A 57,671-nucleotide genomic window follows, 5' to 3' on the forward strand; every position below is an offset into this window, starting at 1 on the left:
CGGCTTTATAACCCGTTGAACCTTCCTGATACCGTTTAACAACGGCTAGTTTGAATTGCTTTGAATACTTACTCATGAAAACACCCCAAAAGTTTGGACGGATGTCCAACTTTTGGGGTGCAGTTCAATTAGGGCGTTTTTCATTCCAGCTAGCTTTTGGTACTAAGCCATTTCTGCAATTTTCTTATCTACCTCATTCACCGCCACATGCTCACCTGCAATAAACATGTACATCGCAGGAACGACGAATAACGTAAATAAAGTACCGATGGACAGCCCGGTGAAAATAATCAACCCCATCGCATGACGGCCTGCAGCACCAGCGCCAGATGCAATTACCAGTGGTAATACACCAAACACCATCGCAGCAGTTGTCATCAGAATCGGACGCAACCGTTCACTGGCAGCTTCTTCAATTGCTTCACGTTTGCTCATGCCTTTATTACGTAGCTGGTTGGCAAATTCCACAATCAAAATACCGTGCTTACTAATCAGCCCCATTAGGGTAACCAGCCCAACCTGAGTATAAATATTAATGGATGTAAAGCCCCAGAAAATAAATATTGTTGCACCAAACAGAGCCAGTGGAACTGAAACCAGAATCACTAACGGATCGCGGAAGCTTTCAAACTGTGCTGCCAGCGCCAAAAACACAATAATCAATGCAAAGACCGCTGTCGCTGCAAAACCACCGGATTCATTCATAAATAGTCGAGATTGACCTGAATAATCCATTGTGTAACCGGTTGGAGCAACTTCTTTTAAAGCATTACGCAAAATATCCAATGCTTCACCTTGCGAAACACCCGCTACACCAGAAATTGTTGCCGAATTAAGCTGCTGAAAGTGATTAATGGCTTCAGGAACTACAGTAGTCGTAATATGCGCAATAGTACTGGCAGGGATCATATCGCCAGCCGGAGTTCTGATATGGAAATCCAATAAATCATCTGGATTTAAACGATTCACCTGCAGAACTTGCGGAATAACCTTATATGAACGACCAGCGATCGAAAAGTAATTCACGTAGCCGCCACCTAATGCAGCACCCAAAGCCTGACCAACGTCTTGCTGAGTCATGCCTAAAGTCGCGATTTTGTCACGATCAACGACCAACGTTGCCTGTGGCTTATCTAGTTTCAAATCGTTATCAAGGAAATAGAATTTACCGGAAGCTTGTGCCTTCGCAATCACTTGCTGGGCAACTTCATTCAGATTTTCAAATGGTTCTGTAGTAGTGATCAACACTTGTACAGGAAGTCCAGACGAACCTGGCAGAGCAGGAAATTGGAATGCAACTACCCGAACACCTGCAATTTTATTCCATTTTTCTTGCAACTCTAGTTGAACTTCTTTAGCACCACGGGTCCGTTGATCCCAATCTTTCAACAAAACACCGCCAATTCCCTGATTACTGGTAGGCACGCCAGTCAATTGGAACATTTGCTTATATTCTGGGAAATCTTTAGCGGCTTTAAAAATTTGATCTGCATAGGTTTGCATTTGATCAGCAGTCGCAGTTGGTGGTCCTGTCACCAAAGATAATACAATCCCTTGATCTTCCTCAGGCGCCAATTCTGATTTCGACATCTTAAACATCATGACCCAGCAAACGATCAAAATCACAGCCATGACAATCAAAACTTGCCAAGTATTAAGTAAGCTGTGCAATATTCGCATATACCCGTGTCGCACTTTTTCAAAAATGCGATCAATGAACATCACAAAACGGCCAGTATCTTGTTCAGGTTTAAAGAAGCGTGAACACATCATCGGCGACAAAGTTAAAGCAACCACGCCTGACACAGCAACCGCACCTGCCAAGGTAAAGGCAAACTCAGTAAACAAAGCACCGGTTAATCCACCCTGGAAACCAATAGGAACGTACACGGCAATCAACACTACCGTCATTGCCAAAATCGGCCCACCAAGTTCACGTGCCGCCAGCAATGAAGATTCAAGCGGTGATTTACCTTCCTTCATATGTCGATCGACGTTTTCAACCACGATAATGGCGTCATCGACAACCAGACCAATTGCTAAAACGAGCGCCAATAAAGTCAGTAAATTGATGGAGTAACCTAACATCAGCATGATGAAAAAGGTACCAATCAAAGAAAGTGGCATTGCAATAACTGGTATCACCACAGCGCGGAAGCTACCGAGGAATAAGTAAATAACGATAGTAACAATCAGCAAAGCTTCCAACAATGTTTTAATAACTTCACTGATGGAGGTAGTAATAAATTCAGTCGAGTCATAAACAATTTTGCCGGTTAAACCATGTGGCAATTCTGATTGAAGCGCAGGAAATGCTTTGCGGACTCGCTCAGCAACATCAAGAATATTTGCTTCCGGTGCCACTTTAATACCGATAAAGACTGAGCGAACGCCGCTAAATGCCACGTTAAAGTCATAATTTTCAGAGCCTAGAGTGACAGTAGCAACATCTTCCAAACGTACAATTGCCCCATTACTTTGCTTGACGGCCAATTGCTTAAACTCATCAACTGAATGTAAATCCGTACCCGCAGTTAATGGCACCGTGACCATTTGGCCCTTGGTTGCACCTAAAGCAGTCAGGTAATTATTGCTGGCTAATGCAGCACTGACGTCAGCGGCAGTTACGCCAAAGGCCGCCATTTTTCCAGAGTCCAACCATGCCCGTAACGCAAAAGTACGTGCGCCCAATATTTCGGCCGTTTGCACGCCGTCAACCGAATCTAATTTTGGTTTAACAGCCCGCAACAAGAAGTCAGTCACATCATTCGTCGGCAATGTATCACTATAAAAACCCATGTACATCGCATCAGTAGTTTGACCAGTTTGCACCGTCATTACTGGCACTTGTGCTTGCGCTGGCAACTGATTTTTAACCGAATTAACCTGAGTACTAATTTCCGTCAAGGCTCGATTGGCATCGTAATTTAATCGCAGCGTCGCAGTAATAGTAGAGACACCATTAGTGCTGGAGGAAGAAAGGTAATCAATCCCTTGTGCCTGAGAAATTGCAGACTCAAGTGGTTGAGTAATAAATCCAGCAACTGTCTGCGCATCAGCGCCATAGTAAGCAGTAGATACGGTAACTATCGCATTTTGCGTTTTTGGATACTGGTTAACTGGCAAGCTAAATAGTGACTTCACACCGAGCACCACAATCAACAAGCTAACAACAATAGCTAAGACTGGGCGTCGTATAAAAAGATCGGTAAATTTCATCGTTTGCCTCTTAATGCTCTTGAGGAGTCGGGTTTGGATCGTTAGCTGGAAGCACCGAATTATCCACAACTATCCAAGTGTCGTTTTTCAATTTAAGTTGACCACTCGTCACTACTTCTTGCCCTACTTCCAGGCCTTTAGTAATTGCAACCTGATCTCCGCGCGTTGCACCTGTCGTAACAAAGACTTGGTTGACTTTCAACATCGCAGCGCCTTTATCGTCTTTGCCCTGCTTCACAACAAAAACTGTTGATCCGTATGGGTTATAAGTAATCGCGGTTTGTGGCAAGGTAATATATTTATTTTTATCGCCCACATCTAGACTGACATTGGCAAACATACCTGGCAATAATTGTTGCTTTTCATTGCTCAATTTTGCTTGCACTTGTACATTCCGACTACTGGCATCAACCACTGGATTAATAGCATTTACCTTGCCTGCAAATGGAGCTTCAGGATAAGCATCGCTAATAATTTTAAGATTTTGATCCACTTTCAACATGGAACTTTGTTTTTGTGGAATAGAAAAATTCACATAAATTGGATCTATCGTTTGCAGAGTTACCAGTTTATCGCCAGGGTTCACGTATTGCCCTGGATTGATTGCGGTAATTCCTAAGCGGCCAGCAAACGGGGCGCGAATAGTTTTCTTTTCCACTAACGCGGTTTGTTGTGCTACCAATGCTCGTTTATTTTTTAAATCGGCTTTATCAGCGTCAACTTGCGCTTGACTCACGCCTTCTACAGCCAACTGAGCCTCATCTCGTTTCAATACGGTCGCAGCCAATTCTGCAGAGGCTTCTAATGCTTGTAATTGCGCAATATCAGAGTCCGCATTAAGAGCGATTAAAAGATCACCCTTCTTAACGTGCTGACCGGATTTAAATTTGATTTCACGAACCAAACCAGCAATTTCAGAAGTCACATCGACGCCGCGATAAGCGGTAACGGTTCCAACCGAAGATAATTGCGGCTGCCATTCGGCCGCAGCCACTTTGGTTGTCGTCACCGTTTGAGCACTAGGTTTTGGTGAACTCGCAATTAATTTTTGAATATGTAAATAAAAACCGAAAGCGATTCCGGCAATTAATACAACGATACATCCCAACATGATGAGCAAACGCTTAGTCATGAATACTTCCCCTTACGATTCAATGTTCAAAATAATATGTAAATAAGATGCTTCTCAATGTTACGTTTTACTGATTAAAGCCATTGCTTATTCATTTTTCACCGAAATATCTTTTAAATCCGGCCGGTTCCACCAACCACCACCCAGCGATTGAAACAACGCTGCGGTATCGGCATAGCGTGCCGCTTGCGCTTGCACCAAACCAATACGTGCAGTTTGGTAAGTACGTTTTGCATCGAGTAACGCTAAAGAATTCACTGCACCCAAATTAAATTGCTGTGTAGTTAAATCCAAAGTTTGCTTAGCGATAGCTTCAACTTCCACTTGCTGCTTTAATGTTTTCGCATCAAAGTCCAAGGCTTGTAAACTGTCTGCAACGCTTTGGAAAGCCGACAAGACATTCGAACGATATTGCGCATCAATCTGATCATAAGCTGCAAGCGCCGCACGACGCTTGGCTGACAGTGCCCCACCATTAAAAATGGGTTGAGTTATACCAGCGCCCAAACTCCATAAACTCCATTCTTTTTTAAATAGATTTCCTGGTGTAAGCGCTGCGGAACCATAACTGGCCGACAAGGTAAATTGGGGATATTGATTTGCTGTAGCCACCCCAACTTGCGCACTCGCCTGATGCAACAGTGCTTCGTTGGCACGAATATCTGGTCGTTGACGCACCAGCGCCGAAGGAATGGAAACTGGTAATTCTTGTGGCAACTGTAAAGAGTCTAAGTGGAACTCAGGCAAACCCGTATCGCTAGGCAGTCGTCCGGCATACACAGCCAACTGATTGCGAGTTTGCTGTAACGATTTTTCTAATCCTGGCAAACTTGCGCGTGTCTGGGCAAGCAAATTACGTTGTTCTAAAACGCTGACTTTGGGAATTCCGCCTAAAGTTAATTGACGCTCCATAACCTCTAGCTGTTTGGCCTGAAATTGCAGAATTTCTTCTGTGGCTTGAATCTGAGCTCTTAAGGAAGCTTCTTTAATCGCAGTTGTGACCAAGTTAGCGGTGAGTGATAAATAAGCAGCTTCAACTTGGAAACGTTGATAATCTACCGCCGCCTGCATACTTTCCAGCTCACGCTTATTCGCCCCAAATATATCTAAGGTATACGACACATTCACCGATGCGTTATACAGGTTATACAACTCGCCGCCAGGAACATTGGTCGATACAGCTGAAGCCAAGTCGCGCCCTGCTCCCAAATTAGCACTGACATTTGGGTAAAGCGTATTACCCGATTGCGCATTGTAATTTTCTTTTGCCTGACGTAATGCAGCTTGCGCCGAAGCCAAATCCGGACTTTGCGTTAATGCTTGGCGAATTAATGTGTCTAATTCTTCAGAGTGAAATACTTCCCACCATTGCGCAGGGATATCTTGCGCTACTACTAACTTTTGGGAAATGCCCGATTTTCCTTCTGACGCTTCAGTTTGTGTCGCTACAGGTGTTGACGTATATGAGTATGCATCGGAAGAACTGGATACTGTCTGCGCTGGAGCCTCTGGCGCTTTAAAGTCTGGGCCAACGGCACAGCCACTTAAAGCTAAACCAAGAGAAAGGCCTAAAACTGCTCGCCCGCTTGTGCTTAGGGCCAATGTTTTTAAGGGAAATTCCATCATTTTTTTCACTAGTACACTCCTGATTTGTGTTAATGACTGAAAAGTCAGATAAATATTATACCGTTTTTAAAAATTGATTATTTATTAGAATTAAAAACTTTCAATTTGGATGCGGCCTAAAAACAGCTTAATTCATTAATGACTCAAAAGTCAGAAGCGGATTATAACGGTTTTTATTATTTTTACTTATTAAAATATTACAAATTAAATAAAAATGATGAAATAGTTAAGTTCTCTATAAAAACATCATCATTATTGCCATTGCCCACGCAAAGCTTGCACTTTTTCTTGCAAAAATTCAGGGGTTGCCAATTCAGATGGAATTGGTTCACCGACAATTAACTCCAGTTTTGAGAATAACCCACGTCGGAATGTACGTTTGAATGGGTTGTCACTACCACGACTATATATACTGCCCCACAATCCGCGTAATGCCATCGGAATTACTGGCACAGGAGTCCGCTCAATGATTTTTTGAATGCCATTTTTAAATGTATTCAATTCGCCGTTTTGGGTTAATCGGCCTTCTGGAAAAATACATACTAAATCTCCATCGTGCAATGCCTTGGCAATATCCACAAAAGCATGTTCCATGATCCACGGATCTTCTTTGGCAGAAGCAATAGGTATCGCTTTACCAGTTTTAAATATCCAGGAGAATACCGGAATATTAAAGATCCGATGATCCATCACAAATCGAATCGGACGTGGCGCGCAAGCTGCAATAACCAACGCATCTAAATAACTGACGTGATTACAAACCAGCACCGCCGCACCTGTTTCCGGGATACGGCTAATGTCGATCCCACGCACGCGATGAATCGTATGTATGAGTAACCACACCAAAAACCGCATTAAAAACTCAGGTACCAAACTAAATATATAAATAGCGACTAAACCATTTAAGCAGGCTGTAACCAGAAAAATCTGTGGGATGCTTAAACCAGACTTAAGCATCACCATTGCTGACAGCGCAGCTACCACCATAAACAGCGAATTTAAAATATTCATGCCGGCAATAGTGCGCGACATGTGCTCTGGATCGCAACGAGTTTGAATGAGCGCAAATAAAGGGACTATATATAGGCCGCCAAAGATACCGATGCAAACAATGTCAAACAAGATCCGCCAACTGCCCGTTTGCTGCACAAATTGAAACAAATCAACGCTGCTAGTATTAACGTATTGCACGCTAGATAAATATAAATCAATGCCAAACAGTGACAGGCCGATGGCACCAAAGGGCACTAAACCGATTTCGACTTTATGTCCAGATAAACGTTCGCATAATAATGAGCCTGCGCCAATTCCAACCGAGAAAACTGCCAGCAACAACACGAACACGCTATGATCACCATGCAAATATTCTTTAGCGTATTGCGGAAATTGTGCCAATACAATCGCGCCATAAAACCAAAACCATGAATTACCTAGCAACGATAAAAAGACCGTGCGGTTTCGGCTGGAAAAACGGATATTGCGCACTGTTTCAGTAAACGGGTTCCAATTCATTACCAGATTAGGCGCGGGTGCTGGCGACCTTGGTATTTTCCAGCTCACAGCACAACCCAATATCGCTATTCCGATCGTGCCAAGTGCGACTAAATGAATCCCCCAAGGCTTATGGACCACCAACACGGCGCCAATTATTTCACCCAACAAAATACCGACAAACGTGCCCATTTCAATAATGCCGTTACCTCCAACCAACTCATCGTTTTTTAAATGCTGTGGCAGGTAGGCGTATTTGACCGGTCCAAACAAAGTTGAATGCAGCCCCATTCCCGCAACGGCCACAATCAATAACCACAATTGATGCGAAAACCAGCCAAGCGCAGCAACACTCATGATGAAAATTTCCAGCAATTTAACTGCTCTGGCTAGCTTGCCTTTTTCTACCTTGTCAGCAATTTGTCCTGCGCTCGCGGAAAATAACAAGAACGGCAAAATAAATAATCCGGGGATCAAATTATTCAGCACGCCGACATCCATCGTAGTCCAATTTAAAGCGTCGAACGTGAGGATCGTGAGCAGCGCAGTTTTAAACACGTTATCGTTGAGCGCGCCCAAGAATTGAGTCCAAAAAAATGGGGCAAAACGGCGTTGTAGCAGCAGGACAAATTGATTTTTTGGTTTCATTTGGGAAAGGAATTCTGGACAATTTAGCGAATATACATCAACATCTGAAAAAGATGTTGAATTTAAAACTTGCCAATAAAATTAAATCGCCCTTAGCAAAAAGTCGCTATGTAAATCAGTATAAATATATAATTACAACACCTGTTTTATCCCGACTCTGCCCACCCTTTCCATTTACTAAGTTAGACATGAAAATTTCTTATCAACTATTGCATCACACATCATTAATTTTGTTGCTATCTGCGGTATCCGGACTCTGTAGCGCACAAAGCAACACTCAAGCGGCTAGTACGCCAGTTGCCAGCACAGAAACAGTGCCAATGACTGTTGCCACAGCGCCTGCAAAAATAAATTCCTTGATTAAAATCGATGAAAAAATCGGCACAGGCGCTGAAGCAACGAGAGGTTTATACGTTGACGTGCACTATACCGGCTGGATTTACAACCCGAATGCGGCAGACCGGCATGGCCTCAAATTTGATAGTTCTCGTGACAGCGGACAACCGCTGACATTCCAAGTGGATGCCAGAAACGTCATACGCGGATGGGATATGGGTGTAAGTGGAATGAAAGTGGGCGGTAAGCGCACCTTAATTATTCCAGGTTATCTGGCTTATGGCACTAAAGGCAGTAACTCAATACCGCCGAATGCAACCTTGATTTTTGATGTGGAATTGATGGACGTGAAGTAAACACACTAACTGGTCACCTTCATCAAAAAGTGACCAGCTTAGTTACCAGATTGATGACTATGCCGTAGCTTATTTATTAACTGGCTTTAATTCTGGCATCCGATAACACTTTACGGATTGTCGCCGCTAACTCTTCCGCTACAAATTTGGCTACATAGGCATCCGCACCAACGTTTTTTACATGCTCTTCATTGGTTGAGCCGGTCAATGACGAATGGATGACGACAGGTAGCGACTGGAAACGAGTATCGTGTTTGATTTTTCTGGTTAATGTAAAACCATCCATTTCTGGCATTTCTAAGTCAGTTAGTACCAATGCGACTTTGTCATGAATTGTTTTGCCCTGCGCTTCCAACTCATTCGACAATGCCTGTAATTTCTCCCAACACTCTTTACCGGTTTTAGTCATAATAAACGGCGCTCCCATTGCCGTTAAGCCGCGCTCAATCAAGGTACGTGCCATATGAGAATCATCGGCCGCAAGAATTAAGGTTCCCGGAGGCAACAGCAACGTTGGGCCTACCGTTTTTGCGTCAATTTCTGGCTCTTCAGGTTGTATTGAACGTAATATTTGCTCCACATCAAGCACTTGGGCTAAACGGGTGTTGGCAATATCGCCATCTAAACGCGCAATACTTGTGACCATCCCAGCTACCGAGCTTGATTCGGCTGAAAGCACTTGGCCCCAGTCTAAACGAACTATTTCTTCAACCGACTCAACCGCAAAACCTTGGGTCGAGCGGGCATATTCGGTGACTAATAAAATATTAAGCCCAGAACTTGGAACGCATCCAACTACCGTTGGCAAATCAATCACGGGAATAATTTGCCCACGCAAATTAACCACGCCCAGCATATTTTCTACTGCGCCAGCCACTTCTGTGATGCTAGGCATAGCGACAATTTCACGCACTTTAAAGACGTTAATCCCAAATAATTCAGCGTGCGAGGTATGTTTTGCGACTCCCAAACGGAACAAAAGCAGTTCAAACTTGTTCGATGCCGTTAAATTGGTACGTTCATCAATTTCTTGTTGAATTGAACTCATGTTACCTCCAAGGAGTCGGTCGAAGTTACCCAGCTATGAATAGATTATAGTGACGATTTCTAAACAGGCTAGGCATTTCCGACAGAAAACTTATTTTATGATGCGATAGCAAGGTACGTAGAGTTTACCGGGCAACTTCATACGCTGTTGCTGCACAAAAGAAGTTAATAGCGCATCAATTGATTCCATTAAATCGGAATCGCCCGTCAACTCAAAATGTCCAAATTCTTCAATCGCGCGAATTCCGGCTTCTTTGACATTGCCCGCAACAATTCCTGAAAAGGCACGCCGCAAATTTGCCGCTAATAAATGCGTATCCTGATTTTTATGTAACTGTAATTGCCGCATATTCAAGTGATTCGGGATAAATGGGTGTTGGAATTCGTTAGGAATTTTCAGCGCCCAATTAAAATAATAGGCATCTGAAGTCGCTTTGCGATACGCCCTCACCTCACCAATACCGGCTAGCACTTGTTGCGCTACCAATACGGGATTATCAATAATGATCTGGTAACGGTTTTGTGCCTGAGCGCCTAACGTTGCACCAATAAATTGATCAATTAATTTAAAGTAACCAGCCGCACTGGCAGGCCCGGTAAATATTAATGGGAAAGGCGTATCAACATTATCTGGATGCAACAAGATGCCTAAAATATATAAAATCTCTTCGGTCGTGCCAGCCCCGCCAGGAAAGATCACGATGGCATGACCTAAGCGCACAAAGGCTTCCAGTCGCTTCTCTATATCAGGCAAAATCACCAGTTCATTAACGATGGCATTCGGTGCTTCTGCTGCAATAATTCCCGGCTCTGTTACCCCTAAATAGCGACCATTAGCAATGCGCTGTTTGGCATGCCCAATAGTTGCGCCCTTCATCGGCCCTTTCATAGCACCAGGCCCACAGCCGGTACAAATATTTAAACCACGCAAACCAAGCTGATAGCCAACGTGTTTGGTGTAATCATATTCGTTGCCGGAAATAGCATGCCCGCCCCAACAAACCACTAGGTTAGGATTAACTAGCGGATGCAATTGATTGGCATTACGCAATATATGAAAGACAGCATCGGTAATTCCTTGCGAGGTCGTGATGTCAAATTGCGCGTTACCTTCAATTTCACTATTCAGAAAAATGATATCGCGCAACACAGCAAACACATGCTCCTGAATACCTTTAATCATCACGCCATCGACAAATGCACTAGCTGGTGCATTTTTTATGTCTAGCTTAATGCCGCGCTCGCGATGAATAATACTGATGGAAAAAGAAGGATACCTAGCGAGCAATTCTTTACCATCATCTAACGCGTTGCCGCTATTTAATACTGCTAAAGTACAGTGTCTGAAGATGGTATACAAGCCCCCATGGCTGGTATCAAGTAACTTATTGACTTCGGCTTTTAATAAAACGTCTAGCCTGCCTTCAGGGGAAATTTGAGTATCTAGAACCGGATATTCCATATTGCCCTCATTGATGTAAATTGAAATGAAAGCTAAGTAATTAATTTAGCTTGCTGAAATCAGTGTAATTCAATTTAACAAAATCGACACCATGCACTTAGTAATACGAGATTTTCAATTCCCCATACCAGGGTATTTATTTAATAAACAGCTTAATTATTTAGATAATAGAACGCGGTAAAAATATACTGCCACAAAATAAAAAATCTACCTTTCTATGATCCACTCAATGCGTTAAAAAATATCAAAGATCAGCCGGAGTATATATTTACGCCGCGTTTACACTATTTTTACACCCTCAATAGCGACTTATACAACAACTTTACCCAACTTTACGTATCGTACCCTCACCACATCAATGGAGTATGTATGGATATTACCTATCTGATCGGCATCTTCTTATTTGCCGCTATCACGCTATTAATTATCAAAGGTTGCAGCCGACTAGGAGGCGATAAATGAATAGCTTATTAATCATCGCTGGAATTATTGCCGCCTTATTGTTCGTGTATCTCGTTTATGCCTTATTAAAAGCGGAGACATTTTAATGAATTCGTCTATTCACTTCCAACTCGCGCTGTTCTTGATTGTATTGATGCTGTGCGCCGTACCACTGGGGGGCTATATTGCCCGCATCATGTCCGGCGAAGGCAATGCCGTTACACGCCTGATCGGCCCAATTGAACGGTTTATTTACCGGATTTGCGGCGTTGACCACAACACCGAAATGGGCTGGAAAAGTTACGCTTTTGCCGTCATCCTGTTTAATTTATTAGGCGTACTTGCTGTATACGCTTTGCAGCGCCTGCAAGGTTTTTTACCGCTGAATCCGCAAGCCATGGCAGCTATTTCACCAGACTCTTCTTTTAATACCGCGATTAGTTTTGTTACCAACACCAACTGGCAAGGTTATACCGGCGAAGCGGCGATGAGTTATTTAACGCAAATGCTGGGCCTTGCAGTGCAAAACTTTTTTTCTGCAGCAACCGGCTTGGCGGTTGTCATCGCCATGATTCGCGGCTTTGCTCGGCACAGCATGCAAACTATCGGCAATTTTTGGGTCGATATCACACGCAGCGTGTTGTATATCTTGCTGCCGTTAGCGTTAATTATTGCCGTATTCTTTATGGGCCAAGGCGTTATTCAGAATTTCGACGAGTATAAAACCGTTAACCTGACTGAAGCACTGACCTATACACAACCTAAAGTAGATGCTGCCGGTGCTCCAGTATTAGACGCTAAAGGCGTAGCCGTACAAGAAACACTTACTACGACCACGCAAACTTTGCCGATGGGGCCAGTCGCATCACAAGAAGCGATCAAAATGGTTGGGACCAACGGTGGCGGTTTCTTCAATGCGAATTCGGCACATCCTTATGAAAATCCAACCCCACTGTCTAACTTCATCCAGATATTAGCGATCTTTTTAATTCCTGCTGCGTTGTGCATTGCATTCGGAAAAATGGTTGGCGATCCTCGTCAGGGATGGGCAGTATTAGCCGCCATGACGGTTATTTTCGTGGTCATGGCGTATTTTGCCAATGCCGCTGAAATGCAAGGCAATCCGGCATTGAATGGCATGGGAATTGACCAAACAGCGCAAGTCAGCAGCGGCAACTTTGCTCAGGCTGGCGGCAATATGGAAGGCAAAGAAACCCGTTTCGGGATTGTCGCTTCCAGCATTTTCGCCACCGTCACTACGGCAGCGTCCTGCGGTGCGGTCAACGGCATGCACGATTCATTCACTGCTCTAGGTGGCATGGTGCCACTCTGGTTAATTCAACTCGGTGAAGTGGTATTTGGCGGTGTTGGCTCAGGTTTGTACGGCATGTTGATTTTCGCGATATTAGCGGTATTTATTGCAGGTTTGATGATCGGTCGCACACCAGAATATCTCGGCAAAAAAATCGAAGCCTTCGACATGAAAATGGTATCGATTGCGATTTTGGTAGGTCCATTTTTAGTCTTGGTTGGAACCGCCATCGCGGTACTCGTGACCGATGGCAAAGCCGGCATTTTAAATCCGGGGGCACATGGTTTCACCGAAGTGCTGTATGCGTTTTCTTCGGCGGTCAATAACAACGGTAGCGCGTTTGCCGGGATTTCTGCCAACACGCCGTTCTATAACATCATGTTAGCTATCGCCATGTGGTTTGGACGCTTCCTGGTCATTGTTCCGGTATTGGCTATTGCTGGCTCCTTAGTACGTAAAAAACGCCTGGCCACCACTGTTGGCTCATTACCTACCCACGGCCCCTTGTTTGTGGTTCTGTTAATCGGCAGCGTGATTATTGTTGGCGCACTGACTTACATCCCTGCATTGGCACTTGGCCCTGTGATTGAACATTTGACACTTAGCGCTGGTCACTAAGATCAACAGCTAAGAGATATCAGCGAAAGCACATATGACTCATAAAATAAATCAATCCCTATTAAACCCAGACATTCTTAAAGTCGCGTTGGTCGACGCATTCCGTAAATTATCGCCACGCACCCAGATTAAAAACCCGGTGATGTTTGTGGTGTTTATCGGTAGTTTGCTAACGACTGGCCTAGCCTTTCAAGCAGTATTCGGCAAGGGTGAAGCACCAGCCAACTTCATTATTGCCATCGCCTTATGGTTATGGTTTACCTTATTGTTTGCTAACTTTGCCGAGGCGCTAGCCGAAGGCCGCAGCAAAGCACAAGCGGAATCATTGCGCGGCGCTAAACAAGACGTAAAAGCCAAAAAACTACAGCAACCTAAGTACGGTTCAACCCAGTTGCTAGTGAACGGCTCAACCCTGATCAAGGGCGATGTCGTGCTGGTAGAAGCGCACGATGTGATTCCTGCCGATGGTGAAGTCATTGAAGGCGCGGCATCAGTCGACGAATCTGCTATTACCGGCGAATCGGCTCCGGTGATTCGTGAATCCGGTGGCGATTTTAGCTCTGTCACCGGTGGCACTCGCGTGCTGTCTGACTGGATCGTGGTACGTGTTTCGGTTAATCCCGGTGAGGCATTTTTAGATCGTATGATCGCCATGGTGGAAGGCGCTAAACGTCAAAAGACTCCGAATGAAATCGCTTTAACGATTTTATTGGTGGCACTGACGATTATCTTCTTGTTGGCAACGGTAACGCTGCTGCCGTTCTCGCTGTTTAGCGTAACAGCCGCTGGTGCTGGCTCGCCGATCACGATCACCGTATTGGTCGCGTTATTAGTCTGCTTAATTCCAACGACGATCGGCGGTTTATTATCGTCCGTCGGTATTGCCGGTATGAGCCGCATGATGCAGGCCAATGTGATTGCCACATCTGGTCGCGCAGTCGAAGCTGCTGGTGACGTCGATGTGCTGTTGCTGGATAAAACCGGCACGATTACTCTTGGCAACCGTCAAGCATCTACCTTCCATCCGGCTACGGGTGTCACTGCGGAACAATTAGCCGATGCCGCACAGTTATCTTCCTTAGCAGATGAAACTCCGGAAGGTCGCAGCATCGTTATTTTGGCTAAGCAAAAATACCAATTACGCGAACGTAATATTCAGGCATTAGGCGCTACTTTTATTCCATTTACGGCACAAACTCGGATGAGTGGCGTCGATTTGGATGAATCTCATAGCGGCAATGCATCGGAAAAACGTCATATTCGCAAAGGCTCGGTTGAGGCAATTCGCCAATACGTGACTAACTTAGGACACGCTTTCCCTAAAAACGTCAGTGACTTGGTCGAGCAAGTTGCAAAAAAAGGCAGTACGCCATTGGTCGTAGTGGATGGCAGCAAAGTGATGGGCGTGATTGAACTGAAAGACATCGTTAAAGGTGGCATTAAAGAACGCTTTGCAGAGTTACGCAAAATGGGCATTAAAACCATCATGATTACCGGTGACAACCACTTAACCGCCGCCGCCATTGCCGCTGAAGCTGGGGTTGATGATTTTCTGGCAGAAGCTACACCGGAAGATAAATTAAAACTGATCCGTAGCCATCAGGCAGAAGGCAAGCTGGTTGCCATGACCGGTGACGGTACCAACGATGCGCCAGCATTAGCGCAAGCCGATGTGGCCGTAGCGATGAATACTGGTACTCAGGCAGCAAAAGAAGCTGGCAATATGGTGGATTTGGATTCCAATCCAACCAAGTTGATTGAAATCGTAGAAATCGGCAAACAAATGCTGATGACGCGCGGTTCACTCACCACCTTCTCAATTGCGAATGACGTGGCCAAGTATTTTGCGATTATTCCAGCGGCCTTTGCCAGCACCTATCCGCAATTGAATACGCTGAACGTGATGCATTTAACGACACCAGCCAGCGCCATTTTATCTGCGGTTATTTTTAATGCCTTAATTATTGTGTGCCTGATTCCGTTGGCGCTCAAAGGCTTGAAATACCGTGCTTTAGGCGCTGCCATATTATTGCGTCGCAATTTATTAATCTACGGCTTGGGTGGTTTGATTGTGCCTTTTATCGGCATTAAATTCATCGACGTTGTGTTGACCATTCTTGGTTTAGCTTAAGGAACTCCTATGAAAACCCTCATTCGCCCCGCAGTCAGTTTATTTGTCGTGCTTAGTATTCTGGTCGGATTGATTTACCCCATGCTCACTACCGGCATCGGCAAAGTCGTTTTTTCCGATCAGGCCAACGGCAGTTTGATTGAAAAAGACCACAAAATCGTCGGTTCTAGCCTGATCGGTCAAAACTTCAGCGGCCCTGGTTATTTTTGGGGTCGTCCGTCAGCCACTAGCCCAATGCCTTATAACGGCTTGAACTCTGGCGGATCCAACTTTGGCCCATCTAACCCAGCGCAAAAAGCTGCTGTGGCAGATCGGATTAAAGCATTGCATGACGCTGACCCAAGCAATACGCAAGCGATTCCAGTTGATTTAGTCACCGCTTCCGGCAGTGGTTTAGATCCGCAAATTAGCCCGGCAGCAATCAATTATCAGTTGCAACGGGTTGCCAAAGCGCGCAACATTAATCCCGAAGTGCTAAAACAGCTCGTGGCTAAATACACCGAAGCGCCACAACTCGGTATTTTTGGCGAAGCGCGAGTCAATGTGCTGCAGTTGAATTTAGCATTAGATATACAAAAATAAGATGCAAAAATAAGCTGCAAACACAAACTCAGCATTACAGCACCAAGCTATGCAAGGACAGGTTCCAGACCTGCCCTTGCATTGTTAGTTTAGAATATGTGAATTCATTTTAAGAAAAAATTATGATTGATAGCCGACCAGATCCCGACGAACTGCTCGATAAAATTCAGCGCGAAGACGCCAAACAACAGCGCGGCCATTTCAAGCTGTTTTTTGGATCTTGTGCCGGAGTGGGGAAAACTTTTTCCATGCTATCTGCTGCTAAAGCGCAGCAACTGCTCGGCGTGGATGTCATCGTTGGCGTAGTTGAAACCCATGGTCGCCGCGAAACCATTGCAATGACGGAGGGATTGGATATTCTCCCGCTGCAAAAAATTAATTACAACGACAAGCTGCGTGATGAATTTGATCTTGATGGCGCATTAAAACGCAAACCAACGCTGATATTAATGGATGAATTAGCGCATTCAAATATCCCTGGTACGCGTCATCAAAAACGCTGGCAAGATGTAGAAGAATTATTAGCCGCAGGGATTAATGTGTATTCCACGGTCAACGTTCAACATCTGGAAAGTTTAAATGACATCGTTGGGCAAATTACCGGCATTCGAGTCTGGGAAACCATCCCTGACCGCGTTTTTGATATGGCCGATGAAATCACCTTGGTTGATCTGCCGCCCGACGAATTATTACGCCGCTTAAAAGACGGCAAAGTATATATCCCACACCAAGCAGAACGTGCTTCCAAAAATTTTTTCCGCAAAGGTAACCTGATCGCATTACGCGAACTGGCTTTGCGCCGCACCGCCGATCAGGTTGACACGCAAATGCGCGACTATCGCGCAGATCAATCGATACATCACGTCTGGCAAGCCAAAGAACGCCTGCTGGTTTGTATCGGCCCGCATGACAGCAGCAATAAACTGGTACGTAGCGCAGCACGCCTGGCGGCTAGTTTGCGCGCTGATTTAATTGCGGTCTATATCGAAACAACGGCTTTACAAAAACTATCAGATAAACGCCGCGACGCGATACACAAAACCCTCAAACTGGCGCAGGAATTAGGTGCAGAAACCAGTACCTTATCCGGTGAAAAATTAGCCCCCGTATTACTCAGCTACGCACGCAGCCGTAACGTGACCAAACTGGTTATCGGCAAATCGATGCGCCCTACCTGGTCACGTGTGTTACGCACCAGCCTGGCAGACGAATTAGCCAGCCGCACCACCGATGTGGATGTCTATGTAGTTGGGCATGACATTGAACCGGAACCAATCAGCGGTGGTAGCCATACCCATTACGATACGTTAACTGGGGCGGCGGGCAGCAACGACGTGCAACCCTGGGGTTATTTGTGGGCGGCAGCCATTTGTATAGCCGTCACAGGCATTACCGAAGGCTTACTCAATGTATTTGATTTGGCCAATGTCATCATGCTGTATTTGCTGGCCGCCGTATTAATTGCCATCCGCTTTGGACGCGGGCCGAGTATTTTTGCCTCTTTTCTCAGCGTCGCCACATTTGACTTTTTCTTCGTGCCGCCGCGTTATTCATTCTCTGTCTCGGACACCCAATACCTATTTACTTTTGTGATTATGTTGGCAGTCTCTCTGATCATCAGTAACTTGACCGCAAATTTGCGTTACCAAGCGCGTATTGCCAGTTATCGGGAGCGGCGCACCAATGCCTTGAATACCATGAGTAAAGCGCTTTCATCGGCATTAATGGTGGAACAGATTATTGAAATAAGTAATGAGCATTTGGTTGGGATTTTTCAAGCAAAAATAGCGATCTTGCTGCCAGATAGCCATGAAAAAATTCGTCAGCCGTTAGCCAACACCAGCAGCGTTCCTGAGCACCTTGATCTCGGAGTTGCGCAATGGGTGTATGACCATCAACAGCGTGCGGGCCTCGGAACCAACACCCTGCCCGCTAATGCTCTGCTGTATGTACCTTTACAAGCTCCGATGCGCACGCGTGGCGTAATAGCGATTGCACCACTACAGCCAAGACAGATTTTTCAGCCTGAACAGCAGCAGTTGTTAGACACTTTTGCCGCGCAAATTGCGCTGGCACTCGAACGCGTACACTACGTGGAAGTCGCCCAGGATGCATTAATTAATATTGAAGCAGAACGCTTACGCAACTCACTACTCTCAGCGATTTCGCATGACTTACGTACACCGCTTACCGCAATTATTGGCTTATCCAGTACATTGGTTGAACAATCGCAGTTAAGTGAAAAAATCCGCTCCGAATTAATTCATGGAATTAATGAAGAGGCACAGCACATGAACAGCTTGATTATTAACTTGCTGGATATGGCTAAACTGCAATCGGGGAAAGTAGTGCTTAACAAGCAATGGCAACCGATAGATGAAGTGATCGGCAGTGCGTTGCGCATCTCAAGCCAGCTAACGGCAAAACATCAGATTAAACTTGAAATAGATAAAAATTGTCCGATATTGTCATTTGATGCGGTGCTGATTGAACGCGTCTTGTGTAATTTAATTGAAAATGCCGTTAAATATGGGCACGATCAAATCTTAATAAAAGCAAAAGTAAAGGATGACGAGTTTATTTTAAGCGTTATTGATAATGGCCGAGGCCTACCAGCTGGAATGGAAGAGAAAATATTTGAAAAATTTACCCGCGGTGAAAAAGAATCCGCCACGCATGGAGTGGGTTTAGGTTTGGCTATTTGCAAAGCAATTATCGAAACCCATAACGGTAAAATATGGGCCACTAACGCACCAATGCAAGGTGCCAATATCAGTTTTTCGCTACCACTTGGCGATGCACCTAAAATTGAAAACGAATAACTCAAAACTTACTAATGACTAACGAAACCACCATCAATCTAGTTTTAATCGAAGACGAAAAACAAATCAGGCGCTTTTTAAGTGCCGCGTTAATCAATGAAGGTATCAACGTCCATGAGGCTGAAACGGGCAAGCAAGGCTTGATCGAATGCGCCACCAGAAAACCCGACATTATCATTGTCGACTTAGGCTTGCCGGACATCAGCGGTATTGAACTCATCCGTGAAGTACGAAGCTGGAGCGAAGTACCTATCATCGTGCTATCCGCACGTACCCAGGAACATGAAAAGGTGGATGCACTGGATGCTGGTGCTGACGATTATTTAAGCAAACCGTTTGGCACCGCTGAACTCATTGCACGGATCCGCGCTCATTTGCGACGCCGCCAACCAAGCGCAACCTCAAACGACCATCTATTTCAATTTGGCGACGTTACCGTCGATTTTTCTTTACGCACCGTGACTAAAAATGAAGAAGCAATTCATTTAAGCCCCATCGAATATCGCCTGTTATCGGTATTGGCACGCAATGCCGGCAAAGTGCTGACACACCGCCAGCTACTGAATGATGTCTGGGGACCGAACCACTCAGAGAGCAATCATTATTTGCGCATTTACATGGCTAATTTACGTCAAAAATTAGAGCAGGCACCTGCCCAACCAAAACACTTTTTAACTGAAACTGGTGTTGGCTATCGACTTGTTATTCAAGACAGCCGTAAATCTTAAAGCTCTTCAACAAGATGCAAAAAAGGGTAGCCGAAGCTACCCTTTTTTATTTAACTCATTACTAATTTAAGAAGCTGCTTTAGCGCCAGCGAGTTCTGCTGGTGTTGCAACAAAAGGCTTAACAATTTTTACATTCCCTTTTTGTTTTAACATTTCAACGTAGGCAAAAAACTCATCTGAGGCAGTAACATTATCAACCTGCTTGGCGATTTCCGCAGTACGTCCTTCATCAGGGGCTGCTTGCTGGATTTTGTTGATGCGGTACACAGCATATGCTTGTCCAGGCAATTCAACGCCAACAAAGGCTGGTAATTTACGTGTGTCTGCCTTCATGATTAAATCAAACGCAGCACCCGGAATACCACCTTGCTGAATCCGTGAAACCAGTTTTGTATCACCAAAACCAGCCGCATCAGGTGTCGCTATCAAACTGGCCAATTTTGCTTGACCCGCTTTTTGTGCTAATGATTCAGACTCAGCTAAAGTAACACGTGCAGTAATCACATCTTTAACTTCATCAAAAGGACGCTTGCTGGCTGGCTTGTGTTCCACAATGCGCGCCGATACCAGCGTGTTTGCGCCTAGTTCCAATGCTTCCGTATTACGTTTATTTTTGATAGCGTCATCCGAGAACAATGCCTTCAAAAATTTAGGGTTAGCCAAAATTGGATTGGAATGATTAACCGAATTTGGAACACGGGTAAGATTATCAGCAGTTGCTATAGTCAGCTTCAATTTATCCGCTACTGGTTGCAAACTAGTTGATTGCTCGTACACAGTATTGGTAAACGTCTCTGCCATTTCGCTAAATTTCTTGCCAGCTTTTTGCTTTTTAATGTCAGCACTAATTTGATCTTTTACTTGATCCAACGGTTTAACCGATGTTGGCTTAATCGCTGTTAAATGAATGATGTGAAAGCCAAAATCTGACTCAACCAAATCACTAATTTCATTTTCTTTTAATTTATATGTTGCATCTTCAAACGGTTTTAACATCATTCCTTTAGCGAAGAAATCAAGATCGCCGCCTTGTGCTTTAGAGCCTTCATCTTCTGAATATTGCTTAGCTAACTGAGCAAAGTTTTCCGGCTGCTTGCGCACTAAAGCCAACACTTCCTCAGCCTTCGCTTTGGCAGCGGCTTTTTCAGCGGCACTAGCGCCCTTATTCACTTTAATTAAAATATGACTGGCGCGACGTTGCTCGTCTACGCTGTAATTTTTAATATTTTGATCGTAGTAAGCTTTAATTTCTTCGTCAGACGCGGTCATTTGCGCTGCAATAGTTTCGCCGCTCAATACCACATACTCAATTTTAGCCATTTCTGGAATCTGAAATTGAGCGCCATTTTTATCGTAATAGGCTTTGAGCATTGCATCAGTAATTTTGACCTGACTCACAAAATCAGCTGCTTTAAAGTCAATTGATTGTATTTCACGCTCTTGACTGGTGATTGCATTGACTTGGGCGAGAACTGCTTTAGGAACAAAAGCACTGCCTTCTATGGCGGTAGTTAATTGTTGTTGAGCCAAGCGCTCTCTTTCGCCACTTTCATACATTGTAGGAGTCAGACGTTGCGCCGCTAAAGCGTTCTTATATCCTTCATTATCAAACGAGCCATTCGGCAATGTCAGACCAGGGATAGCCAAAATATTTTGTTGCAAAACTTGATCAGGGATGCTGAGGTTTTGATTCTTCACTTCTGCTCTTAATACGCGTTGAGCAATCAAATTATCCAGGATAGATTTTTTTGCTTCTACCGTATTAAACATCGCTTCATCAAACTTATCGCCAAACCGCTGACGCATTTTATCCATCTGCTGACGTAACGCATCATCAAACTCTTGTTGCGAGATATTTTCGCCGGCTACTTTAGCTACAGTTTCTTCGTTGTTACCACGAACGTAACTAGATATGCCAACTAGGGCGAAAGATGGAACGATAAATAACAGCAAAATGAACTGCATTAAACGCTGGTGGGTACGTACATATTCAAACATGGTGGATCACTCATTCACATGCTGGTGGGCGCTCAGGCGGCTTCGATATTTTATAAAGGCCATTGCATATAAAAAAAAGGAACTTACGTTCACTTTTAAAATTTCTGGTGGAATCTGGTAGAAACGAAGTGCGATTCTAGCAGTGTTTTAAGGATTATTACAACACTGCAAAGGAAAAATCATTAGAAGCTACGCAGGTGGCTTTTTCTCGCCACAAATAAAACGCCTGCTTGTCAGGGAATTTATATTTGGCTACGTTATGAGGGCTCGTATACATACCGCTGACTGGAGAATCGCTTCGAATCTCTTTGGCACCCGCACTGGCGACTCACTCCATTCCACAAATAAAAATACCCGCTTGCGCGGGCATTTGTATTTGGCGGAGTGGACGGGACTCGAACCCGCGACCCCCGGCGTGACAGGCCGGTATTCTAACCAACTGAACTACCACTCCTGTGTTTGGCCATGCAACTTGTTTAATTGGTGGGTGCTGAGAGGCTCGAACTCCCGACCTACGCCTTGTAAGGGCGCCGCTCTACCAACTGAGCTAAGCACCCAACTAAACAGCTAAGCTGCATTGAGGGCGTTAGTTTACCGCATCTTTCAAACCTTTGCCAGGTTTAAATTTTGGTACTTTCGCCGCTTTAATTTTAATGGCTTCGCCAGTTCTTGGATTACGACCCACACGTGCGGCACGTTTTCCAACTGAAAAAGTACCGAAACCGACCAAGGTTACAGTGCCATTTTTTTTCAGGGTTACTTTAACTGCGCCTATCATCGCGTCTAACGAACGTGTTGCCGCAGCTTTGGAAATATCTGCTGTTTTGGCGATATGTTCAATCAATTCGGTTTTATTCACTTACGTCCCCTAGCAAAAGTTAATTTCTGTGTCGATGCTTATCGACATTCAATGTTCGCGCATCATCACGCGTCAATTCATTTGGTTTTTGTTCATTCTCACTTCTTCCCACCTTTTACGGCAGAAAATCAGCCCTCGTATTAAACAAGTCCTACAGCACGGTGTCAAGCGGTTTAACTAAATTTTACTAAGGAATAAAAAAATAATGCGTGAAAATCGTACGCGGCTTACTAATCAGTATAATTTAGGGTCTTTCAATGCTGCAGTGCTTCCTTCAAAATATGAATAAATCCTCTAATTCCGCCAACAATATCTCCGTGCAAATTGGCACTCCCTTATCACATAGCGCAACCAAAGTTATGCTGCTAGGCTCCGGCGAACTCGGCAAAGAAGTGATTATTTCATTACAACGTTTAGGCGTTGAAGTGATTGCTGTTGATCGTTATGCAGATGCTCCAGGCCACCAAGTTGCGCATCGCTCGCACGTTATTGATATGACGGACGGTGTAGCACTCGCCAACTTAATAGCTGTAGAACAACCTGACTTAATCGTGCCTGAAATTGAGGCCATTGCGACGCTTACGTTAGTTGAATTAGAAGCCGCCGGCAAAGTACGGGTTATCCCCACTGCCAGAGCCACCTGGCTAACTATGAACCGCGAAGGAATTCGACGTTTAGTGGCCGAAGAATTAAGCCTGCCAACATCACCTTACCGCTTTGCAGATACGTTGGAAGAAATGCGTGCCGCTTGCGATTTTATCGGCTATCCATGCATTATTAAACCGGTCATGTCTTCATCAGGAAAAGGCCAGTCAAAGATTGATAATGCCAGCGAAGTTGACGCTGCCTGGGAATACGCCGCAAGCGGTGGCCGGGTACAAAATGGCCGCGTAATTGTGGAAGGCTTCATCGATTTTGACTATGAAATTACGCTGTTGACAGTGCGTGCATTAGACGCTAACGGCCAGCCAGCGACCCATTACTGCGAACCAATCGGCCATGTACAAGTACAAGGTGATTATGTTGAGTCTTGGCAGCCTCAGGCGATGCATCCGCAAGCCCTTGAAAATGCCCGCAACATCGCTAAAAAAGTCACTGATAATTTAGGCGGACTGGGACTGTTCGGCGTTGAGTTATTTGTTAAAAACGAGATGGTCTGGTTTTCAGAAGTCAGCCCGCGCCCGCATGATACCGGTATGGTAACGATGGCGTCACAGGTGCAAAATGAATTCGAGTTGCATGCCAAAGCGATTCTTGGTTTGCCGGTGGATACCAGCTTACGCTGCCCTGCCGCATCGGCGGTTATTTATGGCGAACACAACGCTCGTGCGATTGCATTCCAAGGCGTCGCGGATGCGCTCTCGGTACCCGGCACGGATATTCGCTTATTCGGCAAGCCGGAATCATTTACCCGTCGTCGCATGGGTGTGACTTTAGCTACGGCTCCAGACACGGATACGGCTCGCACTAAAGCCAAACAAGCAGCAGCTAAAGTGAAGCCGGTCGTCGTTTAACGCGCTTATTTGGCATGGCTAATAGTCTTTAAACAATGACGCAGCTCGTATTTGTTGAAAATGTTTTACCGTTTTCAACAAAGCGTCTATAGTTTAGCCCACTCACATCTTCTAGACGAATCATGAATTACGACGTTGCAATCATTGGAAGCGGGTTAGCGGGCTTTTCAGTCGCGCTACACTTGGCAGAAAATCACAAAGTAGCCATTTTTTCTAAACGCAGTTTATTAGATGGCTCAAGTAGCTGGGCGCAAGGCGGCATTGCTGCAGTATTAGACTCTGGCGACAGCGTTGAGCAGCATTTATCGGACACTATCATCGCCGGAGGCGGTTTATGCGATGAAGCGGCCACACGCTATATTTTAGAAAACGGTCGCAGCGCAATTGATTGGCTTATCGCTCAAGGTGTGCCCTTTACCCCAGATGCAGATGCCGAGCTTGGCTACCATTTGACCCGTGAAGGAGGCCACAGTCAGCGCCGGATTATTCATGCAGCGGATGCCACCGGACACGCGGTGCAAGTCACGCTAGAACAGCAAATTCGCAACCATCCCAACATCACGTTATTTGAGCATCATTACGCGATTGATCTGATTACGTCAGATAAATTAGCCGATCCTGCCAGCGCCAACGTCAACCCAACACCAGCGCGCTGTTTAGGCTTATATGTGCAAGACGTTCAAACCGGAAAAGTGCATACCGTCACCGCGCAACATACAGTATTAGCGACCGGCGGCGCAGGCAAAGTGTATTTGTACACAACCAATCCAGACACGGCCACCGGCGACGGCATTGCCATGGCATGGCGCGCCGGTTGCCGGATTGCGAATATGGAATTTATTCAATTTCATCCGACCTGTTTGTATCACCCGTATGCCAAATCTTTTTTGATTTCCGAAGCGGTACGCGGTGAAGGCGGTTTATTGAAACTGCCCGCCGAAGCAGGTACATCTGCAGGAAAACGGTTTATGCCAGCGCACGACGAGCGTGCTGAATTAGCGCCGCGTGATGTTGTGGCGCGCGCGATTGACTTTGAAATGAAAAAACGCGGTTTAGACCATGTTGATTTAGACATCACCCATCAACCGCCTGAGTTTTTACAAGAACACTTCCCCACTATTTATGCACGCTGCCTGGAATTAGGCATCGACATCACCAAACAACCGATTCCCGTCGTGCCAGCAGCGCATTACACCTGCGGCGGCATCGTCACCGACATGACTGGACGCACCGATTTAGCAGGTTTATATGCAGTTGGTGAAACTTCGTATACCGGTTTGCATGGCGCAAATCGGCTTGCCAGTAACTCATTATTAGAATGTTTGGTGATCGGCAAAGCGGTGGCCGAACAAATTGCCGATCAAGAAATTTTGCGCTCGCCTGACTTACCAAGTTGGGATGAAAGCCGTGTAACCGACGCCGACGAAGAAGTTGTCATCGCTCATAACTGGGATGAATTGCGCCGCTTTATGTGGAATTATGTCGGCATTGTGCGCACCACTAAACGTCTGGAACGCGCCCAGCATCGGATTCGTTTATTGAAAGAAGAAATCGACGAATATTACGCCAACTTCCGCATCACCAATCACTTGCTGGAATTGCGTAATTTGGTCGATGTGGCGTCACTGATCGTCAACAGCGCGCTATCACGTCGCGAAAGCCGCGGCCTGCATTTTAGTCGCGATTTCCCGGATACCTTACCTAAAGCAATTCCAACGGTATTGGCTCCGCAACTGCGTGAAAAAACACGGAATGGAAAAATTCGGCACGGGCGTTAACGCTGATAAATTACTCAATATTGTAGGGTGGGCACGGTTTTGTGCCCACGGGTTACTTTTGATTAATTCCTTTGTTTATTGACGGTTACGCGTGGGCACAAAACCGTGCCCACCCTACGCTATACTCTCCCTTATGTAATCCGTGCACTCCGACCTTTTTAATGCCCGCCATGAAAACATCTAACATCACCCTCCTCGTTCTGTTCTACTCGCGGCACGGTGCCACTAAAAAAATGGCCGATTTTATCGCTCAAGGCATTGAAAGCGTACCCGGTTGCAGCGCCAGATTACGCACCGTTCCGGCCATATCCACCGTCTGCGAAGCTACTCAATCCGACGTTCCAACCGACGGCGCGCCGTATGTAGAACTCAGTGACTTAAGCGAATGCGCTGGCATTGCACTTGGCTCACCTACCCGCTTTGGTAATATGGCTTCCGCGATGAAATATTTTTGGGATGGCACCGCCGCTGACTGGCTATCCGGCACCTTAAACGGCAAACCGGCCTGCGTATTTACGTCCACCGGCAGCTTGCACGGCGGTCAAGAATCCACCTTGCTTTCAATGATGTTGCCGCTGCTTCATCACGGCATGTTGATCCTCGGCCTGTCTTACTCGCACCCCGCTTTAATGTCCACCTCCAGCGGCGGCACACCTTACGGGGCAAGTCATTGGGCTGGTGCCGACGGCAGCAAAGCCATTTCTGAAGACAGCAAGCAATTGGCCATTGCGCTTGGTGTACGACTCGCGAAAACTGCGCAACAACTGAACGTGTAAAAGTCGTTATAAAATTCAGCATAAAAGCAAAATGAGAGAAATATGAATAAATCCGCACTTTACGCCCACGGCGCAACCGCCTCGCTCATCGCCATTATTGCGCTCGGTATTATTGGTGAAATGTGGCTGGCACCGTTGCGCCCGGGCGGTTCCTGGTTAGTATTAAAAGTAGTGCCTTTATTGTTTTCTTTACGCGGTGTAATGAAGCGCGACAATTACACAATGCAATGGTCATCGATGTTGATTTTGCTGTATTTCACAGAAGGAATCGTGCGCGCAACGTCCGACAAAACGACACTGTCCGCACAGCTAGGCTGGCTGCAAGTTGCCCTTTGTTTGGCTTTCTTTTTTTGCGTATTAAGTTATTTACGTCCATTAAAAAAAGCGGCTAAAGCAGCTGCAAAAAAAGCTCAAGAACAAGCATCGCAATGAAACATTTTATCGATCAATGTCGCCAACTAATAGGAAGCACCCATGTGCTCACCGACAGTAGCGACATGACGAGCTATTTAACCGATTACCGACAACGCTACATCGGCACCGCTGCAGCCATATTAAAACCAGCAAATACCGAACAAGTCGCAGAAATCGTCAAATTATGCGCGCAGCACCGGATAGCGATTACCCCGCAAGGCGGCAACACAGGTCTGGTACTGGGCAGCGTCCCAGACCAAACTGGCCGCTCGATAGTTTTATCGCTGCTGCGCTTAAATCAGATCCGTCACATCGACGACATCAACAACACCATCACCGTCGAAGCTGGCTGTATTTTGCAACAAGTGCAAAACGCCGCGAACTCGGTTGATCGCTTATTCCCCTTATCGCTCGCATCCGAAGGCAGCTGCACAATAGGCGGCAATCTTTCCAGCAACGCGGGCGGCACAGCGGTTCTGCATTATGGTAATTGCCGCGCCTTATGTTTGGGCCTGGAAGTGGTCACGCCACAAGGCGATATCTGGAACGGCTTGCGCGCTTTAAGAAAAGATAATAGCGGTTACGATTTACGTGATGTGTATATCGGTGCAGAAGGCACTTTGGGCGTTATCACCGCAGCCGTTTTGCAGTTATTTCCCAAGCCAGCCAGCCAATTAACGGCATTTGTAGCGATCAATTCTGTTGAGGCCGCATTAGCCTTATTAAATCTGGCGCGTTCCAACAGCAAAGATACGGTACTCAGCGCGTTTGAAATCATGTCCAGTTACAGCCTGGCTTTAGTTAAACAGCACTTCCCTGAACTAAAACAGCCGGCACTAAAAGAACATCCCTATTATGTGTTGATTGAATTTTCCAGCCAAGATAGCGAAGCGGCCAATTGTGCGGCATTAGAAAATTTAATGACTATCGCCCTCGATACTGGCACAGCGCAAGATGCAGTACTAGCCACTTCACTGGCGCAATCCAACACGCTATGGCAGTTGCGCGAATCCATTTCTTCAGCACAGGCGGCGGAAGGAAAAAATATCAAGCACGATATTTCCCTGCCCATTTCGCAGATAGGTACCTTCATCCAGCAAACCGACGCGCTTTTGCAGCAGAAATTCAACGGGTGCCGCATGGTGACTTTCGGGCATTTGGGTGACGGTAATTTGCATTACAACGTATCCGCACCAAAAAATAGTTCGATTGATGACTTTCTCGCGCAACAAAATGCAATAAACCGGGTCGTATATGACAGCGTAGCCCAGTTTTCCGGCTCTATCTCTGCCGAACACGGTTTGGGTGCGCAGAAACGCGACGAGATTTTGCGCTACAAAAGTCCGGTCGAAATGCAATTAATGCGCAGCATTAAACAAGCACTTGATCCGCTCAACATCATGAACCCGGGAAAGGTGGTACAGCCTTTGCCATAGAAAGCCCGCACTATGCGCAAAGAAAATGTAACCCGCCAATTCTCCTTCCACATCGTATTCACTTCTGCGGCACTGACTTTATTGCTCAGTTCAAACGCTGCATATGCCATACATAAATGCATTCTAAACGGCAGCATCACCTATTCGGACATGCCTTGTCCTGCCAATGCAAATGTCTTACCTTTTACTCCATCAATCAGTCCACCTAACGACCCCGCAGCAGCAAAACAGCGCTACCTTTCCGATCTCCAGCAACTCAAGAAAATTGAACAACAAAAGGAAAAAGAAGAGACACAACAAAAACGTGAAGCGCTAATCTTGATAAATGAAAATAAACAAGCCAGAGATAAAAAATTTAAGTGTAAAGATTTGGATTTGAAACGAAAAATAGCTAAACAACAGCGCGACAAGCCGCAATCAAAACGAAAAAACAAGAATAATGAACAGACCGAAATACGTGTTCAGCAAGCTGAAAACAATTACCAATATTTTTGTAAAACAGAATAGTAGATTGGTATAAATAGCATTTTTTAAAACCTCAACAGCCTCTTATGCTTTGAAAGCTTCACTCTTCTTTCATTCACTACAGGTTGAATATTCCAAGTAAGATCCTGCCTCACCACGATACTCATCATCACAAATAAAAATGAGGGCTCAAGCCCTCATTTTTATTGCGCTAGAAAATCTCAAACGTTATTACTGCTTCAAATGCTGATCCAGCCAATCTAAAACAGTGTGATGCCACAGCACAGAATTAGCAGGTTTCAATACCCAATGGTTTTCATCCGGGAAAACCAGGAACTTGCTCTCTATACCCTGACGTTGCAGTGCCGTGAACGCGCCCATAGCTTGAGTGAACGGAATACGGAAATCTTGCTCGCCCTGCACTACCAACATCGGCGTTTTCCAATTAGTGACGAAATTCACAGGGTTGAATTTTTCGTGGCCTTGCGGATTTTTGTAATAAGTGCCACCGTTTTCCCATTCGTTGAACCAGAGTTCGTCGGTTGAGTAATACATTGCACGGTTATCAAACACGCCGTCATGATTAACAATGCAACGGAAACCGTCCGGCCAGTTGCCTTCGATCCAGTTCATCATGTAGCCGCCGTACGAAGCACCGAGTGCGCAGGAATGGCCACGATCCAGCCATGGGAATTGCTTAACCGCTGCTTCCAGTCCCTTTTGTAAATCTTCCAGTGGTGCGCCGCCCCAGTCCTGGCTGATTGCATCGGTGAATTTTTGGCCGTAACCGGTGGAACCGTGGAAATCAATGAAGACTGACGCATAACCGGCACCAGCGTAAATCTGCGGATTCCAACGATAACTCCATTCGTTGCCAAAGCTACCTTGCGGGCCGCCATGCACGATGAATGCGATCGGATATTTACCACCCTCTTTTGCATTCCAAGGCTTCATCACATAACCGTATACCTTGTCGCCGTTGTGGCCTGCAAATGAAAACTGTTCATACTCGCCAAACTTAACATCGGCCAGCGCCTGCGCATTGTTATGCGTCAGTTGCGTCATCTCAGGGGAACCGAGCTTCAGCTTAAACAGCTGTGCAGCAGAAGCTAAATTTTGATATGTAACCAACAGCATGTCATGCTTAACATCAAAACCGGAAACCCAACCCGGACCAGTCAAGGACTTGACGCTACCGCTGGCAACATCAATTGCAAATACGCGATGTTGGCCAACATCGTCAGCGCCAGCGTACAAAGTTTTACTGTCCGACGACCAAGCGTAATCGGCAACCGAATGATCCCAGTTGTTCGCCAACGTGCGTTTTTTACCGCTCGCAATATCCATCAACACAACATGAAAACGATCGGCTTCAAAGCCGGCACGGTCCATCGCCAGATAAGCCAACGTATGACCATCCGGTGAAAACGTCGGTTTGCCATCCCATGCAGGATTGTCCGCAGTCAGGTTGCGCGGAGCCTTACCACCGGCTGCCGGCACTTCATAAATGTCAAAGTTGGTTGACCAGGCTTCGGTCTTACCAGCCAGACGCAGCGAGAATGCGATGGTGGTGCCATCAGGGCTGAATTGATAGTCGTCATGGTCACCTGAAGGTTTGGACGGCACATCGCCATCCAGTGAGCCGGACAAATTGGCTAACTCACCACGCGCATGACCGGTAGCATCCAGCGCAGTTGAGTACAGCACGGTGTTGCGGCCATCGGCCCAAGTGTCCCAATGACGCACGAACAGTTTGTCAAATACGTGGCCGGATGCTTGCGTCTTGGTTTGCTCATCAAGACGTTTTTTGGTGCACGCCAGATCCGCACAATCACGGAATACTTCAACGCTCAGCGCAATGCGATCTGCACGCGGTGACAAACGGAAGCTGGTAACGTCCAGCGGCAAGTCCGTTGCCATCTCAGCTTCGCCGCCGTTCATAGGTAAGCGCCATACTTGTGATGTACCCGAACGCGCCGACAGGAAATATACTGCGTCACCGTTCGGTGACCATTCCGGATCAGAGCTGCTAGCGGCTGCATGGGTTAAGCGATGAGGCATTGCATGTGCATCACGAAGGTCGAGCATCCAGATTTCGGTATGACCAGCGTTTTTTGCACTATCGGTACTGCGCACGGTGTAAATTACCTTGCTCGCATCCGGAGACATGAGCGGGCTGCCAACACGTTCCATCTTGACCATGTCTTCAACGGTGAATCCACGCGGTGCAGCGAGCGCGTGAGTGGTGGTGAACTGCGCAGCGCACAGCGCCGTGATCAGCAATAAACGTAATTTCATTGATGTATCTCCTCTTTCTATTTTGATACGCCCCCAACACGGGGAGCGGTATTTCATTAACTATTACTGTTATTTCAACTACCTGATCTGATTATCACGCGAAGCAGTGCCAGCATGACAGTTCGACCAGTTTGTTACCCCAATTTGCCGCGCTTTGCCGCCCACCGATACAGGCCGGTAACAACGGTCGCACCCACAACCAGCGCAATGGTCATGGATTGACCTCCGCTCAAGCTATTCGCAATCGCCAGTGGCTCACCCTTGCCGGACAAAACGATCAGGCCAGCGAGAGCGACATTGAATAGACTTTCACCCACGATGAATCCCGACATGATCAGTACGCCAAGACGCTTGGCAGATTCACCCCAACTATGTTTTGAAACGGCCCGCTCAAAAAACCAGCCGCTAAAAGCACCAATGATTACCGGAAGGGTAACAGCGCCGGGCAGGTAAATAGCAAGTCCGACACCGAGTGGCGGCAGGCTGTATTTATCATTACTCGATTTCTTGAGAATAAAATTGATCAAGACCAGCCCCAGTCCAATCACTGCGCCAAACAGTATCAAATCCCAGCGCAGATCGCCTCCGATCACGCCCTTAGCCAGAGTCGTGATCAGCGTTGCCTGCGGCGCACTAAGCGGTTGATTGGAAATGGCATCCAGATTCGGTGCACCGACAAAGCCGTTGGCATGGTTCAGCAATTCCAACACCGGCGGCACTACGACTGAGCCAGCCAGAACACCGATCAGCAAACCTACCTGCTGACGCCACGGCGTTGCATCGACCAGTTGGCCGGTCTTCAAATCTTGCAGATTGTCGTTACCGATTACCGCCACCGCCAGCACAACCGTAGTAATGAACAAGGCATAAGCAACCAGAGCCTGAGCGACATCCGGCCCGATCAAATGACGCGCGACTGCGCCAACGCTCAACGCAGCGCCAAGTATGGTCAGGATAGCGATACCGGAGACGGGCGAGTTGGACGAGCCGATCAAACCAGCCATATAACCACAGACTGCCGCAGCAAACATACCGGCAATCAGAATGTAGGCAATGCCAACAGCAACCAGTGGCACACTCACGCTTTGCAATACGCCGCCTTGCAGGAAGCTTGTCAGCAACCAGCCAGCAGGCAACATTGAGAACAAGGTCACCAGACCGACAATAAAAATCGGCAAATCCTGTTCAGTACGTGGGATGTCGGTGCTACCCTCTTTGACACGACGTGCGGTATCGAGTGCTGATTTAAGCCCGCCAATAACGGGTTTCGCCATACCGGCCAGCGTGATGATCGCTGCGGTACCGATCGCACCTGCGCCGATCATGCGAACATTGGTTGACCAGATTTTAAGTGCATGGTCGACCAACGATAATCCTGGAAGCGGATACATATTAGTCAGAATAGGAACCAGTATTCCCCAAGCGATGATCTGGCCAGCCAGCATCGCTACACCGACCGTAATGCCCATCAGGTGACCGGCACCGATCAAGGCTAATGAACTTGATGCACCGATTCCGGTTGAACCATTCCCGACACGGAAATAAATCGACATTTCGTCAGCCATCAGTTTGAGAGCGGAACCGGCCGCATAAAGTGCGGATGCCAGACTACCCCAGATAACAGCCCACAATCCGGCCTGACCTTCCGCAGCGCCAGCGCGTGAAGACATACCGACCTTCAAAACTTCAGCCGCAGCCACGCCTTCCGGATACGGCAAATCAGATTGCGACACCAATGCGCGGCGCAGCGGCATTGTGTACATCACACCAAGTACACCGCCGATGGCGCAGGCACCAAATGTAGGCCAGAACGGCACATGTACCCACCAACCTATCATTAACAGTCCGGGCAACACAAAGATCACTGAAGCCAGCGTACCTGCGGCCGAAGCGATGGTTTGAACAATATTGTTTTCCTGGATCGATGCATCTTTGAATGCGCTCAACAGGGCCATTGAAATAACAGCCGCCGGAATCGATGTAGCGAAAGTGAGACCGACCTTCAGGCCCAGGTAGACCTGCGCCGCGGTGAAAATCAGGGTGATTAAGATGCCTAAGATCACCCCACGCAATGTGATCTCTTTTGGCATTGACGCTGTAACACTGTTCATTCCTGGGCTCCGCTCGTTAGTTATGGTTTGTTTTTAGAAAAGCGCGACTATCATATCCGACTTTTGGCATCAAGCAACATAGTTGTGGCTGCGCATGTCACAGCACCGTACGGTGACGCGGTGGCACTGTGCGCGGACAATATAACAATATTCACAGAATTAATTCAGATTGCCCGACTGGTTGATTGCGGTCAGGATTGTGCCAGTTTTATGGCCGTTTGAGAATAATGCCACCAAGGAATTGGTGGCACATTTTGATGATTATCGGCTGATTATTGTGAGTTTCAGCTTTTGAAGATGGAATACATTTGCTTTTTAATATGGTAGACAGCTTGCCAGCACTCTACCAAGTTGAAAATGGATGGCGCAGTAAATTCGCATTCAAATAACGCTTATCATCCGTCACTTCTTCGCCAACCCAAGCGGGCTTGCTAAAAGTTTGCCCTTCACTTTCAAGCTCGATTTCAGCGACCACCAAACCTGCATTGTCACCAATAAAAACATCCAATTCCCACAGCATTCCGTCGTGAGGTATCCGGTAGCGGTATTTTTCTATCAGCGGCTGCTCGCATAATTTCAGCAATTCATCCGCATCAGCTAAAGGAATCGGATATTCCCATTCGCTCCGCACGATGCCCTGCATGGCGCCTTTAATAGTAAGCATAGCGTCGGCTCCTTCAATCCGAACCCGCACTACACGTTCCGGGCTAGCCAGAAGATAGCCTTGGCGCATTACTGCGCTCCGTGGCAAATCTTGCCACGGGCTGCCTAACACCAAAAATTTACGTTCTATTTCAAGCGCCATGATGAGATGAGTTCCTACTTAGTTTTTACTTGATTTCTGTTCAAATGCTGCAAAATAGGTTGCAACATTGCTTCACCTAATTTTGCACTACGATCGCCATCCCAGCCCACTACGTCATCCGGCATATCGGCATTGTCTTTAAATGGCAATTCCAAGGTCAGTGAAGTGCATTTGAAATGATGTCCAACATATTTAGAAGCGAGTTTTAATACGTCTTCATAATATTTATCAGTTGGATACCCAAATTTCGTTTGGAAGTCCGGGCTAGCAGCAACAAAGCTCTGCACAAACGCGTTTTGCTCTGCCATTTGCTGTTCGGTAAAACCTTGCAACATTTCGCTACCGGCTACGAAGTTATATGGCAAGCCTTCGTCACCATGAATATCTAAAAATAAATCACAGCCTGTTTCATGGATTTTATTTTTAACATAGAAAACTTCCGGGCTAGTTTCCAGACTTGGCGTCATCCACTCACGATTCAAATTGGCACCTGCCGCATTGGTACGTAAATTGCCGCGCACTGAACCGTCTGGATTCATATTCGGCACCACATACAACACGGCTTTTTGTAAGATCTTGCGGGCAATCGGGTTTGCCACATCCAGCAAGGCATCCAACATTCCCTCTACCAGCCATTCGGCCATGCTTTCGCCCGGATGTTGACGTGCAATCACCCACACTTTTTGCTCAGCGGCTTCATCACCGATGACCAGCATATTTAAATCGCGACCATCTACCGTGTTACCTAAATCTTCAATTCGAACCTGCGGAGAGTAAGCCGCGCGGCCCAATAAAGACAAATGACGTTCCCATGAATACGGCTCAAAATAGGCGTAATAAACGCTGTCTTCAGTCGGCGTATGCTTAATAGTCAGTACCTTGCCATCGTATTCGGTGTCGACCCGAAACCATTCTTCGCGATCATAACTAGCAACTGCCCGATACCCTTCCCAACCCGACGGATACGTTGCCGCGCCCGCATTCAGAATACGTAACGTACACGCTTCATCGCGCGCACCTTGCAGTCGGAAATAAAACCATTGCATAAAATCGGCATTGGAATCTTTACGTAGATTTAAATTGATTTGGCTAGGCTGTGCAGTGCTAACGACTTCAATCGCACCTGCATCAAAATGAGAACTGATTTTGATCGACATAATAAAAAGATCTGCAAGGATCGGAAAAGGAAAACCGCTATTGTCCTCCTATTGCCAAGTTTTCGCCAAGCAACCTGCAAATTTTCTTCGTAACAGAGGCGTAAGTCTGGTAATTGAATAAAAAATTTACTATAATCGGCGCTTCGTCGGGGCGTAGCGCAGCCTGGTAGCGTACATGCATGGGGTGCATGGGGTCGTGTGTTCGAATCACACCGTCCCGACCAAATTACTATTTAAAGTCAATAAGTTGCAGCGCATTCGGATGCCTATCCGTAATGTTCTAGAAGATAAAACTCTATCATTGACAACCTAAACCACTCATCTCATCGCGCTGGAAGCGGAGAATTAAATCTTCTGGCGACTAAGTGATTCGCCCCAATCCGGACCAAGCCTTCGCCCAATAGCTGCCACTCAAGATATTTCCTCTAGTAAAGAAAAATCACGGCAGCATTACACTCTACCCTGGCTATTTGGTAAATCTATACGTCCTAAATAGTTGGATCTATATGATGTTCAGTACTGAATTCAAAGGCGTATAATTTTAATTGAACCAACGAGCAAGAATGGTTGAGTTCCATTTAATGGGGTGTTCCATGAAAATTCCAAACGAATTGAAAATACCACTAATAGTATTTACGCTGGAATCAGCGGTTGTAGCTGGGTTTATCGTGATTTTTACGTTTATTTTGAAGCTATCTTAACTAGGGTCGGCGTTGATTTTTTTGCCTCGAAGCACTAGTTAAATACGCGATAAATTCAATGTGAAAATGGATCGCACTTATTCAAGTGCGACGGATTGGTTTTGATTAAAACAAATACTTTTCCTTGAAATTAACGGCTCTTCCAAATCATCATAATTCCGAGATTTGAATATATACGGCCATGCATCATCTTCTGTCAGATATCCAGCCAAATACTCCTTGTCTGAACAAATTAATCATAGATAGCTAATTCACTCATCGGTATTAATAAACTCAATAAATTAGCGTTTATTTCAGAAAGTCTCCAACCATTTCAAAGCCTGCACATCATCAGCAAAAGGAAAGTGTTTTATTTCGGCCGATATAAAATGCTTGCCAAGTGATTCTGCTATGTCGGCGAAATGAGTATCTGTCACGATCGCCACGCGTTCGACCTTCTTATGATGTTCGCTAACAAAATGCATATGAGCAACAAATCCTCCGAAGTTCTCCCAACCGGGAAATCCCTTTGTGTGAATTAACACGCCCTTGAGTTTGAGGTGCTCGGAAAGATAAGCATCGACAACCACGCTGAGACCGTCGAAATCCTCTTTGCTTAGCGGTGTTTGGGGCTTGAGCACTAAAATGCCTGCGTGCGTCATTATCGAATAGTTGAGCATTTGATCCTCCATGAATATATACGTCATGCTACGCAATAATGATTAACCACTCTGTTCGCCAGAGTACATAAGAGAATCTTTGCCAGCGCAACGTTATACGAAGAGGCATTCGCGTTCCTATAAAGCCTCACCGTAAAGTTAACTGATTTCACTATTCTGAAATTGCGGCTAATCAACGTATTCACCAGCTAATTTTTAATTGGATGTGAGTGCGGAAATTAAGATATTGAGCATAAATATCAATAAGCGCTTAAAAGTCTAGGATTGAATCGTAATTTGTATAGTTGAAAAAAATAGATTTAACCGTTCCCAGAGTCATCGTTTCGTCATAATTAATTTCGCAAAACCGTGACTAAATCTTATTCGCATATCGACCACCTAAAGCGCCCGATAACCCACTTTTTTTGCACTAGAACGTAGGATATTTTGATTGTGCCTAAAAATTACCCACAACACCGAATTCACCCACATCTAAAGGTGCTTTTAATTGCTTTTAGAAAATTCAAAATGCCCTAAATAGGGCATTTACTTCGATTGAATAGCTATATATGCTACCTACAAATGCAAAACAACAACAATTACAAAATAAAACTATTTAGGTGTTGCAATGAGGCAACAACAAAATGGCCGTTAGATAACAGTGTCTATTGCCACAAGGGGAACGACGCCCAGAGTAAAAATGAACACCAGGCACTACACATTGCTTAATACAACAGTTTAAAAAGGGAACCATATGATCTTAGATGAAGAAAAAATTGAAGAGCAAGTAGGAGAAAAATTAGACGCATGGTTGGATCGCGCCGATAAGGATATTGAAGCCGCAGTAAATCGCGGCTTGGCAGTTGCTTTATTGGAGGGTGTTTCAGCTGGCGCAAAGGTAATGTATGAAGAAGGTGTTCCGGTAGAAATCAGTACCCGAGTGCTAACCAATCATAAACGACGTTCTTCCGATTGGCAGTAATTTGCTGGCTCAGCAACATACAACAAAACTGACATTAAGTTTTGGATTGTAAGACTGGATTTTGCACCATTGAATCGAAACTTAAAATCTCTCCATTTAAATTTTTGATTGCTATCTGATAAATTTAAACTTAATTGACTGGCAGATCACCGCCAGTTAATAGGCAATAAATTTTATGCGGGGACTATCCCTAATTTGGCGACATCACGCAGCCTATGCTAAAAACGGTCAAAAAAGATCAAAAATATTCGACTTATTTGAATACACATTTTCATCTTCTTTGGATCTGCATTCCCATAGTGTGGATGTGAATTTATTTTCAAATTACAAGAGACTGCAACAGGCAGTTATGGGCAGCCCGCCGCCTTATGTTTCATGTCAACTGCCCTAAGCATGATTCTCAAGAATAGACTCATAATGCTCAACAGTTGGGAACGGATCATAAAAATGGTGAAGGAATCGTTTCCATTCTTGATATTCCTGTGATCCTCGAAAGCCAACCGTGTGGTCTTCCAAACTCTGCCAATTCACAAGCAAAATATACCTACTTTTATTTTCCAAACATCGTTGAAGCTGATGTGAGACATAGCCATTCATATTTGAAATAATTTCTGAAGCTTTACAGAATGCCGTTTCAAATTGCTGTTCCTGACCTGCTCGAACATCGAGTGTAGCAACTTCTAAAATCATTAAATTCCCCAGTGATCAAAAGTAATGATATTCAACGCGATGGCTAGATTTTAGAGCGTTCTCCGATGATGGCAAAGTGCCTTCTGCCTTACAAAGTCACGTCTAGTACAAACTAGTATACGGATCGGCAGTTCCCCACCTACTGGAACCGCCGATGTAGTTACTTCAAAGAAAGCCCACTACACCGTTATTTCAACGGCTGCAAAATCGTAGTCAAACGATCCGGCGTTCCTTCGATGCGGACTAAATGCGGATATTTCAACCCGTCATGATAATCAATGCTCACGGTATGGTAACGATCATCCTTTTTAAGCAGCAATTCGATCGGCTGTTTGCTGGTTTTTGCTGCCGTTATAACCTCTTTTAACAGCTCCGCTTTATAGCTACGTCCATTTACCGCTAGCAGCGTCGCGCCAATTGTCATGCCATGCTTGAAGGCGACGCCATCCCACGCGACATAATCTAAACGCCCTTCTTTACCAACTGTGAAGCCGAGTGAATAAGCATAATCCGTCACATGACGTTCTTCCTCTTCGCTCTTGGTAGCTTCGCTGCGTTCTTCGGTGTAAGCCAACTTCCAACCCGCACGAGTTAAGCCGTCTTTAGGGCCTTCTTTTGCATGTCCATCTAAACGCGTGCGCAGGAAAGTTGCCCAGTCATAGGGTTGTATTGCATTGAGCGTGCTCACTACGTCGTCAAAGGTGTAAGTCAATGCGCTATGGCGACCATTTTCGACGCCGAAGAAAGTGTGCGCAAAATCATTTAATGATTTTTGCTCACCCGACATTTCGCGAATTTTGGTATCCACATCCAACCAGACTAATTGGCCTTCGCGGTAGTAATCTTCTGGACGCTGCCAAGATACCCATGCCAACGGACTGCGGCGCGAAATGATCGGCATGTTGGTGGTGTCTTGCAATGCGCGCCATGTGCGGCCTACGCGTTGATCATAAGAAGCTGCGATATTGGCCAAAGTATCGCGAGTTTGCTCGACGCTGACTAAACCGGAGCGCGCGGCTAATACATCGCCCCAGTATTCGGTTTGTCCTTCATATACCCATAGCAAGGAATTTTGCATCGGGACGTTGAAATTAGGCGTCCATAAATCGGCGGGGCGACGAAATTTGCCATCCCATGAATGAGTAAATTCATGCGGTAGCAAACCACGCGTTCCCCACGTTTTACTCCATTCGGTAAAATAATTCGGCTTAACCCCATTTTCGCTCGATTGATGATGCTCCAAACCGATACCGGTAAATTCATCGCTCAACGACAACAGGAAATCATAGTGCACATAATGTTGCGAACCATACAGCTTATAAGCCTGCTGCACCAAAGCACGATGCGCATCAATTTGTTCTGGCTTGGTGACTAAATTTTCCGGTCTGTCTGCAACCACATTCAAAAATACCGGTACTTTTGCGCCCGGATCCAGATCAAAACGTTTGAAGTATTTACCGGCAAAAAGCGGTGAATCAATCAAATCATCTAAATTGGTTTGTTTAAACTGGGCTTGTGTACCTACTTGCTGGGCAAGCTCTAACGCAGTGCCAAACTTCCAATCGGCAGGCAGCGTTACGCTCGGCTTAAAGCTGATGCCGCGGGCATAGTATCCGGCCGGATAAAGCACTACAGCATTCCATTGCACGCCAACGATTTCCTGTGTGGCGGTAATGCGGCCTTGGTTACCTTCAACGGGTGACAGGAACTGATAATCGGCATCAATAAATTTGACGTTGGCAGGGACAGTCAGATGAAAGGCGAACATGTTGAGCGTGTCACGCTTCCATTCAACCGGTTGACCATTCGCTGTCAGCATTAAGCCCGCAAGCTGCGAGATTGGCCCAGTCGGAGCATGGTTACCTGGCAACCATTGCGGATAAAATAGCGTTAATTTACCGGCCGTGACAGGGATTCTTTCATGCACTTTAAAAATCTTTTGGTCGAGGTTCGTCACATCGACGTCCAGTTGAATAGTACCTGGATAAACTTTATCGACGGGCGGCGGAATTTCCTGCGCGACAGCAACATGAAACGCTGTTGCCGCTAATAAAGTAGCGATTAATTTGGCGTTAGGTAACTTGCCAGAAATAGCCTTATGTTCGCTTGAAAATGGCATATATATCCGATCATTTAAAAACTTGCTAGAAGATTGAAACTTCATGATGTTATTTTTTATATTTCACCACCCAGTTGAGTAAAACCCAGGCAGTCCAAAGAGAGTCTGCTTTACTTTACATTTAAAGTTTCGATAGTTTATACCGCTGTCATTATTTTTGCTTAACAGCAACAATAATGATGTTCCGTTTATACAACTTGTTAAATTACTTGCAATAGCTATTCGTTTAGGAAATACTTTCAGTGGCATCTGAATTGCGTATTTTTCTATTCAAGAATTCCTGCATCTCTCTCAACCAATTACATAGTGCTAAAGGATTAAAATGACATTCGCCGAATCCATCCGTATTTGCTTTAATAAATATGCCGACTTCAATGGTCGCGCTTCCCGTTCTGAATTTTGGTGGTTTGCATTATTCACTTTCTTAGTCTCCGCTGCATTAAATATCATCAACAGATCAGGCACCCTGAGCGGATTATTTTCTCTGGCAACGCTGATCCCATCATTAGCAGTTGGCGCACGCAGATTGCACGACACAAACCGTAGCGGCTGGCTGCAATTGCTTTGGTTCATTCCAATCATCGGCTGGATTTTTCTTCTTATTTGGGATGTGCAAGACAGCGACAAAGAAGCTAACCGTTTCGACACGGCTGCATAATTCAGATTCAAATTAACATGGGCTGACAATGCGTCAGCCCTGCAATACCTCCTCCCATCAACTCGCTGAAATATATGTGGCATTTTAAATGCAACATATATATAATTCAAACATCCCATCAGCAATCGCAACCTTGAGTTGCGTTTTTTCCATGCAGCTTACCCATTTTACTGATTTCGGCTTGCGTATTTTGATTTACCTCACCGGCGTACCGGACGGCGAAGTAGTCACGATTAAAGAGATTTCAGCGCAATTCAATGTGCCGCAAAATCATCTGAATAAAATCGCTAACCGACTTGGCAAATTGGGCTGGGTAGAGGCCACGCCAGGGCGTAACGGTGGCTTACGTCTGAATATCGAACCAGCTAGTTTGCTGTTGGGCGATATTTTGCAAACGCTGGAAGGCCATCCAGCTTTGGTTGATTGCGAAAAACCCGCTTGCGCACTGAAAGGCAACTGCAATTTAAAACGCATTCTTGATCTTGGCTTACGTGACTTTTTTGCTGCGATGAATCAATACAGTCTGGCAGACTTAACCCAATCACCTACTTCGGATGTGATCGCCCGTATGCATTTTCAACCGCGTAGTTTGTCGGCACGACCGCACTAAATATCCCACTACTATTTTGTTAGTTTGACCCGGCATCATCACGCCGTTTAGAAACACGTTTTATTTGTCGCATATTATTTACCACAATAAGGAATTACTGATGTTATCAATAGAAACCAGAGCTGTATTAGACGCTTCAGTCCCCGTACTACGTGAGCACGGCGTAGCAATTACCACCAGTTTTTATGCAAGCATGTTTGCTGCCCATCCTGAATTAAAAAACATCTTCAACATGGGAAATCAAAAATCAGGCGCGCAACAACAATCACTAGCTAGCGCCCTATTCGCTTACGCCGCCAATTATGATAATCAGGCTGCGCTCTTGCCGGTAGTGAGCCGGATTGTACAAAAACACGTTAGCGTAGGGATTCGTGCCGACCACTACCCTATCGTTGGGAAGTATTTACTGGGCGGAATTGCTCATGTATTGGGTGCCGCCGCCACACCGGCCTTGTTGGCGGCATGGGGCGATGCCTATGGTGATCTGGCTGGACTATTTATCTCCGAAGAGCAAGCCCAATATCGCAGCAAAAGTATAGAACCGGGACAATGCAGACAAGTTACGGTAAATAAAAAAGTAATCGAGAGTGAGCAAGTTACGTCGTTTTATCTGGTTGCCACCGATGGCAATCCTTTGCCGGCTTTTTTACCTGGTCAATATATCAGCGTGGCGATGCAAGTAGCTGATGGCGGAAAACAGCTGCGTCAGCTACGTCAATACAGCCTGTCAGACGCAGCGGATAAGCCGTACTGGCGGATTAGCGTTAAGCGCGAAGTTGCGCAGGCTGAACTAGATGCCGGCATGGTGTCCGGGTTAATCCATGATCAAATTCAGGTTGGCGACACGCTTTGGGTCGGCATGCCTTGCGGTGACTTTGTGTTACATCACGAGTCCGAACTTGCAAGCAACCGTGCGCCATTAATATTAATCAGTGCTGGGGTCGGCATTACGCCGGTGATGAGTATGCTGCACAGCAGTTTGGCTAAGCAGCAGCGCCAGGTACGATTTTTCCACGCAACACGAAGCGGAAAATATCATGCCTTACGCTCTGAATTGCATGCATTGGCGCAGCATAATAAGCAGTTGGATATACATATTTGCTATGAACATCCTGAGACCAGCGATGTCATTGGACGTGATTACATATCGGCTGGCAAGCTTGATTTAAACGCCGTCAACGCCGACCTGCTACCCACAAATGGGCACTATTATTTATGCGGCCCTAGCCCATTCATGCAACAACAACGTCGCGCCTTAATAGCGCGTGGTATTCCAGAGGCGCAAATTCGTCATGAAGTATTTGGCCCGGAATTGATTGGTCATTTGGCTTAAATAAGCTCCTGCTTAAAAACGTTTTTTGCCAGAAATTATCACCATTTCTGGCAAAAAACCACGCAATCTGCGCGCCCCCGTCTCGTTTGTTGCCCTATAATGCGCGCTCGTGCTTTACTCTCCAATCGCGCATTCAATCACAGACTTATGGCCGTTAATCATTACGAAAACTTCCCGGTTGCCTCCTTTTTGCTGCCCGCCCGCTTGCGCCCTGCGGTGCGTGCCTTGTACACATTTGCGCGTAGTGCGGACGATATTGCCGACGAGGGAGATGCGAATGACGAACAACGCATAGCCGGTTTAAATTCGTATGCGGCGCAATTAGCGCAAATTAAACGGGGCGATACGCCGGATGATGCACAGTTTCAAGTTCTACAACAAACCATTGCGCAATATCAGCTACCGATTCAACCGCTCTATCAATTACTTTCCGCCTTTAAGCAAGATGTCGTTAAAAAACGTTATGCCAATTATGCTGAGTTGTTAGATTATTGCGACCGCTCGGCCAATCCGGTCGGTAATTTAATTTTGCATCTATATGGCGCAGCCACTCCGCAAAACTTGCACGATTCCGACGCGATTTGCTCGGCATTACAACTAATTAATTTTTGGCAGGATGTAGCCATCGACTGGCAAAAGCAGCGCATTTATATTCCACTTGACGATATGCAGCGCTTTGGCGTTTCAGAGCAAACCATTGGCGAACAAATTTGCGACCCGGCCTGGCGCGCACTAATGCAATTTGAAGTGCAACGAACCCGCGAACTAATGCTCTCCGGCAGTCAATTAGCTTGCCGCTTACCAGGCAGAATTGGGCTGGAGTTACGCGCAGTCGTTCAGGGGGGATTAAGAATTTTAGAAAAGATTGAACTAAAGCAAGAAAACGTTTTCCAAGACAGGCCAAAATTAAACAAGTGGGATAGTCTGGTGATTGCCTGGCGGGTAATTTGGATGTAATAAGATAACAAATTATATTTCAGCCTACCTTAGGTGAAGCAGGAGTTTCGCGGAATATGTCCATGCCTGCATTTCAGACAAGTAAACAGGTGTAAATGATTGTGTTACGAGAATAAAATACTAAACTGAACTTGACTAAGTACTTAACAAGATCTACATTCTTCACCTTTGCGGCACCAAATACAAATCGACGGAAAAATATTCCAACAATGTTCCAGCAACAGCGAAAATCATCTGCCACGTCCCGCTTCACCTTGAAACTAAAGGCGAAATCGTGGTGCGCGCTAGTAGCGTTGATAACGGCGCTGGCCTTTATCTCGCTGATTTCGATTGCGGCAACACATCACCATAGCACCGTCCAAGAATCCCAAGACTGCTCGTTTTGCAGTGCTGTTTCCGATAAAATCGGCGGTAACTTAGCTGCACCGTCCTTATTCGTCGCCAGTTTCTTTGTCCTGTTTAGGGTCGCAGTTCAAACTCTACGCAGTACTTTCTACGTCACTTCCAAACTTTTTCCACCTAGCTGCGGCCCGCCTAGCATCGCTTAATCACACCTGAAGAGTATTGCTCGTCTACCGCGTTCACACGCGACGTGGAATCGCGCAGCTTATCTCTCATTCTGTCTTACATGTCATCTTGATTGGCGGCTAAGCATATTCCCTGAATGGATATCGCGTTAGCCACGCTAGCCATATTTTTTTAATATTCGTTTTGCACCTATATCATCCGAGGTTTTTCATGCAACGTACTTCATCAACATTAACGCGACGCAAGCTATCGCTGGCTATTGCGGGTATTTTAGCGGCCAGTTCCGGCTATTCCACGTTACTGTATGCAGCAGATCCCGCGGCTACCCCGCCACTACCAGCCGAAACGCCAACCAATTCCGCCAACACGGTAGTCATCACTGCTCCTGAGCGCCTAAAAAGTGCCCGGACAGAGTTACTGCCCAACATCGGCACCACCGTTTATTCCGTTGATAAGCACATGATCGACAGCTTAGGCCAAGGCGACAGCACGCCATTTGATGATGTATTACTGCGCATGCCCGGCGTGGTGCAAGATTCAAAAGCGTCCGGCTCGTTACATATTCGAGATGACCATGGCAATGTGCAATACCGAATTAATGGCGTTGAATTACCGGAAGGGATTTCAGGATTTGGTCAAGCAGTGGACACACGCTTTATTGATAATATCGACTTCGTAACCGGCGCACTGCCAGCCCAGTACGGCTTGCGCACGGCGGGCATTATTGACATTCAAACCAAAGAAGGCAGTGTTGAGCCGGGCGGACGAATTGGGATGCTGATTGGCAGCAATCATTACGTAGAACCAAGTGCAGAAGTGTTCGGTAGCCGCGGCGCGTTTAACTATTATTTGTCCGGCAGTTATTTGCAAAACTCCATCGGCATTGAAAATCCAACTGCCTCCAAAAATCCGATTCATGATGACACCCATCAAACCAAATCTTTTGGTAATTTGTCGTATTACTTAAATGACGATTCACGCATTAGCCTGTTGTTTGGCACGTATGACGGCAAATTTCAAATCCCGAATAACCCGAATCAAACAGCGCAATATTCGCTAACTGGCTACAGCGATCTCACTACCGGCTTTAACAGCGTGCCCTCTTCTTCATTGAATGAACGGCAAAATGAAGAAAACCGTTTCATGGTGCTGTCGTATCAAAAAACCCTGGGTAATTTGAATTTCCAAATTTCGGGCTACCACCAATATTCAGAAACCTTGTATACCCCTGATGTTGCCGGCGATTTGATTTACAACGGTATTGCCGCGCAAGCGATGCGCAACAGCTCATCGAACGGCCTGCAATTTGATACTAGCTACAAACTCAACGCGCAGCACACAGTGCGCGGCGGCTTTGCTTACAATCGACAAGATACCGAGAGCAATAACAGCTCGCAGGTATTCCCGATCGCGAATGGCGTCACCAGCGCTGATCCAGTAACGATCATCGACAATTCCAGCAAAACAGGCACTACCGGCAGTTTTTATATGCAAGATCAGTGGACAATTACCAAAGCACTGACATTTAACTATGGCGCGCGCTACGACCAAGTTTCAGCTTTCATCCAGGAGCATCAATGGAGCCCGCGCTTAAATTTGGCATTTAAGGCTACTGAAGATACCGCCCTGCATGCTGGCTATTCACGGTACTTTACGCCGCCATCGCAAGAATTATTGTCGCAAAATAGTATTGATAAATACGCAGGCACCACCGGCGCAGCTAATGTCCCAACGTCAGATCCGGTCAAAGCAGAACGCACCAATTATTTTGATATGGGCATTAGCCACAAAGTCAATGCACAGTTATCGGTGACCGCGGATGTGTACTACAAACAAATCACCAATTTGTTAGATGAGGGCCAGTTCGGTCAAGCCTTGATTTTGTCGCCTTTTAATTATGCCAAAGGCTATGCAAAAGGCTTGGAATTGTCCGCCATTTACAATGAAAAAAACTGGGGCGGCTTTCTGAATTTATCCGCTCAAAAAGCACAAGGTACCGATATTATTTCTGGACAAGCCACGTTTGGACCGGATGAATTAGCCTATATCGCCAACCATTATGTGTATTTGGATCACGACCAAACCTTCTCAATTTCCGGTGGTGCTAACACAAAGTTAGGCGACTACAAACTGAGTGGTGATTTCATCTACGGCAGCGGCTTACGCAACACACCAACTGGCGGCGCACCGAATTCCGCCTCACTGCCGGACTACATCACTTTCAATAGCAATATAACCCGCACTTGGAAAGACACCGCAATTGGCAGCATTGAAGGTCGTATCGCTTTATTGAATATTTTTGACCGCTCCTACGAGTTGCGCGACGGCACGGGGATTGGTGTTGGAGCACCGCAATATGGCGCGCGACGGACTTTGTTTGTAGGAATGTCGACGAGTTTTTAATGGTAAAAAAGGCCGCTCAGTTGTTTAAATTGAGCGGCCTTTTTTTAATGCTATAAGCGCTTACAAGGTCGGATAATCCGTATAACCCTTTGCATCACCACCATAAAACGTCGCACGATCCGGCATATTCAATTCCGCGCCTTGCGAGAACCGGGTTACCAAATCAGGATTAGCAATAAATGGCCGGCCAAACGCAACTGCGTCGCCAAAACCTTGCTCAATTAATGTTTCCGCTTCAGCCGCACTGTAATTGCCACAATAAATTAATGTGCCCTTAAATACCGAGCGCAATTGATTACGGAACGCATCCGACAATAACGGTCCACCAGCCCAATCAGGTTCTGCTACGTGCAGATATGCAATGCCACGTGCAGAAAATTCTTTTGCCAAATACAAGGCCATCGCATCTGCTTCGGTATCAAGAATACCGTGCGCGACAAAGTGTGGTGAAATCCGAACACCAACGCGATCTGCACCCATTTCTGCAATCGCAGCATCAACCGCCTCCAGACTCAAGCGCGCACGATTTTCCAAACTACCACCGTAAATATCGGTGCGATGATTACTGTTAGTTGACATGAACTGCTGCAATAAATACCCATTTGCCGCATGCACTTCAACCAGATCAAAACCAGCGCGTTTGGCGCGTTGCGCTGCCTGACGATATTGCGCAACAATGCCCGGCATTTCTGTCAATTCTAAAGCACGTGGCATTTCGGTTGGCACATTAGCCGGCGTACCGTCTGGTAACACGACAAATGATTGGCTATTTTCAGCAAGCAACGCCGATGGCGCAACCGGCGCACCGCCATTTTCTTGCAACAAAGAATGTGAAATACGGCCCACATGCCACAACTGCAAAGCAATCCGTCCGCCTTTAGCATGCACAGCAGCAACAACTTGCTTCCATCCCGCTTCTTGCTCATCAGTATAAATACCCGGAGTCCAAGCATAACCTTGGCCTTGGCGTGAAATTTGACTGGCCTCAGTAACGATTAATCCAGCACTCGCGCGCTGTTGATAGTATTCAACATTTAAAGCGCGCGGCACATCGCCCTGACCAGCTCGTGAACGAGTTAATGGAGCCATCACAACGCGATTTGTCAGCGCTATTGAACCAGTTGTTACTGGGGAGAGTAATTTTTTATACATAAAATCCCTTAATATTAGACCAGTCGTCTAAAAGACATATTAAAAAAATGAGCGACAAATGAATAATTCATGCGCCCAATCTTATTGGCTCAAATACAGCCTAAAACCTTAACTTACCAATAATTCCGTTTGTTGCAGCGCTAAATCCAGTGGCAGCAAGTCGTGCTTTACCTTCGCCACCAGCGATGCACCGACCCACATTGAATACAAAATTTCAGCCAATTGCGCCGCATCCATTTGCATCGAAACGCTGCCTTCCGCTTGCGCCAAACTCAGCGCTGCGGCCAACTGTCCAGTAATACGGCTCATGCCGAGCGCTAAAGCACAACGCATCGGTTCCGACAAATCAGAAACTTCCGCCGCTAATTTCACTACCAAGCAGGTGCTATTACATGCATGCTCCGCCGACGTGGCGTGCCAACCTTTAAAGTACGACATGACGCGTTCACGCATAGTCATCGTTTGGTCGGCAAATAAAATCGTCAGGCGCTCATCGTATTCAGAAAAATAGCGCTCTAGTAACGCGACGCCAAAACCTTCTTTTGATTGAAAGTAATGGTAAAAAGAACCTTTAGGGACTTTTGCCGTAGTTAAAATCTCACTCAAGCCCAACGCAGAAAAGCCGCGCCCAACGATCAAACTCTCGCCTACGGCAAGAATGCGTTGTTTGGTATCTTGAAAATGCACTGTTTTTTCCATTTGCGAATATTATTAGACCAGTCGTCTAGTGTCAAGCGATTTTAGATAATTCAATTTACTTCGACCAAACTAAAACTTGTTTTATAAACCAAATAAGGGCAAGATCTTCCGTCGACACAAATTGTGCTCGTTCATCCTTAATGATACTAAGTTTGAAATAAGTTCGAAAAAATCACCACTATTCAGAACCTTCTTGCCCATAAATTATGAATTCAACCCAAACCAGCATGCCGCACGCAGCTTCAAGCTCAAAAAATTCTGCAATGCATTCCCGTTCGTTAAATAAAAGCGACGTTAAGGTGCTTTCCTTAGCGTCCTTAGGTGGTGCGCTGGAATATTACGACTTCATTATTTTTATCTTCTTTGCCAGCGTTTTTAGCGGTCAATTTTTCCCCGCCGATCTCAGCCCGTTCTGGAAAACACTCAACACTTACGGCGCATTTGCGATTGCTTATTTTATGCGCCCGATTGGCGGCGTGATAATGGCGCATTTTGGTGATTTGGTTGGTCGCAAACGGATGTTCACTTTATCAATAGTATTAATGGCCTTGCCCACTCTTTGCATTGGCTTCTTACCGACTTTCGAGCACATAGGTTATGCCGCACCGATTTTGCTATTACTCATGCGCATGCTGCAAGGGATTGCCATCGGCGGAGAAATTCCAGGTGCATGGGTATTTGTATCCGAACACGTGCCCGCTAAGCGTATTGGACTCGCGAATGGCATGGTTACCAGCGGCTTAACGCTGGGGATTTTACTCGGGTCATTAATGGCACTGCTTATTAATAGCACTTTCTCAAAAAGCGACATCGCCGAATACGCCTGGCGAATTCCCTTCATCGTCGGTGGCCTGCTGGGCTTTGTTACCGTATACCTGCGTCGCTACTTACATGAAACACCGGTCTTTAAAGAAATGCAGGAACGTAAAGCATTAAATCAAGGCTTGCCTATTGCCGCGGTGATTAAAGATCATAAACCCGCTATCTTAATTTCTGTTTTAGCGACCTGGCTATTGACCGCCGGTATCGTCGTAATTATTTTATTTGCGCCGGAGTTAATGAAATCGGACATATTTAATGTCCCCGCCAAAGTTGCGTTAACCATGCAAAGCTTCACGATTGTGGCGTTAGCCCTCGGCTGCATCACTACCGGCCAACTGTGCGACAAATTTGGCGTAGGTAAAACTTTTATTGTAATGTGCAGCGCATTGGCAATTAGCAGCAGTGTTTTTTATCACAGCATCGGCCACGTAGATTACCCAACGCTCACCGTGATGTATGCAATTACCGGGTTTTTTGTTGGTATTGTCGGTGGCGTTCCTTACATTATGGTGCACGCCTTCCCTGCCAAGATCCGATTCAGCGGCCTATCTTTTTCATATAATTTGTCCTATGCGATTTTTGGCGGATTAACACCATTATTCTTAGGAATAGTGAATAAAATCAATCCCTTGAGCGCTTCTTACTATGTAGTATTCTTAAGTATTATGGGTGTGTTTTGCGGTATTTATTTGCTCAAGGATTCGGCAAAAAAATAATTTTTGGAAAAAATGATAAAAAAATAGCTGCTTATTTAATTTAAGCAGCTTTTTTTATTGATCCGTACACTAAATTAGTGCGGAGTAAGAAGTTGGCGAGCCTGATCTGCGGCACTTACGGGAAATGACTGTGGCTGCTTCGTTCCCGACCTGACCAGATTGGTCACACCGCAATGCGCAGGGACCCGCCAGCGCGAATTATACTGCAATAAATCCGCGCTGTGAACCACTATAAACAACGATTCTCGCTTACTCCCATTTTTAGCTTAACAACATCTGCCTCTGCCTTTATGGGCAGTGTTATGATAATCTTCAATTTTAAGAGATCCATGGCACAACCCTCAATCGGAAAAGGCGGCGAACAATGAGAACGACAGACAACTCAGGCGCAAAAATGTACGCGGTTGAAATTGAACAAATCCACACTGATATCAGCAAAATGATGGCTGAGACAGCAAAACTAAATAGTGAAGCTAGCTGGTATCCCATTATTGTTGCGGTAGGCATTATGGGTGGAACGGCGGCAGTGCTGGCTGGTATTGCCGCATTCGTTAACGCATTTTCTGAATAATTCAGTAGCCCCGCAAGTTTCTGCCGGGGCACTGCACTGCTGATATCCCTCAGTATTGATCGCTATAAACCCAATTCCTGCCAAATTCCGTCAATTCGTTTTTTGACATCCGGCGACATCGTAATAACTTGCCCCCATTCCCGATTGGTTTCACCCGGCCATTTATTGGTCGCATCCAAACCCATTTTGCTACCCAAACCACTCACCGGCGACGCAAAATCCAGATAATCGATTGGCGTATTGTCGACCAAGGTTGTGTCGCGCAAGGGATCAACGCGCGTGGTTATTGCCCACATGACCTCTTTCCAGTCGCGGATATTCACGTCTTCATCCACCACAATAATGAATTTGGTGTACATAAACTGACGTAAAAAACTCCAGACGCCAAACATCACCCGCTTTGCGTGCCCTGCGTAAGATTTTTTAATCTGCACAATCGCCATCCGATAACTACAACCTTCCGGCGGCAAATAGAAATCAGTAATTTCACTAAATTGCTTTTGCAATAAGGGCACGAAGACTTCATTGAGCGCCACACCCAGCACCGCCGGCTCATCTGGCGGCTTACCTGTATATGTAGAGTGATAAATCGGATTTTCACGCATGGTAATGCGGTCTATCGTAAACACCGGAAAAGAGTCTTGCTCATTATAGTAACCAGTGTGGTCGCCATACGGCCCCTCCAAGGCGTGCTCATAGCCGCTAGGATGGTTTGCATCGGGATAAATATGCCCTTCCAATACAATTTCGGCGCTTGCCGGTACTCGCAACTCGCTACCGATTGCTTTTACCAATTCAGTGCGACTACCGCGCAACAACCCTGCAAACTGATATTCAGACAAACTATCCGGCACTGGCGTCACCGCTCCCAATATAGTTGCCGGGTCAGCGCCTAATGCAACCGCCACCGGATAAGGCTGACCTTTATTAACGATGCCATGCTCACGGAAGTCCAGCGCACCACCACGATGTGCCAACCAACGCATAATGACTTTATTCCGAGATAAAACCTGCTGACGATATATTCCTAAATTTTGGCGTTTTTTAAACGGCCCTTTAGTAATAACAAGTCCCCAGGTAATAAGTGGTGCGACATCACCCGGCCAGCAGTGCTGAATAGGCAAGCGCCCCAAATCAACTTGCGCGCCTTCCCAAACAATAGTTTGGCAAGGTGCGCTGCGTAATTCTTTGGGGGCCATATCCCATACCGCTTTCACCAGACTGCCTAAACCCAATAAATCTTTAAATCCTTTCGGCGGTTCAGGTTCTTTTAAGCTGGCTAACACATGGCCGATTTTGCGTAACTCAGTGAGATCTTGTGCGCCCATACCCAAGGCTACACGCCGCGTTGTGCCAAATAAATTGCCTAATACCGGTATATCAAAACCGGTTGGTTGCGTAAATAAAAGTGCCGGACCTTCTGCGCGCAATGTGCGATCACAGACTTCCGTCATCTCTAAAATGGGTGAAATTGGGGTATTTATTTCTTTTAGCTCCCCTTCTATTTTCAATTTAGCAATAAAATCGCGTAAGTCTTCGTATTTCATACAATTTTTAAGTTTTTCTCAGGTTAAACGGCTCAATCAAGAAAAATCAGCAAGTGATTGATTTAATTGAATTTTATTGCGGCGCAGCATAAATAATTAGATTTATAAGTAATAGCTTTTAGTTTTAATAGTATTGACTTGATATAAACAGCCCCCTACAATGCGCCAAATTCAGAAATAGTTGATCTAAGCATTCATTGCTAAAAATAAACTAATTACTCAATTCGGGATACCATTAGATTTAAGGATGGTTGCAGTACCAGCCAAAAAAACGGCGCCCCCGACAAGTTGTTTGCCACTATGTTTTCACGTTCATTCACAGTGCAGGATGTTAGGCTAATTTATTAGCCAACACCAGACAACTCCGGCATCTGGTTTTAAGTAACTTACATGAGCCACGCAATATTCTTGTAGCTCCTCCAAAGTTATCTTTGCAATTTAAAAAGTGCAAAGCCAGATGATGTATCTGATTCGCATTATTTGTCTACCTATGATTCATCAGCGGTAATCGAGCAAAGCGACATTTCAGGAGAAAAATATGTTTCAACAGATGTTTAATTCCGCGCCAAGTTTTAGCGAACCTAGCGCTCCATTGCAAATTATTGTATCGAAACAACGCAACACACTCATTACCATTTTGCATCACACCATGATGGTATTAGGCATAGCAGCAATTACTGCCTTAGGACTCATGTTTGTAAAACCTGAGCTCACCGACGAATTTCAAGCTATTTCGCCCTTCTTTAAAGAAGCAGCCGATATAGATGAACCAGCACCAGTTTCACTGGCAACGATTGCAACCGATACCGCCATCAATCAAGCGGCCAACGCGGCTGACGCCCAATTAATCGGTGATGCCAAACAACAGCGCTCGGTAACGAACTGGCTTTCCAAACGCTATCGCGTTGCCAATGATGCAACCGACATGCTCGTTTCAGCGGCTTACCTGACGGCGAAAGAGATTAAACTCGATCCCTTATTGATTTTATCGGTTATGGCGATTGAATCAGGTTTAAACCCGTTCGCAGAAAGCCCGGTTGGAGCTCAAGGTTTGATGCAAGTCATGTCCAAGGTACATCAAGAGAAGTTTGACGATTTAGGCGGCGTTAAAGCGGCATTAAATCCAGTTGCAAATATTCGGGTTGGCGCACAAATTCTTAAAGAATACGTCACTCGTGGTGGTTCAGTCGAAGCTGGCCTGAAGTTATACGTCGGTGCTGCCATGTCAGACAGCGACGGCGGCTACGGCAATAAAGTGATCGCTGAATACAAACGCTTGAAAGACGTGGCGAATGGAAAATCCGTCCCTACTTTCACAGTGAATACAGTCAACGCATCGATTACTGCCAAACCGGCGATTATTAAAGTAAATGAGACACGTGTTGAAGCGGAACATTTAGCGGCGATTTAATCAAGTCACCAGCATCTCAATAAAAAGCGGCACTTACTAAGTAAGTGCCGCTTTTTTATTCACAACAACTAAGCCACTAATTACGCTTTACCAGCAGCTATCTCAACTTGACGCAGTTGGCTTGATAATTTATCCAATACGCCATTCACAAATTTATGACCATCTATTCCGCCGAATGACTTAGTCAGCTCAACGGCTTCATTAATCACTACGCGATACGGAATTTCTAAATGGTTTTTCAATTCGTACGCGCCAATTAATAAAGCAGCGTGCTCAACTGGCGACAATTCAGAAATAGGACGATCCAGCAACGGAGCAATGCTGTTGCGCAGCGCAGCCACATCTTTAATGCTGCCGTAGATTACGGCGTCAAAATGCTCAATATCGGCTTTTTCGAAACCGTGTGCCTGACGGATATGTGCTTCAATCACGGCGACATCTTCGTGATTTAAAAGCCATTGGTAAATTCCTTGCAAAGCAAATTCACGAGCGCGATGGCGCGGTGAACGGCTTTTACTTGGATTGGCATGCTGGGTTTTAGTATTCATTTAGTTCAATCATTTCACTTAAGCGTCAAAATTAGCGTCTTTGGCATTTTCTGCCAGTTCTTCCAAAGCCAACGTCAGATTAGCCATTTCCACCGCTACGCGCGCTGCGTCACGGCCTTTTTCATGCATACGAGCGACTGCTTGTGCGTCGTTTTCGGTTGTGAGTACGGCATTCGCGATAGGGAGTCCGAAATCCAAACCGATACGTGTAATGCCCGCACCAGATTCGTTCGATACTAATTCAAAGTGATAAGTCTCACCGCGAATAATGGCACCGAGCGCGATTAAAGCGTCAAATTGCTGGGTGTCGGCGAGCTTTTGCAGGGCTAACGGGATTTCTAACGCACCTGGCACGGTGACGTGCAAAATATCTTCACCGATTACGCCTAACGCTTGCAATTCAGCTACGCAGGCTGTAAATAATGCGTCGCCGATTTCTGGATTAAAACGTGCCTGAACAATACCAACGCGTACGCCAGCACCGTCTAAATTCATTTCGTAAGCTCCAACTGTCATCATATTCTTTCTTGCGCCTTGTCGCGCTTTAGTCATTTTTAATAAGGGAAATCTTTGCTTTAAAATCTTTACTTTAATTCGCTGGTTTTTCTTGATAACCAACCACTTCTAAATTAAAACCGGTCATGGAAGGCATTTTGCGTGGGCTGGCCAATAACTGCATTTTGCCGACGCCTACATCTTTTAAAATTTGCGCGCCTATTCCATAAGTGCGTAAATCCATGCTCGCGGCGCGTCCTTGCGGTTTGGCTTTAGGTGATGTGAGTGCGGTAAATTGGGCAAACATTTGTTCCGCCGATTCTTCGCAATTCAACAAAACCAGTACGCCATTCGGTGACGCTTGAATTGCCTGCATAGCCGAAGCTAAATTCCACGAATGAGTGGTCACGCTGCATTCCAGTAAATCAAGCACTGATACCGGTTGATGCACCCGCACCAAAGCAACCTGATCAGCAGAAACATCACCATGCACCAACGCCAAATGAGCAGAGCCACTTGGTTTGTCGCGGTAGGCAATGGCATTAAATGTGCCATGCGCAGTAACCATGGAGCGCTCTGCTACGCGCTCAACAAAACTCTCCGTCAGGCTTCGATAATGAATCAGGTCAGCAATCGTGCCGATTTTGAGGTCGTGTTGCTTTGCAAATTCGATTAAATCGGGCAAACGCGCCATGCTGCCGTCGTCGTTCATGATTTCGCAAATCACTGCGGCGGGAGTTAAACCGGCCAGTTCAGCGAAATCGCAACCAGCTTCGGTATGACCTGCACGCATTAACACGCCGCCTTTTTGGGCCCGTAATGGAAATATATGGCCGGGCTGCACGATGTCGGCAGCGTCGCTCATCGGATCAACGGCAACTTGAATTGTTTTAGCACGATCTGCGGCGGAAATACCGGTGGTAACGCCTTCGGCGGCTTCGATGGAAACAGTGAAATTGGTGCCGTAGGCGGTGCCGTTGCGGGTCGTCATCATCGGCAACTGCAATTGGTCACAACGTTCTGCGGTGAGCGTTAAGCAAACCAGGCCGCGACCATATTTGGTCATAAAGTTGATCGCTTCGGTGGTGACAAATTCAGCCGCCATAACCAGGTCGCCTTCATTTTCACGGTCTTCTTCATCGACCAAAATAACCATGCGACCGGCGCGTAATTCAGCAACAATTTCCAGGGTAGTTGAGATAGACATTTATATATATTCTAGTAACGTAAAAACCGCGTTGATACTGAAAGCCGAAAACGGCATTTCAATGAATAGGGGATAAGGCAGCATTTTATAGGATTTACGACGCAAGCAAGGCATAACATCGCATTTGCCGGCATAGTCATGCAAAAAAATCCGCTATTTAGGCAAAACGCTGAAATAAGAATTAGGATTTATGATTGGGAATACTGGGGCATATATTTTGTTTTTATCAGCTAAGCGTATTATTTTACTTTAAGCTCTATACATACTGTCAAAAAACAGGTTTTTTGATGCTCGCAAAACCATTGAATACGTTAAAATTTTTAAAAAACAGTGGGGGGTATATTAAACCGCCTGAAAATAAGCCGAAAAAACACGATTTATTTAAAATTCACTGCCATGAGCAACACTGGTCTCCCGCCGTTTAACTCAAGATAGTTACGCGCTGTTTGCAGAATTTCTTCTTTACTCATATGAAATGAGTACAGCAAATCGTTTCCATCCATCGAATGCGCGCCGAAATGATCACGCAATGCTTCGCATGAAATTTCGCACCAGATATACTCACCATCAACGAGTGTTTGAAAAGATATGGTACCCATGGCCGTTACTTTGGGCATTACCAAATTGGGAAAACTGATTTCCATTTGCAACCTCAAGATTCAATTAATACGCGCGGGAGTTCAAACTGCGTTCCAATTGCATTCCCTAAATCGACACAATTCACCATCTACAAATATAAGCACATTAATGTGATCAAGCAATTATTAATTGACGCAAACAACAATTTAATTCGATTTATTAGACGGCTTGGTACATCAAGGGATACCATACAGCAACTAAAAACCACCGAGCACCATGAAAAATCTGATGACGGCAAGACCGCCCAAGCTATTCGCATTACTTCTCCTGACCTTGGCTTGCGCCAATATCAACGCTCAACCGCTGCTACGCTGTGAAATTACATACGCCGGAACCACCCACACGCTAGAAGCGCGCATCAGCGTTGACGCTAACGCAGATGCTGGCGGCGCTTACACAACCGAAGCAATGGATATAGGTGGACGGTTCCGCTTTAAAGCGCTCATGCTGGGGACCGAGCAACATGTAGACAGCATCAAACTGTATGCCTATTACGAAACGCACCGGCAAGCGGTTTTGTTACAGGAAGTGAAGTATGTCGCGCCATTTACACTATCAACGACAGCGTATGGTTTGACTGGACTGAATTACCTCTATTCGCCACCGCTGGGGCGTGAACTCCAATACGGCTGCGCGTTATTGGAGGCCAAATCATGATTAAACTCGCCGTCGCATTAGCCTTA

General features: G+C 45.8%; 47 protein-coding genes, 3 tRNA genes and 1 other RNA gene (1 of these 51 running past the window's edge). 26 read left to right on the top strand and 25 right to left on the bottom strand.

Annotated elements, in window-relative coordinates; all coding sequences use genetic code 11:
• Window positions 1-162: 162 nt before the first annotated feature.
• The 4 genes from S2091_RS20330 to S2091_RS20345 form a co-directional block, all read right to left on the bottom strand.
• Window positions 163-3,219 (bottom strand): efflux RND transporter permease subunit, encoded by a 3,057-nt coding sequence (locus S2091_RS20330; protein WP_105533805.1) that lies wholly within the window; start codon window positions 3,217-3,219, stop codon window positions 163-165.
• Between the two features lie 10 nt (window positions 3,220-3,229).
• Entirely contained in the window at window positions 3,230-4,351 is a 1,122-nt protein-coding gene (locus tag S2091_RS20335; RefSeq protein WP_105533806.1) for an efflux RND transporter periplasmic adaptor subunit, read from the bottom strand.
• An 87-nt stretch (window positions 4,352-4,438) separates the two neighbouring features.
• Entirely contained in the window at window positions 4,439-5,977 is a 1,539-nt protein-coding gene (locus S2091_RS20340; RefSeq protein WP_112886624.1) for an efflux transporter outer membrane subunit, read from the bottom strand.
• 252 nt (window positions 5,978-6,229) lie between these two features.
• Window positions 6,230-8,116: an MFS transporter gene (locus S2091_RS20345; protein WP_105533808.1), complete on the bottom strand. Its 1,887-nt coding sequence runs from the start codon at window positions 8,114-8,116 to the stop codon at window positions 6,230-6,232.
• A 188-nt stretch (window positions 8,117-8,304) separates the two neighbouring features.
• Between S2091_RS20345 and S2091_RS20350 the strand changes: the two genes are divergently transcribed.
• Complete coding sequence (locus S2091_RS20350; protein ID WP_105533850.1) at window positions 8,305-8,808, top strand: FKBP-type peptidyl-prolyl cis-trans isomerase; 504 nt, start codon at window positions 8,305-8,307, stop codon at window positions 8,806-8,808.
• A gap of 76 nt (window positions 8,809-8,884) precedes the next feature.
• On the opposite strand, the gene S2091_RS20355 is transcribed toward S2091_RS20350, so the two are convergent.
• Together S2091_RS20355 and ppnN are read right to left on the bottom strand one after the other, a co-directional pair.
• Window positions 8,885-9,856 carry a chemotaxis protein gene (locus S2091_RS20355; RefSeq protein WP_105533809.1) on the bottom strand — a complete coding sequence of 324 codons (972 nt, stop codon included), beginning with the start codon at window positions 9,854-9,856 and terminating at the stop codon, window positions 8,885-8,887.
• A gap of 90 nt (window positions 9,857-9,946) precedes the next feature.
• Entirely contained in the window at window positions 9,947-11,317 is a 1,371-nt protein-coding gene (ppnN, locus tag S2091_RS20360; protein WP_105533810.1) for a nucleotide 5'-monophosphate nucleosidase PpnN, read from the bottom strand.
• 458 nt (window positions 11,318-11,775) lie between these two features.
• Between ppnN and kdpF the strand changes: the two genes are divergently transcribed.
• The 6 genes from kdpF to kdpE all read left to right on the top strand — a co-directional run bounded on the left by kdpF (window position 11,776) and on the right by kdpE (window position 19,951).
• On the top strand, window positions 11,776-11,865 hold the full coding sequence (gene kdpF, locus S2091_RS20370) for a K(+)-transporting ATPase subunit F (RefSeq protein ID WP_105533812.1): 90 nt from the start codon (window positions 11,776-11,778) through the stop codon (window positions 11,863-11,865).
• On the top strand, window positions 11,865-13,688 hold the full coding sequence (gene kdpA, locus S2091_RS20375; RefSeq protein WP_105533813.1) for a potassium-transporting ATPase subunit KdpA: 1,824 nt from the start codon (window positions 11,865-11,867) through the stop codon (window positions 13,686-13,688). Before kdpF ends, kdpA begins: the two co-directional genes overlap by 1 nt.
• Window positions 13,689-13,722: 34 nt before the next feature.
• The gene (kdpB, locus tag S2091_RS20380; protein WP_105533814.1) at window positions 13,723-15,819 is read left to right on the top strand and encodes a potassium-transporting ATPase subunit KdpB; all 2,097 of its coding nucleotides are present in this window, start codon (window positions 13,723-13,725) and stop codon (window positions 15,817-15,819) included.
• A 9-nt stretch (window positions 15,820-15,828) separates the two neighbouring features.
• Entirely contained in the window at window positions 15,829-16,401 is a 573-nt protein-coding gene (gene kdpC, locus S2091_RS20385; protein ID WP_105533815.1) for a potassium-transporting ATPase subunit KdpC, read from the top strand.
• A 122-nt stretch (window positions 16,402-16,523) separates the two neighbouring features.
• Window positions 16,524-19,223, top strand: a complete 2,700-nt coding sequence (locus S2091_RS20390) for a DUF4118 domain-containing protein (protein WP_105533816.1) — start codon at window positions 16,524-16,526, stop codon at window positions 19,221-19,223.
• Window positions 19,224-19,237: 14 nt separating this feature from the next.
• Window positions 19,238-19,951: a two-component system response regulator KdpE gene (gene kdpE, locus S2091_RS20395; RefSeq protein ID WP_105533817.1), complete on the top strand. Its 714-nt coding sequence runs from the start codon at window positions 19,238-19,240 to the stop codon at window positions 19,949-19,951.
• Between the two features lie 66 nt (window positions 19,952-20,017).
• On the opposite strand, the gene S2091_RS20400 is transcribed toward kdpE, so the two are convergent.
• From S2091_RS20400 to S2091_RS20415, 4 genes are all read right to left on the bottom strand, one after another.
• Entirely contained in the window at window positions 20,018-21,949 is a 1,932-nt protein-coding gene (locus tag S2091_RS20400; RefSeq protein WP_105533818.1) for a SurA N-terminal domain-containing protein, read from the bottom strand.
• A 377-nt stretch (window positions 21,950-22,326) separates the two neighbouring features.
• Window positions 22,327-22,403: transfer RNA gene (locus S2091_RS20405), tRNA-Asp, on the bottom strand.
• Between the two features lie 27 nt (window positions 22,404-22,430).
• Window positions 22,431-22,506 (bottom strand) — tRNA-Val (locus S2091_RS20410).
• Window positions 22,507-22,535: 29 nt separating this feature from the next.
• Window positions 22,536-22,808, bottom strand: a complete 273-nt coding sequence (locus S2091_RS20415) for an HU family DNA-binding protein (RefSeq protein ID WP_105533819.1) — start codon at window positions 22,806-22,808, stop codon at window positions 22,536-22,538.
• Window positions 22,809-23,089: 281 nt separating this feature from the next.
• Here S2091_RS20415 and purT point away from each other — a divergent pair, with 281 nt between their 5' ends.
• The 6 genes from purT (at window position 23,090) to S2091_RS20445 (ending at window position 29,233) form a co-directional block, all read left to right on the top strand.
• Window positions 23,090-24,322, top strand: a complete 1,233-nt coding sequence (gene purT, locus S2091_RS20420) for a formate-dependent phosphoribosylglycinamide formyltransferase (RefSeq protein WP_105533820.1) — start codon at window positions 23,090-23,092, stop codon at window positions 24,320-24,322.
• 122 nt (window positions 24,323-24,444) lie between these two features.
• Window positions 24,445-26,100: an L-aspartate oxidase gene (gene nadB / locus S2091_RS20425; RefSeq protein ID WP_105533821.1), complete on the top strand. Its 1,656-nt coding sequence runs from the start codon at window positions 24,445-24,447 to the stop codon at window positions 26,098-26,100.
• 170 nt (window positions 26,101-26,270) lie between these two features.
• Window positions 26,271-26,876 carry an NAD(P)H:quinone oxidoreductase gene (wrbA, locus tag S2091_RS20430; RefSeq protein WP_105533822.1) on the top strand — a complete coding sequence of 202 codons (606 nt, stop codon included), beginning with the start codon at window positions 26,271-26,273 and terminating at the stop codon, window positions 26,874-26,876.
• Between the two features lie 42 nt (window positions 26,877-26,918).
• Window positions 26,919-27,308, top strand: coding sequence for a DUF2069 domain-containing protein (locus tag S2091_RS20435; RefSeq protein WP_105533823.1), 390 nt, complete (start codon window positions 26,919-26,921; stop codon window positions 27,306-27,308).
• Window positions 27,305-28,726, top strand: a complete 1,422-nt coding sequence (locus S2091_RS20440; protein ID WP_105533824.1) for an FAD-binding oxidoreductase — start codon at window positions 27,305-27,307, stop codon at window positions 28,724-28,726. Before S2091_RS20435 ends, S2091_RS20440 begins: the two co-directional genes overlap by 4 nt.
• Before the next feature lie 12 nt (window positions 28,727-28,738).
• Window positions 28,739-29,233, top strand: a complete 495-nt coding sequence (locus S2091_RS20445) for a DUF4124 domain-containing protein (protein WP_105533825.1) — start codon at window positions 28,739-28,741, stop codon at window positions 29,231-29,233.
• 189 nt (window positions 29,234-29,422) lie between these two features.
• Here S2091_RS20445 and S2091_RS20450 read toward each other — a convergent pair whose 3' ends face one another.
• The 4 genes from S2091_RS20450 to S2091_RS20465 all read right to left on the bottom strand — a co-directional run bounded on the left by S2091_RS20450 (window position 29,423) and on the right by S2091_RS20465 (window position 35,562).
• A complete protein-coding gene (locus S2091_RS20450) occupies window positions 29,423-31,489 on the bottom strand; it encodes a S9 family peptidase (RefSeq protein WP_105533826.1) in 2,067 nt (688 codons plus the stop codon).
• Between the two features lie 134 nt (window positions 31,490-31,623).
• Entirely contained in the window at window positions 31,624-33,600 is a 1,977-nt protein-coding gene (locus tag S2091_RS20455) for an OPT family oligopeptide transporter (protein ID WP_105533827.1), read from the bottom strand.
• A gap of 343 nt (window positions 33,601-33,943) precedes the next feature.
• The gene (locus S2091_RS20460) at window positions 33,944-34,405 is read right to left on the bottom strand and encodes a CYTH domain-containing protein (protein ID WP_105533828.1); all 462 of its coding nucleotides are present in this window, start codon (window positions 34,403-34,405) and stop codon (window positions 33,944-33,946) included.
• A 14-nt stretch (window positions 34,406-34,419) separates the two neighbouring features.
• Window positions 34,420-35,562: a M14 family metallopeptidase gene (locus S2091_RS20465; RefSeq protein WP_105533829.1), complete on the bottom strand. Its 1,143-nt coding sequence runs from the start codon at window positions 35,560-35,562 to the stop codon at window positions 34,420-34,422.
• Between the two features lie 147 nt (window positions 35,563-35,709).
• Between S2091_RS20465 and S2091_RS20470 the strand changes: the two genes are divergently transcribed.
• Window positions 35,710-35,786: transfer RNA gene (locus S2091_RS20470), tRNA-Pro, on the top strand.
• Between the two features lie 770 nt (window positions 35,787-36,556).
• Here the strand turns inward: S2091_RS20470 and S2091_RS20475 are convergent.
• A complete protein-coding gene (locus S2091_RS20475; RefSeq protein WP_105533851.1) occupies window positions 36,557-36,922 on the bottom strand; it encodes a SpoIIAA family protein in 366 nt (121 codons plus the stop codon).
• A gap of 733 nt (window positions 36,923-37,655) precedes the next feature.
• On the opposite strand from S2091_RS20475, the gene S2091_RS20480 reads away from it, so the two are divergent.
• Window positions 37,656-37,883, top strand: a complete 228-nt coding sequence (locus tag S2091_RS20480) for a hypothetical protein (protein ID WP_105533830.1) — start codon at window positions 37,656-37,658, stop codon at window positions 37,881-37,883.
• 387 nt (window positions 37,884-38,270) lie between these two features.
• Here S2091_RS20480 and S2091_RS20485 read toward each other — a convergent pair whose 3' ends face one another.
• Window positions 38,271-38,573: an antibiotic biosynthesis monooxygenase family protein gene (locus S2091_RS20485; RefSeq protein ID WP_105533831.1), complete on the bottom strand. Its 303-nt coding sequence runs from the start codon at window positions 38,571-38,573 to the stop codon at window positions 38,271-38,273.
• A gap of 187 nt (window positions 38,574-38,760) precedes the next feature.
• Window positions 38,761-40,692, bottom strand: a complete 1,932-nt coding sequence (locus S2091_RS20490) for a M61 family metallopeptidase (RefSeq protein WP_105533832.1) — start codon at window positions 40,690-40,692, stop codon at window positions 38,761-38,763.
• A 322-nt stretch (window positions 40,693-41,014) separates the two neighbouring features.
• On the opposite strand from S2091_RS20490, the gene S2091_RS20495 reads away from it, so the two are divergent.
• The 6 genes from S2091_RS20495 to S2091_RS20520 all read left to right on the top strand — a co-directional run bounded on the left by S2091_RS20495 (window position 41,015) and on the right by S2091_RS20520 (window position 47,181).
• Window positions 41,015-41,350, top strand: coding sequence for a DUF805 domain-containing protein (locus S2091_RS20495; protein ID WP_105533833.1), 336 nt, complete (start codon window positions 41,015-41,017; stop codon window positions 41,348-41,350).
• 88 nt (window positions 41,351-41,438) lie between these two features.
• A complete protein-coding gene (locus S2091_RS20500; RefSeq protein ID WP_243405512.1) occupies window positions 41,439-41,960 on the top strand; it encodes an Rrf2 family transcriptional regulator in 522 nt (173 codons plus the stop codon).
• Between the two features lie 100 nt (window positions 41,961-42,060).
• On the top strand, window positions 42,061-43,293 hold the full coding sequence (hmpA, locus tag S2091_RS20505) for an NO-inducible flavohemoprotein (protein ID WP_105533834.1): 1,233 nt from the start codon (window positions 42,061-42,063) through the stop codon (window positions 43,291-43,293).
• A 147-nt stretch (window positions 43,294-43,440) separates the two neighbouring features.
• Window positions 43,441-44,250, top strand: a complete 810-nt coding sequence (gene hpnC / locus S2091_RS20510) for a squalene synthase HpnC (protein ID WP_105533853.1) — start codon at window positions 43,441-43,443, stop codon at window positions 44,248-44,250.
• A 209-nt stretch (window positions 44,251-44,459) separates the two neighbouring features.
• Window positions 44,460-44,798 carry a hypothetical protein gene (locus S2091_RS24135; protein ID WP_105533835.1) on the top strand — a complete coding sequence of 113 codons (339 nt, stop codon included), beginning with the start codon at window positions 44,460-44,462 and terminating at the stop codon, window positions 44,796-44,798.
• Window positions 44,799-44,988: 190 nt separating this feature from the next.
• Window positions 44,989-47,181 (top strand): TonB-dependent receptor, encoded by a 2,193-nt coding sequence (locus S2091_RS20520; protein WP_105533836.1) that lies wholly within the window; start codon window positions 44,989-44,991, stop codon window positions 47,179-47,181.
• Between the two features lie 60 nt (window positions 47,182-47,241).
• Here S2091_RS20520 and S2091_RS20525 read toward each other — a convergent pair whose 3' ends face one another.
• Entirely contained in the window at window positions 47,242-48,333 is a 1,092-nt protein-coding gene (locus S2091_RS20525; protein WP_105533837.1) for an alkene reductase, read from the bottom strand.
• Window positions 48,334-48,441: 108 nt separating this feature from the next.
• Complete coding sequence (locus S2091_RS20530; protein ID WP_207769763.1) at window positions 48,442-49,020, bottom strand: TetR/AcrR family transcriptional regulator; 579 nt, start codon at window positions 49,018-49,020, stop codon at window positions 48,442-48,444.
• Window positions 49,021-49,238: 218 nt separating this feature from the next.
• Between S2091_RS20530 and S2091_RS20535 the strand changes: the two genes are divergently transcribed.
• Entirely contained in the window at window positions 49,239-50,570 is a 1,332-nt protein-coding gene (locus S2091_RS20535; protein WP_207769764.1) for an MFS transporter, read from the top strand.
• A gap of 91 nt (window positions 50,571-50,661) precedes the next feature.
• Here S2091_RS20535 and ffs read toward each other — a convergent pair.
• Window positions 50,662-50,760: signal recognition particle sRNA small type (gene ffs, locus S2091_RS20540), an RNA gene on the bottom strand.
• Between the two features lie 174 nt (window positions 50,761-50,934).
• Here ffs and S2091_RS23885 point away from each other — a divergent pair.
• Window positions 50,935-51,141 carry a hypothetical protein gene (locus S2091_RS23885; protein WP_133166948.1) on the top strand — a complete coding sequence of 69 codons (207 nt, stop codon included), beginning with the start codon at window positions 50,935-50,937 and terminating at the stop codon, window positions 51,139-51,141.
• 62 nt (window positions 51,142-51,203) lie between these two features.
• Here S2091_RS23885 and ubiD read toward each other — a convergent pair whose 3' ends face one another.
• Window positions 51,204-52,688, bottom strand: a complete 1,485-nt coding sequence (gene ubiD, locus S2091_RS20545; protein ID WP_105533839.1) for a 4-hydroxy-3-polyprenylbenzoate decarboxylase — start codon at window positions 52,686-52,688, stop codon at window positions 51,204-51,206.
• A gap of 538 nt (window positions 52,689-53,226) precedes the next feature.
• Here ubiD and S2091_RS20550 point away from each other — a divergent pair.
• Entirely contained in the window at window positions 53,227-54,099 is an 873-nt protein-coding gene (locus tag S2091_RS20550; protein WP_105533840.1) for a transglycosylase SLT domain-containing protein, read from the top strand.
• A gap of 80 nt (window positions 54,100-54,179) precedes the next feature.
• On the opposite strand, the gene nusB is transcribed toward S2091_RS20550, so the two are convergent.
• The 4 genes from nusB to S2091_RS20570 all read right to left on the bottom strand — a co-directional run bounded on the left by nusB (window position 54,180) and on the right by S2091_RS20570 (window position 56,993).
• A complete protein-coding gene (gene nusB, locus S2091_RS20555; RefSeq protein ID WP_105533841.1) occupies window positions 54,180-54,647 on the bottom strand; it encodes a transcription antitermination factor NusB in 468 nt (155 codons plus the stop codon).
• A gap of 18 nt (window positions 54,648-54,665) precedes the next feature.
• Window positions 54,666-55,163, bottom strand: a complete 498-nt coding sequence (gene ribH / locus S2091_RS20560) for a 6,7-dimethyl-8-ribityllumazine synthase (protein ID WP_105533855.1) — start codon at window positions 55,161-55,163, stop codon at window positions 54,666-54,668.
• A 73-nt stretch (window positions 55,164-55,236) separates the two neighbouring features.
• Entirely contained in the window at window positions 55,237-56,349 is a 1,113-nt protein-coding gene (gene ribBA, locus S2091_RS20565) for a bifunctional 3,4-dihydroxy-2-butanone-4-phosphate synthase/GTP cyclohydrolase II (RefSeq protein WP_105533842.1), read from the bottom strand.
• A 377-nt stretch (window positions 56,350-56,726) separates the two neighbouring features.
• On the bottom strand, window positions 56,727-56,993 hold the full coding sequence (locus S2091_RS20570; RefSeq protein WP_105533843.1) for a DUF1488 family protein: 267 nt from the start codon (window positions 56,991-56,993) through the stop codon (window positions 56,727-56,729).
• A 211-nt stretch (window positions 56,994-57,204) separates the two neighbouring features.
• On the opposite strand from S2091_RS20570, the gene S2091_RS20575 reads away from it, so the two are divergent.
• Both S2091_RS20575 and S2091_RS20580 read left to right on the top strand, forming a co-directional pair.
• Window positions 57,205-57,645: a hypothetical protein gene (locus S2091_RS20575; protein ID WP_243405513.1), complete on the top strand. Its 441-nt coding sequence runs from the start codon at window positions 57,205-57,207 to the stop codon at window positions 57,643-57,645.
• On the top strand, window positions 57,642-57,671 hold the start of the coding sequence (locus S2091_RS20580; protein WP_105533844.1) for a CapA family protein. 948 nt of this gene lie beyond the right edge of the window; the window shows 30 of its 978 coding nt (coding positions 1-30); the start codon lies at window positions 57,642-57,644; its stop codon lies beyond the right edge, outside the window. Before S2091_RS20575 ends, S2091_RS20580 begins: the two co-directional genes overlap by 4 nt.

Source organism: Solimicrobium silvestre (assembly GCF_002976435.1).
Classification (GTDB): domain Bacteria; phylum Pseudomonadota; class Gammaproteobacteria; order Burkholderiales; family Burkholderiaceae_D; genus Solimicrobium; species Solimicrobium silvestre.

Excerpts from the sequence above, each read along its gene's own strand:
- S2091_RS20330 (WP_105533805.1), bottom strand. The coding sequence starts at position 3,219 with ATGAAATTTACCGATCTTTTTATACGACGCCCAGTCTTAGCTATTGTT.
- S2091_RS20335 (WP_105533806.1), bottom strand. The coding sequence starts at position 4,351 with ATGACTAAGCGTTTGCTCATCATGTTGGGATGTATCGTTGTATTAATT.
- S2091_RS20340 (WP_112886624.1), bottom strand. The coding sequence starts at position 5,977 with ATGATGGAATTTCCCTTAAAAACATTGGCCCTAAGCACAAGCGGGCGA.
- S2091_RS20345 (WP_105533808.1), bottom strand. The coding sequence starts at position 8,116 with ATGAAACCAAAAAATCAATTTGTCCTGCTGCTACAACGCCGTTTTGCC.
- S2091_RS20350 (WP_105533850.1), top strand. The coding sequence starts at position 8,305 with ATGAAAATTTCTTATCAACTATTGCATCACACATCATTAATTTTGTTG.
- S2091_RS20355 (WP_105533809.1), bottom strand. The coding sequence starts at position 9,856 with ATGAGTTCAATTCAACAAGAAATTGATGAACGTACCAATTTAACGGCA.
- ppnN (WP_105533810.1), bottom strand. The coding sequence starts at position 11,317 with ATGGAATATCCGGTTCTAGATACTCAAATTTCCCCTGAAGGCAGGCTA.
- kdpF (WP_105533812.1), top strand. The coding sequence starts at position 11,776 with ATGAATAGCTTATTAATCATCGCTGGAATTATTGCCGCCTTATTGTTC.
- kdpA (WP_105533813.1), top strand. The coding sequence starts at position 11,865 with ATGAATTCGTCTATTCACTTCCAACTCGCGCTGTTCTTGATTGTATTG.
- kdpB (WP_105533814.1), top strand. The coding sequence starts at position 13,723 with ATGACTCATAAAATAAATCAATCCCTATTAAACCCAGACATTCTTAAA.
- kdpC (WP_105533815.1), top strand. The coding sequence starts at position 15,829 with ATGAAAACCCTCATTCGCCCCGCAGTCAGTTTATTTGTCGTGCTTAGT.
- S2091_RS20390 (WP_105533816.1), top strand. The coding sequence starts at position 16,524 with ATGATTGATAGCCGACCAGATCCCGACGAACTGCTCGATAAAATTCAG.
- kdpE (WP_105533817.1), top strand. The coding sequence starts at position 19,238 with ATGACTAACGAAACCACCATCAATCTAGTTTTAATCGAAGACGAAAAA.
- S2091_RS20400 (WP_105533818.1), bottom strand. The coding sequence starts at position 21,949 with ATGTTTGAATATGTACGTACCCACCAGCGTTTAATGCAGTTCATTTTG.
- purT (WP_105533820.1), top strand. The coding sequence starts at position 23,090 with ATGAATAAATCCTCTAATTCCGCCAACAATATCTCCGTGCAAATTGGC.
- nadB (WP_105533821.1), top strand. The coding sequence starts at position 24,445 with ATGAATTACGACGTTGCAATCATTGGAAGCGGGTTAGCGGGCTTTTCA.
- wrbA (WP_105533822.1), top strand. The coding sequence starts at position 26,271 with ATGAAAACATCTAACATCACCCTCCTCGTTCTGTTCTACTCGCGGCAC.
- S2091_RS20435 (WP_105533823.1), top strand. The coding sequence starts at position 26,919 with ATGAATAAATCCGCACTTTACGCCCACGGCGCAACCGCCTCGCTCATC.
- S2091_RS20440 (WP_105533824.1), top strand. The coding sequence starts at position 27,305 with ATGAAACATTTTATCGATCAATGTCGCCAACTAATAGGAAGCACCCAT.
- S2091_RS20445 (WP_105533825.1), top strand. The coding sequence starts at position 28,739 with ATGCGCAAAGAAAATGTAACCCGCCAATTCTCCTTCCACATCGTATTC.
- S2091_RS20450 (WP_105533826.1), bottom strand. The coding sequence starts at position 31,489 with ATGAAATTACGTTTATTGCTGATCACGGCGCTGTGCGCTGCGCAGTTC.
- S2091_RS20455 (WP_105533827.1), bottom strand. The coding sequence starts at position 33,600 with ATGAACAGTGTTACAGCGTCAATGCCAAAAGAGATCACATTGCGTGGG.
- S2091_RS20460 (WP_105533828.1), bottom strand. The coding sequence starts at position 34,405 with ATGGCGCTTGAAATAGAACGTAAATTTTTGGTGTTAGGCAGCCCGTGG.
- S2091_RS20465 (WP_105533829.1), bottom strand. The coding sequence starts at position 35,562 with ATGTCGATCAAAATCAGTTCTCATTTTGATGCAGGTGCGATTGAAGTC.
- S2091_RS20475 (WP_105533851.1), bottom strand. The coding sequence starts at position 36,922 with ATGCTCAACTATTCGATAATGACGCACGCAGGCATTTTAGTGCTCAAG.
- S2091_RS20480 (WP_105533830.1), top strand. The coding sequence starts at position 37,656 with ATGATCTTAGATGAAGAAAAAATTGAAGAGCAAGTAGGAGAAAAATTA.
- S2091_RS20485 (WP_105533831.1), bottom strand. The coding sequence starts at position 38,573 with ATGATTTTAGAAGTTGCTACACTCGATGTTCGAGCAGGTCAGGAACAG.
- S2091_RS20490 (WP_105533832.1), bottom strand. The coding sequence starts at position 40,692 with ATGCCATTTTCAAGCGAACATAAGGCTATTTCTGGCAAGTTACCTAAC.
- S2091_RS20495 (WP_105533833.1), top strand. The coding sequence starts at position 41,015 with ATGACATTCGCCGAATCCATCCGTATTTGCTTTAATAAATATGCCGAC.
- S2091_RS20500 (WP_243405512.1), top strand. The coding sequence starts at position 41,439 with ATGCAACATATATATAATTCAAACATCCCATCAGCAATCGCAACCTTG.
- hmpA (WP_105533834.1), top strand. The coding sequence starts at position 42,061 with ATGTTATCAATAGAAACCAGAGCTGTATTAGACGCTTCAGTCCCCGTA.
- hpnC (WP_105533853.1), top strand. The coding sequence starts at position 43,441 with ATGGCCGTTAATCATTACGAAAACTTCCCGGTTGCCTCCTTTTTGCTG.
- S2091_RS24135 (WP_105533835.1), top strand. The coding sequence starts at position 44,460 with ATGTTCCAGCAACAGCGAAAATCATCTGCCACGTCCCGCTTCACCTTG.
- S2091_RS20520 (WP_105533836.1), top strand. The coding sequence starts at position 44,989 with ATGCAACGTACTTCATCAACATTAACGCGACGCAAGCTATCGCTGGCT.
- S2091_RS20525 (WP_105533837.1), bottom strand. The coding sequence starts at position 48,333 with ATGTATAAAAAATTACTCTCCCCAGTAACAACTGGTTCAATAGCGCTG.
- S2091_RS20535 (WP_207769764.1), top strand. The coding sequence starts at position 49,239 with ATGAATTCAACCCAAACCAGCATGCCGCACGCAGCTTCAAGCTCAAAA.
- S2091_RS23885 (WP_133166948.1), top strand. The coding sequence starts at position 50,935 with ATGAGAACGACAGACAACTCAGGCGCAAAAATGTACGCGGTTGAAATT.
- ubiD (WP_105533839.1), bottom strand. The coding sequence starts at position 52,688 with ATGAAATACGAAGACTTACGCGATTTTATTGCTAAATTGAAAATAGAA.
- S2091_RS20550 (WP_105533840.1), top strand. The coding sequence starts at position 53,227 with ATGTTTCAACAGATGTTTAATTCCGCGCCAAGTTTTAGCGAACCTAGC.
- nusB (WP_105533841.1), bottom strand. The coding sequence starts at position 54,647 with ATGAATACTAAAACCCAGCATGCCAATCCAAGTAAAAGCCGTTCACCG.
- ribH (WP_105533855.1), bottom strand. The coding sequence starts at position 55,163 with ATGACAGTTGGAGCTTACGAAATGAATTTAGACGGTGCTGGCGTACGC.
- ribBA (WP_105533842.1), bottom strand. The coding sequence starts at position 56,349 with ATGTCTATCTCAACTACCCTGGAAATTGTTGCTGAATTACGCGCCGGT.
- S2091_RS20570 (WP_105533843.1), bottom strand. The coding sequence starts at position 56,993 with ATGGAAATCAGTTTTCCCAATTTGGTAATGCCCAAAGTAACGGCCATG.
- S2091_RS20575 (WP_243405513.1), top strand. The coding sequence starts at position 57,205 with ATGAAAAATCTGATGACGGCAAGACCGCCCAAGCTATTCGCATTACTT.